The sequence below is a fragment of the Microbacterium sp. genome, from assembly GCF_051860965.1.
Taxonomy (GTDB): Bacteria; Actinomycetota; Actinomycetes; order Actinomycetales; family Microbacteriaceae; genus Microbacterium.
This window is the reverse complement of the sequence record NZ_JBIMKU010000008.1, coordinates 168,642-226,312: the sequence shown is the minus strand read 5'-3', so window position 1 is coordinate 226,312 and position 57,671 is coordinate 168,642. Positions and strand designations below refer to the sequence as shown.

The window sequence follows — 57,671 nt, the reverse complement described above, 5'->3', positions numbered from 1 at the left end:
CGCGTCGATGCCGGGGATGTTCCATACATCTAGCTCGCCATCCTCAAGTCTCTGCCGTGTTGACGCTCCCTGCAGGACGAGCGCGCCCAGGACCGGCGCATCACTCTGATTGACCGTCCACGTGATCCGTGCGGTGTCGCGGCTTGTCACCGTTGGCGGGGTCCGGCCGTCAAGGCGGACGTCTTTGAGTTCAACAGGCACTGCATTCCTTCTTGTTATTGCAGAGAGATGCCGGGAGGAAGCGGGGGGGCTTCCTCCCGGCGGGAGGCGAACTATCCGAGAACGAGTCGACTCCGGTCAAGCCGCCCGATGCGGACTACTGTGCCGCCTGGAGGGCGGCTTCGAATGCTGCGTCCATCTTCTCGGTAGCAGTTTCGGGGGTATCGCCGCCGTTGAAGAGGGACTGAACGGCCTGGTCGATGCTCTGCACGACCTCGGCTCCGGGCCATTCCTGGTCGGGCCATGCTGCCGTCCTTCCTGCAAGCTGGTACTCCGCGATGACCTGCTGGTTGACACCTTCCGGCGTGAACTCATCCGTGGGCAGCGCGGGTGCGCCCTTTGCCGCGTTGGCAAACAGAATCTGAGCCTCAGGGGTCCCGATGAACTCGACGAACTTCATCGCCAGGTCCTTGTTTTTAGCATTGGCGTTGACGCCAAAGCCGTTGGAGTCCGCGACAGCAAGATAGCGGCTGTCGGGGTCCTCGCTAGTCGGGAACGGTGCGATGGTGTACGTGGTGCCTTCGGGGGAAATGTCCTCCAACCCAGTGGTGTCCGAGAACGCGAAGGTTGCCACGGCGTCTCCGCTGGCCACGAGGGCGGCTGCGGCGTTGTAGTCGGTACCGTTCGGGCCTTCCTGGAAGCAGCCGCGTGCGAGCATCTCCTGCTGGATCGTGTAGGCATCCACCCAGCCGGAATCCGAGAAGCTGACACCTCCATCGAGCTGCTGCGCGGTGAACTGGGGGTCAGGCCCGTAGACCAAGGGGGCAACCATCGCGTAGGTGGGGACGACGCCGCCACCCTTCTGGAAGAGCGCGTAGGCGACCTTGCCCGCTTCCTTTGCACTGTCGCAGAGCGCCAGCACTTCAGAGTAGGTCTGCGGGATGGGGCTCCCGAGCCCTTCAAGTGTCTGGTCGTTGTAGACGGGGCCGAGGGCCAGCGCGCCGACCGGGACGGACAAGATGCGGCCGTCTTCGGTTCCGAACAGATTCAGCTGCTGCGGCGTGAGCTCGCTCGTCCACGGCTGCGCGGCGAGGTCGACGAGGGCGTCCGCCGCATCCAGGCTCAACACCCCGGCGACGTTACCCGCGCCGGGGAAGGTGCGCAGCACGTCGGGTGCGGTGTTGGATGCGAGGCGGGTGCGCAGGAACTCCTGGTACGAGTTCCCACCAGATTGCACTTCAATCTTCACACCAGGATTGGCCTCTTCGAACGCATCGATGACGGGCTGGATACGGACGGTGTCGTCAGTACCGAGTGTGATGACCTGATCGCCGCTTGCGGCTGGTTCAGCTGTGTCGGTGGAACACGCTGCCAGCGTGACAGTCATGCCGGCGGCGAGCATCGTGGCCACGACGATGTGCCTCGAGTGGTGCTTCATGAGTTTCCTTTCGGAGGGTGGGTGATTGCGGGTACGGGACTGTGTTCAGCCCTTCACTCCCCCAGCGAATCCTTGGATGATGTGACGCTGCAGGGCGAAGTAGCCGAGCAGGATCGGTACCGAGGAGATCACGAGGGCAGCAAAGACAAGGGGCCAGTCCGCGGAGTATTCGCGAACGAAGCCGTTGATGCGCACCGGAACGGTTTCCTGTCCGCTGCCGCTGAGGAAGAGCAGCGCGATGAAGAAGTTGTTCCAGATGGCGATCAGGTTAAGGATGGCGACCGTGCCCAGGGCGGGTCGCATGAGCGGGATGATGATGGAGAAGAAGGTGCGAAGCGGCCCGGCGCCGTCCAGTGCTGCCGCCTCCTCGAAGTCCCTCGGGGTCTCGCGCAGGAACGTGGTCAGGATGAAGATGGCGAACGGCATGGCCCCGCCCACGTTGATGATGATCACGCCCCAGGGGCTGCCGACCAGACCGAGGTCCCTGATGCTGGCGAAAAGCGGGAGTACGCCCAGCTGGCCGGGAATGACAAGACCCAACATCAGCAGATAGAACGCTCCGCGGGAAAGCCGGCTCGTCAAGCGAGCAAGCGGGAACGCCGCCAACGAGGCGAGCAACAGGATGATCGCTACCGCGACGATGGCGATGAAAGCGCTGTTTCCGAGTGCGGGTCCGAGACGTCCTTCCTCCCACGCTGCGGCGTAGTTGCCGAACGTGTAATTCCCTGCGATCTCGAATGCTCCCGACGGGTTGCCTTTCGCCTTCAGGGAGACGTTGACGAGCGCCATAAGTGGGATGAAGGAAATGACGGCGACGACCCAGAGCAGGATCTCGAGGGCCAGCGTCCGCGAGGTGTACTTGCCGATCATCACTGCACCTGCCGAGACGTGAGACGGTATTGAACCGCTGCGAGGATGGCAACGACGATCGTCATCACCAGTGCGAGTGCCGTCCCGTATGCGTAATCGCCCAATTGAAAACCGATCTTGTATATCGTGGTGGAGATTGTCTCCGTCGCTGTTCCCGGGCCACCGTTGGTCATTGCGATCACCTGGTCGAACTGGCCGAGCCCGCCGATCAGAGTGAGCAGCAAGTTGATGACGATCGCGCCGTTGAGTAGAGGAAAGGTGATGGACGCGAAACGTCGGACAGGGCCGGCACCGTCGATTGCGGCGGCTTCGGTGAGCTCCACAGGGATTGCCTGCAATCCGGCCAAGAAGATCACCATCGAGTAGCCGCTGAACTGCCAGATGATCGCAACACAGATGGAACCCAGCGCGAAGCGGGGATCGCCGAGCCAATCTTGGGTTAGCCCCCCCAGGCCAACGGCACGGAGTGCGGAGTTCAGTCCTCCCTGCGGGGCAAGAATGTAGCTCCAGATGTACCCGCTCACCAGGGGTGTCAAAACGACAGGGGCGAAGAACAAGACCCTCAGCAAGTTTCGCGTTCGCACAGCGGAGTTCAGCGCCAGCGCCAGCGCGAGGCCGATGGCGTTCTGCAGCAGCATCACGACGATTGCGAGTAGAGCGGTGTTGCCGAATGCTCCGATCGCACGAGGGTCTGACAAGAGCCGCTCGAAATTGGCCAGCCCTACCAGCTCGAATGAGGAGCTAATGCCATCCCAGTCGCTGAATGCGACCACAGCGCCCTGGCCGCTGGGAATCAAGGTGACAAACGCGTAAGCAATCAGCGCGGGCAGTGCCATCCACAACGGCGCGGTAACGCCCCGGAATTTTTTGCGTCGTCCCTCACCGGGGCGCCCACGACGAGATGTCCGTCGGGGCGCCGACGCGGCGGCATCGAACCACGCGGTTCGTCGCGTCGCTACATCCGCCATGGACTTCTCCCCTGCTCGACTTTGAACACTAGTACCAATCGATTGGCATAGTATGCTCGTGTCCCACCGCGTGTCAAACAGCACACGCTCTGCCTTCAACGAAGAGAGCCCAGACCCATGACCGATGTCGTCTTCTCCTCCTCCAGCCCGTTTCGTGTCGCGGTGGAGAAGGACCCCGACATCCGCGCGTCACTTGCCCGGTTGCAACGTCCGGACTATTCCACCGAGTCCGCCATCTCTGAGTCGATGGCGAGCGACTGGCCGGGTGATGTTGCCGGCAGGCTGCTTCTGACGTTGAGCCGGATGGCTCGAAGCGGGCTGGTTCCTCATCAGCGCATTCGCGAGTTGTTCGACGCAATGATCGCCGCCACCGCGGGAGTCGGCCACTTCGGCGCCCCAGCCTCAGAAGTGATAGATGAACAGCAGATCGCCTGTCACGGGTGGGTGGTATCGGCCTACCTGCAGTATGGCGCCGTCACCGGAGACCCCCGGGCACTGCCGGCCGCAGGGGCGGTCGTTGACGATCTACTTCTGCCGGGTCTGAGCAAGATCAACGCGTACCCTCGCGAACGTCGGACACTCGATATCGGCGCACCATCGGGCACGGCCACGCAGGAGGTCAACGGGTGGCTACTGTCTACGGACACGTGGTGCGTGCTACTCACTCTGAACGGCGTAGTGCCGCTCTGGGAGGCAACACGTCGCGCGGACCTCGAACAATTGATTCTGGCTCTCGTGTCTCTTGCAGGAGAGATCGACTTCGTTGCAGAGCGCGCTCAGCTTCACGCGACAGTGGCGGCGGCCCGGAACATCGCCCGCTTTGCCGAGCTCAGCGGATCGTCGGAGGCCCGTGACGTCGCACAGAGCATCTACGAGGCATACGTCCACGAGGCGCGCACACTGAACTGGGCCCCGTTCAACTGGTTCGGCCGGCCTGAGACGTGGACCGAGCCCTGCGCCATCGTCGACTCCATCGGACTCGAATTCACGCTTTGGCGGCTCAACGCCGATCCCGTGCATCTCCAGAACCTTCGCCGCATCGAGCTCAATGCCATGGCCTACGCGCAACGAGCAGACGGGAGCTTCGGGTTGGATGCGATCGCGACCGCGGAGCACCCGGAGATCTATTCGATTGCCGACGACGCGTGGTGGTGCTGCACGATGCGCGGTGCGCTTGGTCTAGTGGACCTTCGGGATAGGTCCTTCGAGGTCGCGCCCGATCGGATCCGCGTCCTACTGCCCCGCAGCGGTCGCCTCGAACATCCCAGCCTTCCCGGATGGATTATTGAGTTCACGGCAGAGGACGAACGACTCTCGTGCCGTGTCATCACCGCGCCCTCGGGCGCGGCCCCGATCCTCATTGAACTCCCGCTGACCCAGACCGAGGTGTCCCTGCCGTCTGACGCTGGGGCGAGCGTTACCTTGCGTTTGCCTGTCGAGCACAGCACGCTAGAGGTGGCACCGGGCAAGTTTATGCACTTCCATGCCGACCGGATCATCGACGCCAGTGGTCAACGACTCACCGACGGAGAGCGCTCAATGAACGTCGCTCCGCGCAGGCTTACTTCGACCCTTGAAGAGATCCAAATGACAGAAACCGCCACCTGAGAAGGTCAGGACCAGCAAACGGGGAACCTCACATGACCGATGGCGACGACTCAGAAAACCCGGGAAGTAGGCGCCCCACTCTGAAGGACGTCGCCGCGCGAGCCGGTGTCAGCGAAACGACAGCCTCCCATGTCCTCACTGGCCGACGCTACGTCGCCCAGACGACTCAACAGCGCGTCCGTCAGGTCATGCAGGACCTTCAATACCGACCCAACCAGTTGGCGCGCTCGCTACGCGTGAAGACAACCCAGACCGTCGCCTTCATCGTTCAAGACATCGGAAACGTCAGCGCGACAACCTCGATTCGCGGCGCCTCAACTTATCTGCGCGAACGAGGGTTCACGATCAACATGATCGACTCCCCTGACGAAGGTTTTTCCTCGGCGCTACTTCAAAAGGTGCTCGATCAACTGCCGACGGGTGTCATTTTCTTCGGCCAAGACCCGGAGCCCGCCGCCGCACACCTCCTCGAACAACAAGGCGTGCCCTTTGTCGTGGGAGGACTCGGCGCCGCACACGACGCAGATTGGGACATCGTGTTCACCGATCAACGAAAGATCACTCGTGAACTCACGGCAATCGGACTGTCGCGCGCACCGGGTCGCGTTTGCTTTTTCGGCGGTGACTGGGGAGACGAAGGAGCGAACACCCGACTCCAAGGATTTCTCGACGCCGCCGAATCCGCTCACCGCACCGTCACCGAGAACGACGTCCACCTCGTGCCTTACTCCATTCAGGGAGGGCGAGCCGCCATGGAGATGGAGCTCGACGATCCCCCGGATCTCGTCGTCTGCGGCAGCGACCAAATCGCCATTGGCGCGATCCTCAGGGCACGCGAAGCCGGTATCGCTCTACCAGACGACATGCTGATCTGCGGATTCGACAACAACGACGCGTGCGAGGTCGTCGCCCCCACGCTGACGAGCGTGGAAGTCCACCTCGCCGAGCAGGGGATGCTCTGCGCCGAGATTCTCCTCCGCCGCGTCGACGAGACGCCGTCCGAGCGGACAAAACCCGTCCGCCACGAGGTCCGCCCGACCATCGTCGCGCGCGCTTCTCTGCCTATATAGCGCGCCGGCGATGCGAGGGTGCCCCGAGGAGGCGATGTCATGCAACGAGTGTGTTTTCAGTTGAAGGTCAAGCCCCACCTGGTTTCTTCATACATCAAAGCCCATGCGACAGTGTGGCCCGAAATGCTCCAAGCGATCGTGGACTCAAATCGGCAAAACTACTCACTCTTCTTGAATGAAGACGGCCTACTTGTCGGATACTACGAGACTGAATCGGTTGAAGCCTCGCAAGCGGCGCTCGAGGCAGACCCTCGCACGGCGGCGTGGGAGGCTCGCATGACCGGATACTTCTTGTCACTGAACGGACGTCCCGACCAGAACGCGATCGTTCTCCAACAGGTGTTCAATCTCGAAGAGCAACTGCAAGCGGACGGGTCGTGACACCGGGGGCCCTAGCCCGCGCCGGGCACTGGCACCGCCACGACGGCGATGTTCCCGTTTGGTTGCAATACGACTCTGCGATGGTTCGCATGCTCTGTCGAGTTTGAGTACACCCCACCCGACGTCAGAGCGCAGGGCGATCACCGTCCAGTTGGAATCGGATCCGACTCTTTTGGCGTCGCTCACCGGTGACTCTCAGGGTTCAACCGGACAGATCGCTTGGTCCCGACGGCGTCCTAATTTCGCCGAGCTATCTGATGCCGATGTTGACCTTAAGCGGACCCAGTCAACGCCGTGGTCCAAGCACCGGGATTCACCTGTGGCGGATAGTCAGCCCAACGTCGGCCAGCAGCATCTTTGCCGGTCCCTATCGGCAGAACAAGTTCTGACGTGTGCGGCGCCGCGCCACGCGCCGCGCCACCCCCCGCGTCACAAGCGCACGCCCCGTCTGGCGCGTCCCGCAGACGACTACCCGTGTCGAAATGTCCAGATGGATATCGCGTGGACCTTTCATCCGCGAAAAGGACATTTCAATAGAATCCCTACACCTGTCCGAGACCGCGCCATGCCGCGTGATCATCTGTAGGTGCGGTGGACGTGCCAGTCGCTGTCGGTGCGGAACACGTCGAACACGAACGACTCCTGGTCCGTATTCGTTGCTTGGAACCGCCATCCGTACATCGACCCGTTGTGCTGAGAGAGCGCGGACCAGATCGACTCGCGGAGTCGTGTCGGCGAGTCAGTCACGGTCCAGCGCTGCCCGGCGAAGACCATCCGCGCGGGGATGTCGTCGACCATCCATATCGTGACTTCATGCCCCGTCTCCACCGCGCTCATGATGACAGATCAGAACATAAATACGACTGACGGTACTCTGTTGCTGATCGGCCGGAGGAGGGAGATCCGGGTCTGTGGGGACGAATCGGCGCTACGCGAAGCAGGTGGACCGCCTCATGGACGAGCGCATCCTGCAGCGGGTCGCGGACGAGTATCCCCTCCAATCGTTGACGGAGATGGAAAGACAAGCTGACACCTTGCCCGTTACCCGTGATCCGCAACCCAAGCGGTGTCACGCGTGGGTGAGGTTCGGGCCACATCCGATGCTGGTCGACGCGAAAGTGGCGGTATGGAATGACGTCGCGTGCGGGGTCGTGTTTCACGTCGGTGACAAGGAGTTCCGCTGTTGGGTGTGGGCTAGTGCGGTGAGTCTTGCAGTGGATTGAACGGTGGTCCTAACGCGTGGAAGCGGGGTGAGAGTATGGTGGCTCTCACCCCGCTTCCTGTGTACTCAGTTAGCGAGAGATCCCTGTGGCGGCGTACGAGGCCGGCATGGCTACTGGCCCCGAAGCGGATGTGTCCGCGGCGGGGCCGTTAGCTTTTGGGGAGCGCTCGACAGCGATACCGGCGAACTTGAGCGAGGCGCCGACGTTGTCCGCGACGACGTCGCGGGTCTCACGGGTCTGCCCGGTTTCCTTGTCGGTGTAGGTGCCGAAGCGGAGTTCGCCGGCGACGATCACGCTGTCGCCCTTGCGGAGCGAGTCGGTGATGTGGCGTGCCTGCTGGTTGAAGACGACGACGCGGTGGAACACGGTGCCGGCGTCTTCCCACCGGTTGGTGGTCTCGTTGAGCTTGCGGTCGTTGATGGCGACGGTGAACCGGGCGTACTCGTTGCCTGATTCACCGGTGCCGTGTTCGGGGTCGCCGGTGAGGTTGCCCTCGAGGGTGACGGGGATTCTGGTGGTCATCCTTCTTTCCTTTCCTCGGCCGCACCGGTTGGGGGTGCGGGTTCGGCGTGGGCCTGGGTGGTCCACGCGGTCCATAGGTTCTCGTCGGTCACGTTCGACCAGGTCCGAGGTTTGGTGGTTTGGTGTCGTTCGGAGCATCCGCCGCCGTAGGCGCGGGTGAGTCTGGGCATGGCGATTGCGAGGCGTTCGTGCCAGCCGATGGGCCCGAGCCCTGTGTCGGCGTCGTCGAAGCTGACGACGTGTGCGGTGTAGAGGGCGGTGAGTTCCTCGACGAGCTGCTCGTGCTGCCACCAGCAGTTCGGGACGATGGAGGGTGGAACGTGGTACCGGACGGTGAACCATTCGACCCAGTCCCGTAGGTCCGCCCATACCTGCCCTGCCTCACCGCTGGACAGGTATCGCCAGTTGATGATGTCGGCCGCGATCGGTTCCGAGGACTCATCGCGGTCCACCTGACCGGGAGCCGGCGCCGGTTCAGGTTTGGGGTCTGACGCCGTGACGTCCGCCCATGCGGTGACGGGGTCGACCGGTTCGGGATCGTCGTCCGGGTTCATCGGTTGGTCACCTCCTCAGCGGGTCGGGCGAGCTTGCGTCGGAGGTGCTCGAGCGCGAGGTGGGTGGCGTCTCTGCGGGTGCGGTGGTGGGCGAGGACCTGGTCGCGTTCCAGGAGGCGATGGAGGAGGTCGTGGCAGTACGGGTGGAGGGGGATGAGGTGGTCGTGCGGCTCGTGGGCGACCCAATGCCCGTCGGGGGTGCGGTGGACGCCGGTGTAGTCGGCGTGGTGCAGTTCGAGCATGTCTTTGGCGTCGAGGATGCTGCACGCCTGGCAGCGCAGCGCCTCGCCGGAGCGGACCTGGCGGGTGAACCAGCGGTCGCGTCGGGCGAACCAGGCGGGGGAGCGGAGGTACCCGGTGCGGTAGCCGCGGTCGCGGATCTTGCGACAGTTGCTCATTCGTCTTCCACTCTCTCCGCAGCGACCGCATCTGCGGGATCGTCCGATCCTTTGGGCGTGGGGGACTGGTAGGCGCTGTGGAACACGGATTGCTGCTCGGTTTCGATGAACTTCTTCCCGTGGCGGATGGCTTTGGCGTCCGCGCGTTCGTCCCAACCGGCGAGGTCGAGGAGCACACCGCGTCGATTGCGGTAGGCGAGGAGCCCGAGAGTCTGCGGCATCCGCCGGATCTCGTCGACCGACATCAACGACAGCCGTTCATGATGCTCACTGGTGGAGTGCCCGGCATCGCGGGTGGACCACGACCGCTGCGTGCGGCTCGTGCTCCGGGTACCCAGCAGCGCCTCGATGTCCCGCAGGTGATCGACATGAGACGCACCGCCGAGGAGGACCTTCGCGGTCGCGGCGGCCCAAATGGTGTCGGCCTCGGCGCGCGACCACGCGGTCTCGGCTTGGGAGAGGGCTTGGAGGACGACGAAGGTGCAGATCCCGCGGCCGCCGCCGTCCGCCATGGTGCGCGGGAGGTTGGCCCAGCGGAACATGTTCACGATCTCGTCGAGGATCAGTCCCAGGGGTTTGTGCAACCTCGACCCGGTGGAGGCGAGCGCTTTCGCTCGTGCGACCTCGACGATGTCGTCGAGCACGGCGCCGAGCCATCCGCCCATGGCGGACGCCCCGGATGCGGACCCGATCAAGTAGAGAGTGTTGGCGTCGTCGAGGAACTCGCGGGGATGGAAGACGGCGTCGCCCGGGCGAGGGCTCAGCGTGTCGCGGATCTGGGGGACGGCAAGTGGGGCAACGGCGCCCTGCACACCGAACCAGATCGAGGACGCGAGCTTCTCGTCCCCGGTGATCGTCGACTCCAAGCTGTCTCCCCACCCCGGGGCACCGTCGGAGCGGAGCATCTCGACCGCGGTTCGCGCCAGCGAAGGTGAGGACCCCCATTCGTAAAGGTCACCGACGGCCCGATTGCCGACGGCCGCGGCATGCAGCAGCCGCGCCAGGACGACACCGGATGCTTGCGCCCACTCCTGGTTGGTGTTGGAGGTGCCCAGGGCGGTGCCGGTGATGATGGCGTTACCGCGCTGCATCGCAACCAGAGGGTCCTCGCACCCCACGATCGGGTTGACGCGAAGAGTGTGACGGATGCCGGAGAGACCTTGCGGGTCGAACACGTGGACGGTGCCGCGCTGTTGGCGCATTGCCATCGTCGCGGTGAGGTTGTCGTTCGTGGTCGAGGTGGTGACGAGCGGGCCGGTCCAGTCGAGGATCGCGGAGATCAGTACCCGGTACCCCTTGCCCGATCGGGGTGGGCCTTCGAGCGCGACGGAGTCCTCGATGGACACGTAGACGTCGGATCCACGGGAGCGGCCCACCCTCCAGCCGACGTCGGTTGCGGTCGGGCGCGCAAGGTCAGGGCGGAGCTGCCGGGCGCGGCGGAGGACCGCTCTCGAGGAGAGGTGCTCGCGGATCTCCGCGGAGGTGGCGAACCCGGGTCGGGTGCGGAGGTCGGCAACGAACGACCGGTCCGACTGCCGGTACCGAGAGACCGCCTGCATGATCACGATGACGAGCGCGATGATCAGGAGCAGTGCGATGAGGTCGGCGGTGCGGATCTGCCAGACGGGAAGGTCGCAGCCGGCCGGTGGGGTGTATGCGGCAGGGTCTCCGCTGAGGGCGAGCCAGAGGCCCGAGAACGGGCTCACCGGCTCGGGTCGGGAGCCGCAGAGAAGAGCGGTGATGGCTTCGGCGATGAAGGCGCACGCGAGGCCGAGCACGATCGCTCCAGCGCTCAGTCCGGCGAGGATCTTGCTGAGCGTGCTGTCGTTCATCACCGGGCTCCTGTCAGAGGCCTTCGGCGGCCGCGGCGGTGGCGCGCACCCAGGCGGTGCGGGTGCGGGGGCGGAGGTTGTCGAACATGAGTGCCCCGGATTTGAGTGCAGGGTCGAAGGGGATGACAGTGACGGCGCGAACGTGCGGGGCGAACCCGTCGACGATGCGGTCGAGCTCGCCGCGACGAGTGGGTTCAGACTGGGTGACAATCACAACAGCCTTCTCGGCGAGCGTGTGGGAGTGGGGGTCGCGGGTGCGGAGCGCGTCGAGGAGGAGGGCTGCGGATTCGGCGGATTCGGGGGCGGCGAGGGTGGGGATGACGAGTTGGGTGGTGGAGTCGATCATCCGCAGCCAGCGGTCGGCGGACTCGTCGTTGCCGGAGTCCCACACCACGAGCCGGTAGTAGCGGGCGGCGACCTGCATCAGCAGATCGAACTCCTCCCGACTCAGCCGCTGGTCCGCGGCGAGGAGCTCGGGGTTGGAGCGGAGCACGTCGTACCGGTCGGCGGCCTGGTGATGCACGTACCGGCTGATGTCAGAGACCGCGGCATCGGGGGTGAGGAGGTCGTGGGCGTGGTGGAGCAGATCGCGGATCGTGGTGTCGTAGAGCCCGGTTTGAGTGCGCCAGCCCAGGGTGCCGCGGGTGTCGTTGTTGTCCCACGCCAGCACATTCCCACCCCCAAACCGGGCAAGCACCGCGGCGATCATCGCCGTGGTCATCGTCTTCCCGACCCCGCCCTTGCCGTTCGCGACGCCGATCGTGCGACATCCCGCCCAATGCGTCGACACGGTCGCAACGTCAGGATCGATCTCCGACGCCTTGACGATGCCGAGGGCGGATAGGAACCCGCGCAGACTGCCGGAGCTCGCCGGAGTGGGTGTCAGGAAGGTCGGGCGGGGTGCGGCGACGGGCTCCGCAATCGGCACGTCGGGGTTGTCGTCGGTATCCGGTTGCGGAGCCTCACTCGTCACCTCCTCTCGATCCGCTGCAAGGCCACTCGTCGGGAGAGTGCGGTCGCCCCGTTCGTCCACTCCGGCTTCAGACGCCGTCCCGCGTGCGCGGAGGGCAGCGCGGGTGGACTCGCTGTCAGGGAGCGGCGCGAGGGTGCCGTCGGTGTGGATGAGGAGATGGTGGTCGCCGCGGTCGCCGCTGGTGACGAGTTCGACGGGTTCCCCGGTGCGGCGGGCTTCGTCGGCGGCGCGGCGGACGATGGCGAGGCGGATGTCCTCGGTTCCGGTGACGGTGATGGGTTCGGAGTGTCCGTCGGGGGCGATGTAGGTGGCGGTGGGTCCGGTGACGGTCGCGTAGGCGCGGGTCATGACATCTCCTTCTCAACAGTGGCGAGCCATCCATCGACCGCGGCATCCGTCTCGACCGCGGTTGGGGTGGGTTGGGGCCAGAGGGTTTCGAGGTCGTCCGGCTCCAGCAGGTGCAGGTGGGGGTCGTCGCGGTCGGCGGCGGTGACGGCGTCGTCGGTCTTGAACAGCTCGTACTCCCACGCGGTGGAGGTGGCGAAGCAGTCCACGAGGTAGGAGTACTGGCCGATGTAGGCGAGGAACTCGCCCTTGCGCAGCTGCCGGGCCATCTCGACATGGGGTGCGGGGAGGTTGAGGCGTTCGCGGAGGTGGGTTTGTTCTTGGTGGTTGACGCGGAAGATGAACTTGTTCTCGATGTCCCCGACGATCGAGTAGGCGAGGGCGCGCTCCATGGATTGTTCGTCGCCGACGGCGTCGAGGTCGCCCATCTTGTGCAGGATGACGATGTTGCTGATCCCGTAGTGTCGGGACAGTTTCAGCCACTGCTGGAACATCTGCAGGCTGGTGAGTGACGTCATGTCCCGCCAACCCTCCTCACGCACCACATACCTCGTCCGTTTCGCGGCCCGGTCGCTGATCACCGCCTGAATCCACGCCGTGGAGCACACCTGCGTGAGCTGCGCGGCGAGCTCACCGCGGGCGAACAACTCGCTGGTGTCGGTGACGACGATCGGCGCGTCCTGGTCGAACTCCACGGTGGAGGCGTCCTCGAACAGGCCGGAGAGGTCGCCGTCGACGAATCGGCGCAGCACGAACCGCGGCTGCACCGCACCCTCCGCGACCCGTCGCTCGTGATCTGTCTCGACGGGTGGTCGGCCGAGCTCCTCATACACCTGCCGGAGTGTCGGCTCGTCGTTGGTGGCGGTGATGGCACGGTCGAGGGCGTCGTGGATCGCGGCGTGCTCGACGGCGCTCATCCGTCCACCGAGGGTCATCTCGACGATCGCGATCAGGGTGCCGATGCGCCGCTGTTTCACCATCTGCTCGTGCGCCTCATCCGTAGAGCCCAACCTCCGTGGGCCGCGGTCCAGGGGGTTGAGCCGTGCGCCGGTTCCGCCGCCGAGCCGGATGACGGTTCCGCCGGGGATGGCGTCGGCGACGGCCACCCATTCGCCCTTCGGGTCCGAGGGGACGACGACCTGATGTCCGAACGCGATGGATCGAGTGGTGAGGATTTTGACGACTCCGGACTTCCCGGAGCGGTATGCGCCGAGGGCGAGGATGTTCGTGGAGAACGTTCCCCGGTCACTGGTGTCGACGTACGCCTCCCACGGCGAGAAATGCCACAGCGCGTCCGCGTTCAGGTCGACGCCAATGATGGGGCCGCGGTGCCCGAGCCCGGCGTCGGCGACGAACGGGTAGATGCCGGCGAGGTGCTGCGATGTCGCCTGGTGGGGTGGCAGCACCGGCTTCGCGAGGTTCCAATAGCCACCCTCGACAAGTCCCGGGCCGAACGGCCCGGGAACGGCCGGTTCAGGGAGGCTGCGCTCGCGCCGAGAAGATCGAGCCGGCTGTTCGGCCCGGGCGAGGGAGGCGAGCTGGCGGCGCTGGTCGCGGCGTTCCCGGCGGGTGGAGTCGCCGGGGGTGAAGGTGACGGTGCGGCGGGCCATCACTTCATCCCCAACCCGACCGGCAGCGCATTCACCATCAACGCCTCCGCCTGCTGGCAATAGAGGATCTGCGCCTCCATCCCCGCACGAGACAGGGCGTTCCGCATCCCGGCGATGGCCTGGTCGAGTTGCTCCTCGTCGGGGGCGGTGATGGTGAGATAGGCGCCATAGCGGAATTCGCCGTGCCCGGCGACGATCTCCTGCTCCTGCTTTTCCAACGCATCCCAGTCCGCGGCATCCGCTGCGGACCCGTCCGCGCCTCGCTTCGCGCGGAGCTTCTCGTTGCCCCGCCACACCTTCTTCTCGTCCCGGATACGTTTGAGGGCTTTGGAGACGGGAACGGGAGTGAGGACGAGGGAAAGGATGTGGGTGACGGCCTCACCGGTGTGGGGGTGGCGGGCGAACACGATCGGGGACACGAACCCGACCGGCGCATCCGACCGCGGCCACTCATGAATCCACATCGTCGTATGCACACCACTGTCGGTGATGACGATGCCGTTGCGGCCCTTAGGTTCCTCGAGGAACATCGGGCCGATCGCGATCGGATCCACCCCACCCTGCACGTCATCCCGGTTCTGCACCGTCGACGCGAACGCCGGATCCACCGCCACCCGCCCCAACGCCGCCACATCCCGCGGGGTGAGCCAGCGGCGGACACGGACCTTCGCCGCCTGGAGTGCGTCGGCGAGGTTGCCAGCCTCGATGTAGGCGAGGGAAGTGATGGCGGCTTTGCCTCCGCCGAGGGACTTGAGTTGCGCGCCGAGGGTGACGAGGTCGAGGGTGAAGGTGAGGTAGTTGCGGTGCGATACCGCGAACCGCTCCGACCCATCCATCACCGACTGGTAGTTCGCCGCTAGCGGCGATCGTGGATCCAGGTCCCGACGCCTTTGCACGGTCTCGTAGTGGTCCCGGGCGGCGCGGATCGTGGTCGGGATGGTTCGCTCCTGCAGCGTGACCCGCTTCACGCCGGGTCGTTGGGTGAAGGAGGCGAGGACGTTCGCCCACTGCTGCGCCAGGTCGTACCGTTCCGGGGTGTCGTGCATCAGGAACCCCTGCACCTCGAGCTCCGCGGTGACGGAAACGGTGCGGTCGTGAGGGTTGTAGACGCACACCATCCCCTCCACCTCCCACAACTGCAGCGACGCCCGCGTCCCCGGAAGGTTCAACGTTCCGGCAAGCCGCACCTTCTCCGGCCGGAACGCCTGCGTCGTCGCACCCATCGCATGCCGCACCTGCTTCATCACCCACAGCCCCGCCATCCGCGGCGTCGAGATCCCGTGGATGCTGGTGAGCGCGGTCACCCCGAGGGCGAGATAGAACGGGGCGGCGTAGAGGAGACCGGCGGGGCCGAACCGGTTTACGCCGATCAGGAGGACGAGGGCGGCGGCGGCGACGAAACCGAGCTGCCAGCCATCCATCCCCATCACCACGCCCTGCCGGGACCTACGCGGCAACCGCACCGGACGCGACACATCATTCGACACCGTCATGAGCCACTCCTCCCCGTCGCGCTACCCGCCGCCGGGGCGACAGACGCCGTCGACGATGGCGCGGGCGTCGAAGCCGCACTGCTGGGCGCGGAGCTCGCCGCGCTCGACCCGCTAGAACCAGATCGCGCCGGACTGCTCGCGCCAGACGGCTTCGACGCCGACGGTCCGCGCGAGGCGAGGCCGCCGCCTGGGCCGCTCGAACCACGGCCCGCGATCATCCCGGCCGGCGACGCACCCATCCGGGAAGGGATACGCACCGCGGTCCGTGCAGCGTTCGATCCCATCCGACCGGCGTGAGACGCCGCGCCGGATCCGACACCGTCGGCGGCGACCGCACCCACGAACGAGAACAGCCCGAAGACCGCGAAGGGCGCGAACGCCACCAGAACGAGGCCGATGAGAAGTGGCCAGGACTGTGGATCCCAGATCGTCTTCACCGACGAGAGCCCGTTGATGATCAGCGTCACGAACCCGATCGTGAGCGGACCAGTGAGCAGGAGCACGGCGACGGCGGAGACGTAGCGGACCACCCATTGCGGGCCGATGCCACGGACGGGGAAGATCATCCACGCGATCGGCCCAACCGTGATGAGGGCGGCGAGGACGATGTTGCGGAACGTGAACACCAGCATCAGCAGCAGCATCCCGATCATCAACAGCCCATGGATCACGAACGCGAAGAAGTAGTTCGCCTGACCACCCGCCCACATCACCCCCTGTAACGTCGCGAACAGCGACAGTGCCCCGTCGCGGTTGAGGATGTACCAGGTCATGTCATCGATCGCGTTCAACAGATGACCCGTCAACCACAATGTCAACGGCACCGCCACCACCGCGATAAACGACCGTACAAGAGCGCCGACGAGCTCGTCGCGGTCACCGGATACGACGGCAGCGGTGACCGCCCAGATCATCGCGCCGAGCAGGATCATCAGCACCGCCCACTGCCAGAACGACCACTCATCCACGGCCGCCGTCCACAGCAACGAGGACGTGTCAAAGCGCATGTTCTCCGCAACCGTGAACATCATCGCCGTCGCCGATAACGCCATCCCCCGGCCGGCGTTCTCGAACGTCACGCACACGACATCCCCGACGCTGCAGCCGTAAGCGACAAGAAGCGGCTTGCCCCCTGCAGCCTGGAGGGCTTGAGTGTGGCCGCCGAATGTAGTGCAGACGGTTGTCCTGCTCCCGGCGAGGACGACGTTCTGGAAGCACTGCTGAGCGACGACGGAACTGGGGTCGGTCGGAGTGCACGACACCTGACCGCCACCGATCCGACAGTCGACGGGGTAGGAAGGCGCCGACCATGTCTGCCCCTCGACCGGAGCCGCGGTGGCCACGCGCTCGACGGGTTCTTGAGCCTGCGCGGGTGCGAAAGTGCCGCTAGCGAGGAGGAGGCCGAGGACTGCTCCAGCGGTGGCGGCGCGGAGGGTGCGCATTAGAAGCCGAAGTCGAAGTTGACGAACCATTGGAAGAGTCCGGATGCGGCGCCGAGGACGGCGGCGGCGATGAAGATCCAGAGGATGTTTTCGCCTGCCCAGGTGCGGACTCGGTCGGAGGCGAGGCCGCGGAAGGCGAGGGCGGCGCCGGCGAGGATGAGCATGATCAGAACGACCAGGAGTGCGGCGGCGAGGATGTAGGAGGCGATGAGTTGGAAGCCTTGGAAGAAGGGGGCGCTGAAGTCGGGGTTGATGTCGGGCACGTCGACGTCGGCGGGGAGTATGCGAGTGTTCATGGTTGCTCCTTGCTGTGGGTCCTAGGTGAGGGGGAGTCCGCGTGCGGCCATGAACGGTTGCGGGTCGATCGTCCGTGACTGATAGGTGACTTCGAAGTGCAGGTGGCAGCCGAACGACCGGCCCGTGTTGCCTTCCGCACCGATCGGCGTACCCGCCGTGACCTGGTCCCCTTCGTGGACGAGGAGGGAGCCGGTGATCATGTGCCCGTAGAGGGTGATGAGGGAGTCGCCGTGGTCGATGCGGACGCTGACGCCGTATCCGGAGTAGGTGCCGGCGGTGATGACTGTTCCGGGTCCGGCGGCGTAGATGGTGGATCCGCAGCCTTGGGCCATGTCGTAGCCCTGATGGTTGACGGAGCAGTAGCTGCAGCCGATGACAGGGTTGCGCCCGAACCCGCGCCCTTTTGTGTACCGGCCGGCGAGGGGATACCCCCAGTCACCCACGACCACTGGCCCGGCACCCGCCGTCACGGCGGTCGTGACGGACTGACCAGCGACCGCGAACGGGATCGCAATCAGCGGGGTCAGCAGGATCGCGTTGACGAGCAGGACGAACAGGAGGATGCCGAGGGCGATCCGCTGTCCAGTCCTCGTCTTGGCGAGGGCTGCAATCGCGGCGACCGGGGCGCCCATGTCAGGGCTCCAACGGCTCCGTGAAGTACCGAACCACCTTGCAGTCCCCCGCCGCCTGCGCACTATCCGGCGTCGGCACAGACCCCGCACCGCACAACACCTGCACACTCACCCGCACCACATCGTCGAACGACGTCTCACCCCCCAACCCATCGGACTGCGTGAACGTCAACGTGACGTCCGCCGTCCCGATCGACATGTCACCCGACGCATCGTCCGGAACATCGACATAAGCCACGTCGCTGGTGACTTCCGCCACCACGCGACCATCACTATTAGCCAGCGAGTCCCACTCCTGCTGCGGCAGTACGACGCCCTGGCGCAACTCGAGCCGGGCTGCGGCAAGGTCGGCCTCGCGGTCCGCGTCGGACGTGAAGCGCGTGTCCGGGGTGAGCCACGTGTCGAGGTAGGCGAGCCACTCGTCACGCGTCACTTTGGTCGTATCAAAGGTAGATGCCGCAGCCAGAGCGGCTCGAATGTACCGCTCCGCCTCAGGTGTGATGGGCTCGGCGATCCAACCCCGATCGCCGACACTCGCATCGACGACCTCGTCGCCTTCGCTCACGCTCGTTGTCGGCGAGGGGACCGCGGTGGAGGTCGAGCTGGTCGGATCAGGGGCTGGGGAGCGCGTGATCGACAGGACGATCATCGTGGCAATACCTATGAGCAACACTGCTCCGCCGACGATCGCCCAGATCAAACCGCGCCGACCAGAGGCTCCTGACGCCATCATGCGATGCCCTCCTGAACGATCAGGACGGCGTTCCGCGAAGCTCGATCCTCATTGATCTTCGGCCGCCGTGTGGGCATCTTATGCTCAAAGAACGCGATTCTAAAAGGGCATAAACTTGCATTGCGGGTGGAGCGCACAGCAATACGGCGAAGGTGCCGGGGGGCCATCTCGCCAAGGTTGATGGGAACGCTACGCCTATCATTACGGCTTGTCTGTAGGTCTTTCGGGGGACAGTAGGAGCGGCGCGCGCAGGAGGTCGACCTGCCATTCTCCTGCCATTCCGATTGCATGAGTGAAACATACACTGTTACAGTCAAAATGTGAATCAATAAGTGTCACGGTCGTGTGGACGTCGTTGACTCGGTGCGAGACAATGTGGTGTGCCGAAACTCGTCCGCCCCGCCAACAGTGAGCTCGCGGAGGATCCGATCAAAGCGTTCGGCAGCCTGACCAAGGCCGGCATCATCGGCTACCTCCGCGCCCACCCCGCCAGCACGCGCGCGGAGACCGCTCGCGCGCTGCAAGTGCAGCCCATCACCGTGAGTCGCGCTTTGACTGAACTGCTCGAGGTCGGACTCGTCTCCGCAGATCCGCCCCGCATGGAGGCGGAGAGGGGCGAATGGGTCCGGTACACGGTGAACGCATCCGAGGTGACCGAGCTGTACCTTCGGCTCGGCCTCGCGCTCGGCGAGATCTGATCCAGCCGAACCTGGCACTGTGCTGCGGGTCTACGAGTTTTGGATCTCCGACTTTGCCGACGAGGCGACGCGAGAGCAGCTAAACGTTGCTCTGCAGCCCGACAGGTTCTGGTTATGAGGTGACCTTCGCAGCGTCCCCGCAATTCCATCTGCAGTGCTGTCGGGGTCTGGTCGATGCGGAGCGGGGATGGGAGCTAGAAGCGTTCAACCGCATCGAGTTACTAATCGACGGGATGCTGCGGGCGTCGTGGCTGGATTGAGGGGACTGATCGAGGCGATTACTAAGACCGTGCTGCAGGAGCTCACGATCGACTACATCGATCGCGAAGACTGAGAAATCGGGGTCCGCTCGCATTCGCCGACGAGTTGCCTTGAGCGGCGACTCGCTCGATGGATCGTAGTCAGAGAAGTTCAATCGAGTATTGCTCGATCGACTCCCCCCACATCTCTGCGCCGGACCCCGGTCGAGACGGGACCCGGTAGCGGCCACTCTCGATGACTACGGGGTCGCGAAAATGCTCGTGGAGATGATCGACGTACTCGATCATCCGCCCCTCCTGCGAACCGCTCACAGCAACGTAATCGAAAAACGACAAGTGTTGCACGAGCTCGCACAGGCCGACGCCGCCGGCATGGGGGCAGACTCGCACACCGAACTTCGCGGCGAGCAAGAGGATGGCGATGTTCTCGTTAATGCCGGCGACGCGGGTGGCGTCGATCTGCAGCACCCCGAGCGCCTCGGCCTGGAGGAACTGCTTGAACATGACCCGATTCGCGCCGTGCTCGCCGGTAGCCACCGGGATGGGCGCGATCGCGCGTGCGATCGCCGCGTGACTCAAGACGTCATCCGGATTCGTCGGTTCCTCGACCCACGCGAGGTCAAAGGGCGCAAGCGCCGTGATCCATTCGATCGCCTCGCGTCGCTCCCATCGCTGATTCGCGTCGATTGCAATACCGATGGAGGGTCCAAGCGTCTCGCGGGCCAACCGCATCCGACGCACGTCGTCCTGGAGGTCGGCGCCTACCTTGATCTTGATCTGATTGAAGCCGTTCTCCACGGCTTCTCGACTCAGTCGTACGAGCTTCTCGTCGGAGTAGCCTAGCCATCCGGGCGTCGTTGTATAGGCGGGATAGCCGTCGCTCAGCAGGTGGTCCACCCTCGCCGCGCGCGTCGATTGCCGAGCCGCGAGGATGTCGAGCGCCTCAGCACGTGTCAGCGCGTCTGACAGATACCGGAAGTCGACCAGCCCAACGAGCTCCTCCGGATCGAGTTTGCTTAGGAGCAACCACACGGGAAGCCCTTCGCGCTTGGCGCGGAGATCCCACATTGCGTTAACGGCAGCGCCGATGGCCATGTGCATGACACCCTTCTCAGGCCCAAGCCAACGCAACTGGGAGTCGTACACGAGACTCTTCCAGAGTCCTCCGAGGTCGGCGAGCATCGGCTCGACTTCATGACCGAGGAACCACGGCGCGAGTGCCCGGATGGCGCTTCGCTGCACGTCATTGCCGCGACCAATCGTAAACACGAAACTATGCCCCTCAAGCCCGTCCGAAGCGTCCGTGCGTATGCGCAAGTAGGCCGCCGAATAGTCGGGGTCCGGGTTCATCGCATCCGAGCCATCCAATGTTTGAGAGGTCGGAAATCGCACATCGTATGTTTCGAACACGGTGATCTTGCTCAATTGTTCCCCCACAGGTATCGTGCTGCGAGCATAGACATCGGATGTTTCGCGTGTCAATCTGCCATCAGGCAAGAAGGAGTCGATGATGAGACTGGCGAGACTTGGCGATCCAGGCAAAGAGATCCCCGTAGTGCTGGACGCCGGCAGGTTCCTTGATCTCCGTCCTGTCGTCGCCGACATCGACCATGTCGCGCTCTCGACGGAGGGGCTTCGCCGCATTCGGCTTAGCCTCGACTCCCTATCGGAGCTTCCCGGGGCGGTCAACCTTCGAGTCGGCCCTCCGCTCGCGCGGCCTGGCGCGATCATTTGCATCGGGATGAACTACGCAGCGCATGCCGCCGAGTCAGGCGCCCCGGCGCCCGAATGGCCGATCGTCTTCCTCAAGACGCCGAACACGGTCGGCGGTCCGAACGACAGCGTGACGATCCCGCGGGGCAGTTCGAAGACCGATTGGGAGGTCGAGCTCGGGGTGGTGATAGGCGAACGGGCACACTATCTCGACTCGCCCGAGGATGCTCTGCGGCACATCGCCGGATACGTCGCCGTGGATGATGTCTCCGAGAGGAGTTTTCAACTCGAGGTGTCGGGCGGGCAGTGGAGCAAGGGGAAGTGCGCGCCGGGCTTCAGCCCGCTCGGGCCGTGGTTGGCGACTGTCGATGAACTTGACCCCGGCGGTCTGCAACTGCGCAGTTGGGTTAATGGCGAACCGCGGCAGGATTCGTCTACGTCGGACATGCTCTTCAGCGTCGACGAAATCATTCACCACCTCAGCCAGTACCTAGCGCTTGAGGTCGGAGATGTCGTCTTGACCGGCACCCCCGAGGGCGTCGCTCTTTCGGGTCGCTTCCCATATCTCGGCGATGGCGATGTGGTCGAGATCGAGATCGAAGGGCTCGGTCGTCAGCGTCACGAGTTTGTCGCCTACGGGAGGGCCTGAGATGGAGTCAAGCAGCGTAGAGCCGACGAACCTGGAGTTCACCGACCGAGTCGCGCTGGTCACCGGGGGAGCATCGGGCATCGGTGCCGCAGTCGTCGAACGCCTGCTTCGAGGCGGTGCGTCGGTTGCGGTGTTCGATCTGGCGCCCGGCGGCGCGAACCCCGCCGCGTTCGCGATTGAAGCGGATGTATCGAACTCGGCCTCGGTGCGCGCCGCGATGGCGGCAACGGTCGTCCGATTCGGCCGCGTCGATATTGTCGTGAATAGCGCCGGGATCGGCGCGACTGGCTCCGTCGCCGAGGTCAACGACGAGGAGTGGGCACGTGTGTTCAGCATCAACGTCACTGGGATTGCGCGAGTGAGTAGCGTCGCCCTACCGTATTTGCGAGAGTCCGACGCAGCCGCCATCGTCAACCTTTGCTCAATCGCCGCGACGGCGGGACTTCCCGAGCGTGCGCTCTACAGCGCGTCGAAGGGTGCGGTTCTCGCGCTCACCCGTGCGATGGCCGCCGACCATCTGCGCGAGGGCATCCGCGTGAACTGTGTCAATCCGGGCACTGTAGACACCCCATGGGTCGATCGCTTGCTTCAGAGTGCGCTCGACCCCGCCGCGGAACGATCCGCGCTCTCCGCGCGCCAACCGCATGGACGGTTGGTGGCCCCCGCGGAGATCGCGGAAGCGGTCGCCTACCTTGCCAATCCAGTCAACTCATCTACCACCGGGACGAGTATCGCCGTCGACGGGGGCATGCACGCCCTCCGCCTGCGACCGGTGGCGCGGTGAGTTGGGAGCTCTAACGTGATCATCGATTCGCACGCCCACCTCTGGCGGCGCGCCCGACATCCCCAGCCCTGGATAGACCCGGAGTCGATGTCGGCGATCGATCGTGACTTCTGGGCCGGCGACCTCACTGTCGAACTTGATGCCTCCGGGATCACAGCCGCAGTCGTCGTTCAGACCTCGAACTCTCTTGCGGAGACCGCCGACCTCTTGGCAGCGTCAATGAGCGAGCGGATTCTGGGAGTGGTGGGCTGGGTCGACTTGTCAGGCGATGTCCCCGAGCAGCTCGAGGCGCTCTCCCGATTGCCTGGCGGAGAGAATCTCGTCGGCATCCGCCACCTGGCCCATCAGGACCCCGACCCGGCGTGGCTAGCGCGCCCAGAAATCGGCGCTGGGTTCGAGGATCTCGGCGCGGCGGGTCTTCCGTTTGACCTCGTGATTTCCTCGTCGCAGCTAAAGTACGCCGACGAGGCCGTACGCGCGCATCCAGGGGTGCGATTTATCCTCGACCATCTCGCCAAGCCCGCCATCCGCGCGGGCGAACTCGCGACGTGGCGCACCGATCTCGCGACTCTGGCCAGGCATTCGAACGTCTGCGCGAAGTTGTCGGGCTTGACGATCGAAGCCGGCTGGTCAACCTGGACGCTGGATAGCCTGCGGCCTGTTATTGAGCACGCCCTCACGACCTTCGGAGCCTCGAGGCTGATGTTCGGCTCTGATTGGCCCCTCGTAAACGTCGCCGGCGGACTCCCGCGGTGGATCGAGGCGGTCCGCTCGCTCATTCCCGAGGCTCACGCGAGCGGGATCCTCGCGATGAACGCGCTCTCGGCCTATGGAAGGACTCCGCAATGATGCGAACCCGCGAGATTGCCGACACGGGCGTCATGCTTACCGAACTCGGCTTTGGCGCCGCGAGCATTGGCAATCTCTACCGGGAAACGACCGAGGAGGAGGCGGCGGGAGCCGTCGCGGCGGCGTGGCAGAGCGGCATCCGGTACTTCGACACGGCGCCGCACTATGGGCTCGGTCTGTCGGAGCGTCGCCTCGGTCAGGCACTCAAGGAGCTGCCGCGCGAGAGCCTCGTTGTCTCGACGAAGGTCGGCCGGTTGCTCGAGCCCCATCATGCTCCGACCGAGTCGGACGGGATGTTCAAGGTTCGAGGCGACCTAAAGCGCGTTTGGGACTTCTCCCGCGACGGCATTCTGCGATCGCTCGAGGCCAGCCTTCTGCGCCTCGGGCTCGACTATGTCGACGTTTTGCTGCTGCACGACCCTGATCAGAGCGGCATCGCCGGCGCCGCCGAGACCGGTGCCGAGACACTCCTCGAGCTCCGTGACGAAGGCGTCGTGCGCGCGGTGGGCATCGGCTCGAACAGCGCCGACGCGGTGGCGGACGCCTTCCGGCGCACTGACATCGACGTAGCCATGCTTGCCGGTCGTTACACGTTGCTCGAGCAGCAAGGGGCGGACGCGGTCTTCGAGGCCGCCGCGCGGCGGAGCATCATCTCGGTGGGGGTGTTCAACTCGGGACTCCTCTCCAAGCCCCGACCTGAACTCGGCGCGATGTACAACTACGAGCCCGCGGGTGCCGAGCAACTGGATGCCGCGATCAGGCTGGCCACGATTGCCGAGGTACACGGTGCGACGCTCCCGCAGGCCGCCGTGGCTTTTCCTCTGCTTCGGCCCGAGGTTGCCGGTATAGCGATCGGGATGCGCACGGCAGAGCAGGTACGAGCCAACGTCGAACTGTACGAGAACGGCCCGCATCCGTCGTTCTGGGAGGAGGTGCTCGTGTGAGCGCTATCGGAGGCTTCTGGTTAGGGAGGGGTCGACTCGCATGGCAGTGACGGACGATGCCATCACTCGCATCAAGGCGATGATTTTGGCCGGCGATCTCGCACCCGGCGACCGCTTGCCGCCCGAGAAGGAACTCGGAGAACGGCTGGGGCTTTCGCGCAGTTCCATGCGGGAGGCAGTCAAGGCACTCGAAGTGATCCGCGTGCTCGACGTGAGGCAAGGTGACGGCACCTACGTCTCGAGTCTTGAGCCGGCACTTCTCGTGGAGGCGATCTCGTTCGTCGTCGATTTACACGTCGATCGCTCGGTCATCCAGCTATTCGAGGTGCGCCGGATTCTTGAGGGCGCGGCCGCTCGGCTCGCGGCCAGCCATATCACACCGGACCAGTTGGCGGCGCTTCATGAACATCTAACGTCGGCTCCCGTGACCGACGATGTGGAGCAACTAGTGCAGCACGATCTGATGTTCCACTCCCAGCTCGTCGCCGCGTCGGGCAACTCGTATCTCGCGGCGCTCATCGACTCGCTCTCGACCAGCACGGTCCGCGCACGCATGTGGCGAGGAGTCACCCAGAAGGGCGCCGTGGCACGCACGCTCGAGGAGCATCGCTCGATCTTGGCGGCTGTGGAAGCGGCCGATACCCAGTTGGCAGAGGCCTTGGCGGTCGCCCACATCTCGGGTGTGGAAGGTTGGTTGAAGGGGCAGGTCGCGTGACCGAGCGATTGAGCCGGGTTAGGTGAATGCAGGCCATAGCTGGGGTGTCTCGACTATTGGTCGCCGCGTGGCTGCCGAAGCAGCGATGCGATCTCGGCCTGATACCCGATGAGCGTGCGCTCTATGTGATAGCGGGCAGCGACCTCAGCACCCTCGGCGTCACCGTTCATGACCGCCGTCACGATCTGCTCGTGGTCGGCCGCCGCCGACGCGAGACTTCCACCGGTGCCGCCGTGCAGAGCCATTACGACGATCTGGGACTGCAACCGTCGCGCCGTGCCGCCCGCCGATTCGAGGAACCGGTTGGCGGACGCCTCGAGTAGACGAGCATGGAACTGCGAATCAGCGAGGTCGAAGGCGATGCGATCGTCGGCACGGGCCGCCGACTCCGAGGCGGAAGCGGCCTCGCGAAGCATGCGGAGCTGCGGCGGGGTTGCGCTGGTGGCTGCTCGGCGCGCCGCACCCCCCTCGAGCACCTGACGAAAGCGCATAAGCTCCTCCACGTGCCCAGGGTCCGCGGGCAGGAAGGTTTCGAACTCGTCCTCCGCACCCAAACGCAGGTGCGGATCGTCCGCCACGAAGATCCCCTTGCCCTTGTGCGCATGCACGCGACCGAGAGCGGTGAGGATCTTGATGGCCTCTCGGATCACCCCGCGCCCGTACTGGAGCTCATCTGCGAGGGCCTGCTCCGTGGGGAGCCGGTCGCCGGGCCGCAGGCCGCGTCGGGCAATGTAGTCGATGACTTTCTCCGCGGCGACAACGTAGTTCGGGCGATACACGCCGGCGTCGTCGTCAGTCGCCGCGGCCGGGGTGGCGGTGGTCATCGAAATCGCCCCTCTTCTTCTGACCCTCGAAGGTGATCGGCGTTCATCGCCGGGTATCGGCACGAGTTTAGCCGACGCCGGATCGGGTCCTGTAATTAATCCTATTCATAGTCTCACTAGACGGGTTCTGTCTCGATTTTTCCGGGGTATCTGTCAAATGAATACGATTCTTGCCACATAGTAGAGTCGGTGCTACGGTACAAGACAGCCTCCCGTAGCGAGCGCTCGCCCATTGCACCTTTTGGCGCCACTATTTCAATGACGAAAGATGGAGATCTGCGCATGACAAACAAATCCAGCAAACGAGCCCGCGCGGCTCATCGCGGCATCGCGGCTGCCGCCGCGCTCTCCGCCCTCCTTGTCCTCTCGGCCTGCCAAGGAGCCGCGCCCGCGGCCACAGTCGATCGCGTCGACCCTTCGGGTCCCCCTCCGGCCGCGGATCTCACGGTCTGGACCGATGCGGTACGCCAGTCCGGCTTCGAGGCCTATCAGGAGCTCTATGGCGAGGATGGGACAGACCTCTCAATCGAGACGCTCCCCGACCAGTTCCCACAGAAGATCCTGCTGGCCACCAAGGCCGACAAGGGCTGGCCCGATGTCGTCTTCGACGGCGGCACGAACAACGTCAACTTGTTCAGTTCGGAGCTCTATGACTTCGCTGCGGATCTGACTCCTCTGCTGCCTGAGGGCACTGCCGACGAGTTCTACGAGGGTGCGATCAGCCCCTGCGTCGTCGACGGCAAGCTGTATTGCCTCCGCAACGACTACGCGCCGAACCTGCTCTGGTACAACACCGAGCTCTTCGACGAGTTCGGCTACACCGTGCCATCGACCTTCGAGGAGTACCTTGAGCTCGGTTTGACGTTGGCTGAAGAGCACCCAGGGTACTCAGTTGGTGCCATCGGCGGCGACCAAGGCAACTTCTTCCTCGGGTCGTCGCAATGCAACTATGGCCAGGTGGTCGACGAGGAGTTCTCGATCGACCTGACGAGTCCCGAGTGCACGCGCGCGATCGACTTCCTCGATCAGCTCCTGGCTGTCGGCGCGGTGTCTCCGGAGGGTGAGTTTGCTCCCGGCTACACGGCCGATGTGGGCACCGCGGGCAAGGTTCTCATGATGGTGGGACCGACCTGGTACGGCGAGTACCTCTTCAAGGGCACCTACCAGGTCGCCGATGGCGTGATGGGGGTTGCCGATCCGCTGATCTGGGAAGGTGACGACCGCGCCTACAACCAGACATACGGCGGAGGGGTGTACTACGTCTCGAAGCACGCAGAAAACCCGACCGCCGCTGCGGCGCTCGCGCTGTGGATGGCGACGAGCGAGGACTTCCAGGTCGCCGGGCCCACGTTCCCGGCCTACCAGCCGGCCGCAACCGCGTGGCTCGCTCGGATCAAGTCGACCGGCGCGATCGCGACGGAGGACATTGAGGCTGTCATCGACGCGGCGGGTAAGGCCGTGGACGGTGACCAGCAGGCGGCCCTCAACATCCCGTCGACAATCGATCGGGGGTGGTCATCGCAGGTGGTCCCGGTCATCACGGCTGGTGATCCTATCTCGTCAGTGGTCGACAGTTGGCAGCAGTTCATCGAGAACTCCGCTCAGGCTGCTGGCTTCTAAACCAGGCCGAAACCACCAGCGCCGGCCGGACCGGGAAGCTCCCGTCCGGCCGGCGCTGTACTGCGATAAGAATGGAGAGGCTACGGTGGCCGCATCACTCACCCAGATGGAAAATCGGTCGGCAACGAGGTCGACCGGCGCATCGGTAGCCGCCGCGCGCCGTCGGGCGAACAGAGTGGGGTACATCTTCATCACGCCCTACTTGGTTCTCCTCGCGGCATTCGGACTGATTCCGATCGCGTACAGCCTGTATCTGGCTTTCACGGATGGCGACACCGGCGGGTTCGTCGGGCTCGACAACATCAACGCGGTCCACGACGATTTCCGTTACATCCCGGCCGTTCAGAACGTCCTCTTCTTTCTCGTGGTCTGGCTGGTCCCGTCCACCGTGATTTTGGTCTCGCTAGCGCTTCTGCTGCACAACCGGGCCGGGAGGTCCGCGTCGTTCCTCCGCGCGGCCTATTACATTCCCGGCGCGCTCGCGGGGACGGCCAGTGTAGTCCTCTGGTTGTTCATGTTGAGCCCCTCCGTGAGTCCCTTCGGCTTCCTGTTCGAGGCATCCAATCTCACCCAGATTTTTGAAGTCGTGAGTCCGTCCCGGCTGCCGTTCATCATCGCGCTCATCAGTTTCTGGACCGGCGCCGGTGGCTGGATCCTCGTCCTCTACGGTGCCCTCACCTCGATCGATCCCGCTCTTCTTGAGGCGGCAAAGCTCGACGGCGCCAACGAATGGCAGACGATTCGGTACGTCAAGTTGCCGCTGTTGCGTAAGTGGATCGGGTATCTCGTGATTCTCAACCTGGCGGCGGGATCTCAGGTCTTCGTCGAACCCCAGCTCATCTCATCGGCGACGAAAGACGGCGTGGCGACCGACTGGTCGCTCAACCAACTGAGCTACACAATGGCATTCTCTTACGGGCGCTTCAACGAGGCGGCAGCCCTCTCCCTGGAACTCCTGCTCGTCGGACTTATCGGATCGATTGTCATCGTGCGCGTCACGGGACTCTTCAAGGCGGATGTCTGATGCGCAAGCTGCATACCCTGGGTCGCGGTGTCGGCTGGGTGGTCCTCGCCGGCTTCTTCATGTTCTTCGTGACGCCGATCCTCTGGCTCGCTCTCGCGGCGACCAAGACCCAGACGCAGATCGTCACGGAGCCTCCGTTCAGCTTCGGCTCCCTGGCGAACGTGGGGGCAGCCTGGACGAATGTGCTCGCCTTTAATCAGGGTGCAATCGTTGCGTGGTTCGGCAACTCGGTGCTCTACTCGCTGGGCAGCGTAATTCTCGCCATCCTTGTCTCGATCCCGGCGGGCTATGCACTTGCGGTCGGTGCATTCGCGGGTCGCCGTCTGATCCTCGGCCTGACGCTGGTGTCCATGGTCATGCCGAGCGCAGCCCTGGTGCTTCCGATCTTCCTCGAGCTCAGCGCAATCGGTTTGGTAGGCACGATCTGGTCGGTCATCGTGCCTCTCGCGTTCTTCCCGTTCGGCGTGTATCTGACGTTCATCTACTTCAGTACGGCGGTTCCGCGCGACCTCTACGAGGCGTCGCGGCTCGACGGCTGTTCGGAGTTCGGTGTGTTCACGCGCATCGCTCTACCGCTCTCAAAACCCATGGTCGCTCTGGTCGCATTCTTCAGTTTCGTGGCGTGCTGGAACAACTTCTTCCTCCCCTTCGTGATGCTCTCCGACAGCTCGATGCTGCCGTTGCCCGTCGGGCTTGCGCTGCTCGCGGCGTCATCGCCCGACTTCAACCCGACGGGTCTGGTGAGCGGAGCCCCGATCTACCGCCCCGAGATCGCGGTGGCGACGCTCGTCACCACGCTTCCCGTGCTCGTCGGACTACTCCTCGCTCAGCGATCGGTTCTGCGGAGCTCGGCCCTCCTGTCGGGGAGTGTGAGGTGACCGCGACACTCAGAGTCGGCGATTGCGAGGTGATAGCCGAGGTTTCAGGCGGCGGTTTCGCGTCGGCTCGCGCGACGGAGAACGGCGTCCGTTCCACGATTGAAATCACGGCGACGGGCCTCTCCACCGACTCGATACTTCTTCTGACCTGGTCCGTTCCCAACCGGGACGGGGTAGCCGCCTGGACGGCGCGTACGGAGGCGGAGCGCTGGCTTCCTGTCTCGTTCTCCGCCCCTTGGTCGGTCAGTGCCCTCACGTCGTCGCCGATCGGCGCCCTCTACGCGGCCGACGACCATAATCGACTGACCTTCGCGCTCTCCGAAACGCTGTCGGCTTTCGACCTCAGGACCGGTGTCTCGGGCGCGAGCGCGCGGTTCTTTGGCACCGCGACGTTCGGCGCCAGTGCCTGGCAAGATCGTGCCGACTACGTCGTTTCTCTGAGTCTCGATGTCGCGGATGCTCCGATCGCGCAAACGCTCGACGCTGCCTTGCGCTGGTGGGCGCTGTCGCTTCCCGCCCAGCTCGAGGCACCCGAGGTCGCGCGGATAGCGATGTACTCGACGTGGTACAGCCTGGGCCAGACTTTCGACAGCGGCACGATCGAGCGTCAAGCCGAGCTCGCATCCGCGGCGGGGTGCGGTTCCATCATCGTCGATGATGGGTGGCAGACTGCCGATCGGGTCGGAGGCTACGCGTCCTGCGGAGATTGGGACCCCGACCCTGACGCGTTCCCCGCGATGGCCTCCCACGTCGCGCGAGTGCGCGCGCTGGGGGTGAGCTACCTGCTGTGGTTCGCGCTGCCGTTCGTCGGCTCGCGCAGCGAGGCATTCACGCGATTCGAACCGATGATGCTCGGCTACCGCGCCGACCTCGACACGTGGGTCCTCGATCCACGCTTCCCCGAAGTCCGGGCGCACCTCATCGATAGAATCGTCCGCTCGGTGCGGGAGTGGGGTATCGACGGAGTAAAGATCGACTTCATCGACGCTTTCGCGATGCCTGCCCCCGCTCCGGCGGCCGCGACCGACATCGGTTCGGTGCAGGACGCTGTCGTGCGGTTGCTCGACGACCTCACGAGTGAGCTCACCGCGATCCGGCCCGACGTCATGATCGAGTTCCGTCAGACGTACGTCGGTCCGCGATTGCGCTCATTCGCAAACATGCTACGGGTGACCGATTGCGCGATGGACTCGACCGAGAACCGCGTGCATTCACTCGACCTGCGACTCATCGCCGGCGCGACCGTAGTGCACTCCGACATGGTCATGTGGCATCCCGAGGCGAGTCCAGAAGTCGCCGCGCGACAACTCCTCGACGTGTTGTTCTGCGTGCCCCAGATCTCGATGCGCCTCGATGAGCTCAGCGCGAGTCATCGGGAGATGCTGCGCTTCTGGCTCTCGGTCTTCGCGCGTTACCGTACCGTGCTGCTGGGCGGTCGGCTGTCTCCCTCGCGCGCCGACCTCTCCTATCCTCGAGTTCGCGCCGACGACGACTGGACCACCTTTCTCGCGCTCTATGACGCGCCGCTAGCGCAACTCGACGAACCACCCGCCCAGACGATTGTGCTCGTTAACGCGACGGTGAGCGATCGCGTGGTGTTGTGTGCGTCAAGCTACGCCGGTGAGCACGATCTGCTCGTGCGGGACTGTCTCGGCCACGAACACAATCGCGGTTCAGTCACGGTATCGGAGCAGCCCGTGATCCTCGCCATCCCCCCGTCCGGGCTCGCTGTCCTGACCCGCCGACCCGTTCACTGACAACCGAAAGAGTCTTAAGTGCGTATCACTCATGTCGAGAGTGTCCCCGTCAACATCCCTCCCGCAGAGCCGCCCTTTGTGTGGCGCTCTGGTCTTCTGGGCAGCCCTCGGGGGGGCATGGGGTCGGTGCTACGCATCGTCACCGACGAGGGCATCGAGGGCCACGCCATCTCAGTGCGGCCCGGCACCGACGCGGCGTTGAAGCACCTCGTTGACACCGTGCTGCGCGACGAGCTCGTCGGTGGAGACCCACTCGCCCGCGAGTTCTGGTGGCACCGACTGTGGGAGATCGACCGCACCGAGGAGCTGCCGAGTTACCTGCGCAGCCTGACAGACGTCGCCTTGTGGGATCTCGCGGGCAAACACGCAGGTCTTCCGGCGTGGCAGCTGATGGGTGGGTTCCGCACCGAGCTTCCCGCGTACGCCTCGACGTCGACCTTCAGCTCCATCGAGGAGTACCTCGACGTCGCCGACCAGTGCCTCGAACTCGGATACTCGGCGATCAAGTTGCACGCGTGGGGCGACGCGCGCCGCGACGCCGAGCTCTCTCGACGGCTCCGCGAGCACGTCGGGCCTGATGTGCCGCTCATGTATGACGGTTCGGCCGCCTTCGACCTGCCCGACGCCGTGTACCTTGGGCGGGCGCTCGCAGAGGTCGACTACCTCTGGTACGAAGAGCCGATGCTCGAGTTCAGCGTGACAGCCTACAAGTGGCTTGCCGAGAAGGTCGACGTGCCGCTGCTCGTCGCTGAGACGTCGGATGGCGCCAACATGAACACGGCGGACTTCGTCGCGAGCGGGTCAGCCTCCATGGTGCGCATCGGCACGGAGCTCCGGGGTGGTTTCACTGGGGCGCTGCGAATCGCCCACCTCGCGGACTCCTTCCGGCTGCGGGCAGAAGTCCACGGTCCCACACTCACAAGCCGCCACCTCTGCATGGCGGTCTCCAACACGAGCTACTACGAATCGCTCGTCACCTCCAACCCGGTCCGACGTGAGGTGGGCGTTGACGCGAACGGGATGATTCAGGCACCGACGGGCGCGGGGGTCGGACTCCCCGCCGGAATCGACTACCCCACGGAGGTTTCGGTCTGATGGCACGCGCGGAGTGGTTCGATGAGGCCCGGTTCGGCATGTTCCTGCACTGGGGCCTCTACTCCATCCCCGCTCGCCACGAGTGGGTGAAGCAGCGCGAGGAGCTCGACGACGACCACTATGACCGGTACTTCCGGCACTTCAACCCTGACCTGTACGACCCCGCTGATTGGGCTGCTCAGGCTAAAGCCGCGGGCATGAAATACGTCGTGTTGACGAGCAAGCACCATGACGGCTTCTGCCTATGGCCATCGGCCCTCACCGACTACTCGGTCGAGAACACGCCCTACGGGCGTGACCTCATCGGGCCCTACGTCGACGCGCTTCGGGCGGAGGGGCTCAAGGTCGGGCTCTACTACTCCTTGATCGACTGGCACCACCCGGGCTTCACAATCGACGGAATCCATCCGCAATCCAACGATGAGGAAGCCAAGCGAGAGCCGCGGGACTGGCAATCGTACGTCGACTACCTGCACGGCCAGGTTCGGGAGTTGCTCACGACCTACGGCCAGATCGACTACCTGTTCTTCGACTTCTCGTACAACATCTTCCGAGTCTGGAATGGCAAAGGCCCCGACGACTGGCAGTCCGAGCGTCTGCTCGCGATGGTGCGTGAACTCCAGCCGAACATCCTCGTCAACGAGCGACTGGGGATCCCGGGTGACTTCATCACCCCCGAGCAGTTCGCGCCGTCTAACGGGTTGCAATCGGGAGGTGAACCCGTGCGCTGGCAGGGCTGCCACACCTTCAGTGGGAGTTGGGGGTACGACCGCGACAACTTCGACTGGAAGTCGTCACACTTGCTCACGACCCTGCTCATCGACACGGTCTCGAAGGGCGGCAACCTGCTGCTCAACGTCGGCCCGAACGCCCGCGGCGAGTTCGAGCCGCGCGCAGTCGACCGCCTCGCGGCGATGGGAAAGTGGATGAGGTTGCACTCACGTGCCATCTACGGCGCCGGAGCGAGCGAGCTGACCCCTCCGCCGGACAGCCGCTACACCCAGCGCGGCGATCGCCTCTACCTGCACATCTTCGAGTGGCCTCTCGGCAGAATCCACCTGCCCGATCTGGCCGGCAAGGTAGAGCACGCGCAGTTCCTGCATGACGGGTCGGAAGTGGTCATCGACCTTGTCAAAACCACGTCGCTCGCCCACATGGATGACGCCTCCCGCGATCCGGGAGTGTTGACGTTGCTGCTTCCCATTCATCGTCCCGACGTCGAGGTGCCCGTGGTCGAGATCTTCCTACGCTCATGACAGTGCGGCTGGCGATCCCAGACATTACGATCTCCGGCGACGCGGACGGATTCCGCTCGAGCTGGACGCGCCGCGAGGTCGGTGACGGCGTCGCCGAGTTCGACGTCACGATCGAGGCGGATGCCGTCGGCACCCCGCCGGTATTCACGATCGAGTGGCGCGTGCCCATGGTGGGCATTCATGCGCGATGGCATCCCGGAACGTACCTCGACAAGGGACTGCTGCCCGACTACGCGACCGGTTTCGTCGCTAACGCTACCGCGCTCGCTCCCGTCGCCTCGCTCTACAGCCTAGACAACACGAACCGCCTGACGTTCGCTCTGTCGGACGCGCTTTCGACAAGCGTCGTGAGAACCGGCGTGAACGAGAACACGGCCACGATGGTGTGCGGCATCGACCTGTTCACCGAGCCGCGTGACCCGTTCGATCGCTACACCGCGACGCTGCGCGTCGACGCGAGGCCTCACACCTACGATCAGGCGCTCGCAGACGTCGCCCGCTGGTGGTCGGAATTGCCCGGGATGACACCGAGCGACGTCCCCGAGCGTGCCCGCGAGCCGCTCTACTCCACCTGGTACTCGTATCACCAAGACCTCACCGCGGACGACATCGAACGCGAGTGCCGCGCTGCGCTCGAACTCGGGTTCCGCGGGGTCATCGTCGACGACGGCTGGCAGACGGATGGCGTCGGCACGGGGTACCTGTCATGCGGCGACTGGGAACCCGCCGCGTCGAAGTTTCCAGACATGCGGGCCCATGTCGAGCGAGTGCAAGCTCTGGGGATGAGCTACCTGCTCTGGTTCGATGTGCCGCACGTCGGCGAAAACACGAGAGCGTTCGAGCGGTTTAAGGATCAGATGCTCGGATACTGGCGAGCCGGGAACGCGTGGGTGCTCGATCCGCGTTTCCCCGAGGTGCGGGAGCACCTCGTCGCGTTGTACGAGCGTTGCCTCCGGGAGTGGGGTCTCGACGGATTCAAGGTCGACTTCGTCGACAGCTTCCGTACTCTCGGGCTCGAGAACGCGATGGTCGACCGCTCCGACGGCGGCCGCGATCTGGCTTCCGTCGCGGTCGCGGTCGACACGCTCCTCTCCGACACCATCGCGCGGCTTCGGGCGATCGATCCCGACGTCATGATCGAGTTCCGCCAGTCGTACATCGGTCCGTACATGCGAAAGTACGGCAACATGTTCCGCGCAGCCGACTGCCCGAACGATCCGCTGCGCAACCGAGTGAGCATCCTGGATCTGCGCGCCCTCGCCGGGACTTCGTCGGTGCACGCCGACATGCTCATGTGGCACGAGGCGGAGACCGCCGAGAATGTCGCGCTGCAGTTCGTGAACACGCTGTTCGGTGTGCCTCAGGTCTCCGTTCGGCTCGACGACCTGTCCGACGATCACGTGCGTGTGGTGCGTCATTGGCTCGCGTTCGGTGTTCGCTACCGGGACGTGCTTTTGCGCGGCGAGCTGCGCGCCTCCAACCCACAGGCGCATTACCCACGCGTGTCGGCGCGCACCGACGACGCGGTCGTGAGGGTCGCCTACGACGTCCCGACGTTCGAACTCACCAACGACGACCCCCCGACTGCTGCGCTCGTCAACGGCTCGACGAACGGCCGGGCGATGCTCACACTGGGTTCGAGCTGGGCAGGAGCGACCGTCCAGATCTGGGACGCCCGTGGGGAGCTCGTGGGGCGGATCATCGGTGTGGCCGGTTTGTCGAGTCTCGATATTCCCGTCGCCGGCTACGCCGAACTGACGCGGGGTGCGTAACTGTGCAGCGGCATCTCTTCCTCATCGGCGTGCGTCCGGAGGCGCGTGACCGCTACCTCGAGCTGCATGCAGCTGTCTGGCCGGATGTCGAGGAACGACTTCGGCAATCGCATATTGACAACTACTCGATCTTCATCCACGAAGACCTCCTGATCGGCTACTTCGAGTACCTCGGCGAGGACCTCGCGGCCGACATGGCGCGCGTCGCCGCCGACCCCGTCACCCAGAAGTGGTGGGAACTCACCGAGCCATGTCAGGTGCCGCTCCCGCGGGTGGCGCGCGGCTGGGTGGAGGCGGCCGAGGTGTGGCACCTCGGCCCATCGACGTCTCACCCGCGCGGCGTCGAACGCGATTAGTACTACTCACGGGGTCAAGCGGAGCCACAGGGGCCCCACAAATGTTGATGCCTCTCGATTAAGCAGGACTTGCTCAGACGGAATCAGTACGATACATTCGCTCGAAGTATCGCGCTGGCCCTGCCCGCGCGGAAGCAGTCGCAGGTCTCCCGCGATTCGCGACCGACATCACAAGGGAGTGAAGTGTCTACTACGTCGTATCTTTCTGTTCGCAGGCCGACCGTGGTCTTGGCCGCAACGGTCGCCCTCATCGCGATGATCTTCTCTGTCGTCGTGGGGACCCCGCTAAGCGCTCGCGCCGACGACCCCAACGTCGCCGTCGGCAAGATCGCCTCGGCCGACTCCGGATCGGGCACCGCCGAGTACGGCATCGACGACAGCATCTATACCGCGTGGCGGGCGGATGACGGGTCTCCCGGTCACTATTTCCAAGTAGACCTCGGCACCGCGCATACACTCAGCGGCTCTGCGGTCGTGTGGGAGGCCCCGTACCTCATCAAGTACAAGATCGAGGTCTCGACCAACGGCACCACGTGGACGACCGCGGTCGACAAGACCAACAACTCCTCAAGCGACCAAGTACAGACCGACACCTTCAGCCAGTCAGGTAAGCGCTACGTGCGCATCACCATCACCGACCTTCCCGCCGGCACGCACGCGAGCATCAACGAGTTCCGCATCTTCGGGGTCACGGGCGGGGGCGGCCCGTCCGCACCCAGCTCCTTCACGCAGTCGTCTCCGGCATCCTCGGCGACCGGGGTCTCCACGACGCCCGCGCTGTCGTGGACCGCAGCTGCAGGCGCGACGAGCTACGCCGTCGTGGTCTCCACCAACAGCTCCTACTCGAGCCCTGTCGTGAACGCCACCGGGCTCACCGGGACCTCGTACACGGTGCCGTCGGCTCTCGCGAACAGCACGACCTACTACTGGAAGGTCACGGCGAGCAACAGCGGCGGAAGCACGGTCGCCTCCAACGCCGGCATCACCTTCACGACCACGGGCGCCGCCACGACGATTCCGGGCACGTTCACCCAGACGGCCCCTGCGGCGTCGGCGACGGGGATCTCCACAAACCCGACGCTCACCTGGGGCGCGGCCTCGGGCGCCAGCACCTACGCCGTCGTCGTCTCGACCAACTCGTCGTTCTCGAACCCGGTGGTAAACGTCACCGGGCTCACCGGCACGTCGTACGCGGTACCGAGCGGTCTCGCGAACAACACCCAGTACTACTGGCGGGTGACGGCGACGAACGCCGCGGGCAACCGCATTGCCGGAAACTCCGGCATCTCGTTCACGACCGGCGCCGCCGCGCCGGGCGGCTTCACGCAGTCGTCGCCGGCGTCGGGCGCGTCCAACGTCTCCACCACGCCGACCCTCTCGTGGACCGCCTCGCCGGGGGCTACCAGCTACACGGTCGTCGTGTCGACGAGCAGTTCCTTCGCGAGCCCGGTCGTCAACTCGTCGGGCATCACCGGAACATCCCTCGCCGTCACCCCGCCCCTCGCCGCTGGCACCCAGTACTACTGGCGGGTCACCGCGGTGAACGGGGTGGGCTCGACTCAAGCCGGCAACGCCGGGGCGAGCTTCACCACGAGCGCCGGATGCGTCGGCACGTGCACGGGTCTCACCTCGGGCGCCTACGTGGTCAACAATGCGAATAGCACCATCAGCAAGGTCGAGCAGGGCACGACGGTGGCGCAGTTCCTGGCCAACGTGAACGCGCCCTCGAACTCGACCGTGCAGGTCTTCAAGGACAACGGCTTCACCCCGCGCTCCGGTTCGGATCTCATCGAGACGAGCAACCTCGCGGTGGTCTCCGGTGCGGTGAGCAAGACGTACACGATCTCGGTCATCAAGACGACGCTCATCGGGACGATCGCCGACACGTTCGACAACGCCGCCGGTAACGACACCCTGGGCGGGTGGGGCCTGCCGTACGGAGGTTCCGTCGTCACGGTGAGCGGCTCCAACAAGGCGCTCAAGATCGTCAACTCGGGTGAGAACGCTTTCGACCAGAGCCGAAACTTCGCGCCGGTCTCGGGCACCGTCCGGGTGACCGAGCGGATGCTCTTCACCAACCTGTCGTCGCTCAAGTCTGCTCCGCGCATCTTCGGCAACGCCGACCTCATCGGTGAGCTCCGGCTGCAGAACGGCCAGCTGCTCATCAGCAACGGCGGGAGCTGGGCCGTCGTGGCCGGCGGCGGGGCGATCGCGCCCAACGTCTGGTACGACATCACCGTCGAGGTCGACACCGACACCGACACCTACAAGGCGTGGGTCGGAACGGCGGCGCCGAGCGGCTCGCACCCGCTCCTGACACCGGCGTCGTCGGTGTCGGGCATCGCCTATGTGCTCCCGCAGAGCGACACCGGCGGCATCCAGATCGACTCGCTCCGCGTCGACAAGGTCGACCAGGCGAACATCGCCGCTCCGCTCAGCAGCATCGCACGCGCGTCGATCGCTAACGACTACTTCGTGGTGACCGACTCCGGCAACTCGGGTGGTGCGATCACTGTCTACACGAACACCTCCGTGAACGACCTGCTGTCGCGCGTGTCCGGGGTCAATGGGGGAGCGATCGCCGTACCGGGCAAGACGGGTGCGAGCATCCTCACCGGCAGCGACACGGTCGTCGTCACCTCGGCCGACGGGAGCACGACTCGCACGTACTCCGTCTCGGTGGCCGTCAACACGAACGCGAAGGTCTACTCGCTTTATGCACCGGTCGTCGTCGACAACTCGGCCGGCACGGTCTCGGGAATCGAGCAGGACACGTCGGTGGACACCCTCCGCGGTCTTCTCGAGCCCGCGAAGAACGGGTCCTTCGTCATCAAGTCGCAGAGTGGAGCGACCAAGACGACGGGGATCATCCTCGCGACGGACACCCTATTGGTGACGGCGGAGTCGTCCTCGGTCAGCCCGCGGACGTTCACCCTGTCGCTGCTTCCGGACACGATCGTCGCGCGGTACTACGTCGATCCGGTGGCGGGCAACGACGCCAACTCCGGCACCATCGGTAGCCCGTTCCGGACTCTCGCGCAGGCGAAGTCGACCGTCAACTTGGTGAAGAACGGCATCAACGGGGACATCGGGATCTACCTCCGAGGAGGCACGTACCAGCTTTCGGCTCCCTTCGTGCTCAACGGGTTGGACTCCGGCGTCAACGGACACAAGATCGTCTACAAGGCGTACCCCGGCGAGACCCCGAGCCTCTCCGGTGGTGAGGTCATCACCGGGTGGACCGTCGACAAGACCGTCGGGGGAAACACCGTCTACAAGGCGAACGCGCACTCGCTCACGTTCGGTCAGCTCTACGTGAACGACCGACCCGCCACACTGGCTCGGTTTCCCAACGCGGGAACCGAGAACTCCGTGACGGGCTGGGACCTCAGCACAGGTTCGCCGAAGGTAGCGACCTCCGAGGTGCCGTCCTTCTCGAACCCGTCGAACAACCCGGCACGGATTCGTGTCCAGGCCCGGTGGATCGACATCGCTCTCCCGATCCAGTCCCTTACGTCGGCCGGCGGCGTGACCACGGTCACTCCGACGAGCCCAGCGAGTCAGCCGGCGGCGAACATGGCGCCCGGCACGCAGGGACCGGGTAACCCGTACCACTTCGACAACGCCTACGCGTTCTTGGATGTGCCGGGTGAGTGGTACCTCGACAAGTCGACGAACACGGTCTACTACGTCGCGGCTCCGGGCCAGTCGATGAGTTCGCTCAAGGTCGTGGCGCCCAAGCTGGAGGAGATCGTCAAGTTCCAGGGCACGCTCAACAACCCGGTGCGCAACATCGAGTTCAACGGCGTGACGCTCGAGCACACCACGTGGTTGGCACCGCTGACCGATGGCTACATGTGGGGTTCGTGGTCGTCGTTCCCGTCGTACACCGACACCACGGGCAACAAGCAGCCCGGGTGGACGACGGCGGTGGCTCACCGTCCGCTGTCGGCAGTTCTCATCGAGAAGGCTCAGAACATCTCGATCGTGAAGAGCACCGTGCGGAACACGGGAGGCGTCGGCATCTTCCTCCGCGAGTCGCAGAACAACTCGATCATCGGTAACGCGATCTACGACGTGGGCTACCACGGGATCCAGGCCGGCATGTTCCAGAACTTCGACTCCGACGTCTACCCGGGCGTCGACTACGAGAAGGGCACGCCGACCGATACGCGGTACATCCAGAAGGACGACGTGATCGCGAACAACTACATCTCGCGGGTCGGGTCGAACTTCCTCGGCGGCATCGGGATCAAGTTGGGCTGGATCAGCAACACCGTGATCGAGCACAACGACATCTACAACGTGCCGTACTCGGGAATGATGCTCGGAAACGGCAAGCCCACGTTGGTCTCGCCGCTCGGCAACCTGCAGGTGCGCTTCAACAACGTGTCTCGGGCCAACACGCTCCTCTCCGATGGAGCAGCCATCTACGCCTACGCGAAGCACTCGCCTAGGACCGTCATCGAGGGCAACTTCCTCCACGACGGGTTCTACTCGCAGTACGAGGACAGCTCGAACGTGCTCGGCCTGTACTTCGACGACGGTGCCAACGGATTCACGGTGAAGAACAACCTGGTCACCAACATGGTGAGCGGCTTCATCAACGGCGGCGTGGGCGAGCACATCGATCGCGGAGGGATCTTCACGGGCAACCAGCCGACGAATCCGGCCGAGATCGCGAGCATCATCGCCAACGCCGGTCAGGAGGTGCCGTACCGGTTCCAGCGTCTCGCGCCGACCGCGACGCACTTCCCCGGCACGGTGCGGCTCACGAGCGGTGACACGGGCGGCCTGAGGGTGCGGTTCGAGTTCGCGCCCGGATGGACGGTCTACTACACGACGAACGGTTCCACGCCCACGACGAGCAGTTCCGTCGCGAGTGGGTACGTGACCATTCCGACCGGCGCCACGACCCAGCTCCGGGTCGTCGCGATCAACAACTCCACGGGCGCGAGGTCCGAGGAGTTGGCCGGAACGTATGTGATCGAAACCGTGCTGTACCAGTACTCGCTCGACGGCAACACCGCGACGGCACCCATGATCGAAGGCCACACCCGGTCGACGTTCGTGCAGCAGTCGAGCGGATGGCGCTGGAGCGGCTTCACCCCGAAACCGGCGAACCCGGATGCCACCCCGCCGGCCGCCGGCGAGGAGTGGAAGGACGTCGACACGACGATGTACCTCGACCCGGGTGTGGGAGCGCACATCCAGTTCACCGGGCGCCCCACGGGCAGCGGAAGCACCTCGGGTGCCTACGCGTACTCGATCGTGTCGTCCACCGGATCGTCGACGACGGCGAACGGGTCGCTCAACGGGCTGCAGGCCGCGCGCGTCGAGGTCGGTTCGGACGGAGGGGCCTGGCCCTACCTTCCGGCCACGGCCAACATCGCCGGTCCGCCCTACCCGGCGGTGACGCGTCTGCTCATGCGTGACGGCAACGGAACCTGGTTCCTGTCGACGGCATCCACGGCACCGACGATCAACAAGGCGGGCAACTTCACCTTCGCTCCGTTGAACACCCTGGGCTGGCAGCAGTTGAACACCGCCAGCCAGGCGATCCTCAACAGCGCGCCTAACCCCGATGCGCGGGTCGGAGCGATCTCGGTGAACTCCGCGCTCGTCACCCCCGATCTCTCGCAGATCACGGGAACCGGTCTCTACATCGATTCGGTGGCAAACGAAACCTCCTACCTGAGGTTCCGCGGCATGACGTTCCTCGGCTGATCTGGACGCGATACCGCTCCCGAGCGACTGGTCGGGGACGACTCGTTCAATCGAGTCGTCCCTGACCACGTCCGTCACCGGTGCTGACAGAGGCGGAGATCCTGCTGGGCGAGATATGGATGACGATCGACGTGCCGACGTGCGGGAGATCGCGCGGCGTGACCACGCGGTCGTCGCGTGTTGCGGGACGATCGCAATCCCATCCGGGGAATGCTGGGAGGTTCCCGTCGGCGGCGCCGGGCTCGGCACCTCGGGCAGCGGCGATGTGCGAGCCGGAGTCATCGCCGGACTCGCGGCCCGCGGCATCCCTGGGGAGCGCGCCGCTGTCTGGGGTTCTTGGGTGCACGGCGAGGCCGGTGACAGACTCACCGAGCGCGTCGGCATCGGATTCCTGGCACGCGACATCGCGCGAGAACTGACCGCCGCGCTGACATCAGTTGAGCGCCCGTCGGTGCGCTGTCGACGGCTGGGGCGCGGCGCCGGACGTTGATTGGGTCCGCGCCGAGTCGGCTCACCGTGGGCGCTCCGGCGTGGACCCGCCCGCCAGGACAGTCGCGATCCAGATGGGCGAAAGACTGCAGCGCGCCCCGTCAGTCTCCAACCTCCCGTCAGGGTGGGGAAGAATTCGGGAAAGAATCGGCCCGAGATCTCCGTCATTGGGCACAGCCACGAAAGGTATCAAACGCGTCAACCACAGGGGAATGGCGGCCCGCACACTCGTGAAATGCGATTCGTCGGAGTTCAAATCCCTGCGTCTTCTGGAGGTAGCCTGCATTTCCGTCCGCGCTGGATGCGCGACGGTCCTGCTGAGCGCGAAAGCGACGCGGTCGGTGGTGCGTCAGCTGAGCCGCTCGAACACCATCGTTGCCTGAATCCTGTCGCCCCCGCCGAATCCGCCGCTTCCCGATGACGCCGTGCTGATGGTGTGAAGTCGATAGCCGAGCGCCGCCTGCTTGTTAATCACCTTCTCCAGCTCAGTGAGGTTTCCTGATCCCGTCCCGAAGAACTTCTCTTTGAGCACGACCTGTAGGACGACGTAGCTCATCCCGACGGGCGCAGGGCGCGGTTGCGCGCCGGCAACCGCGTCAGCCTGCGCGCGGCTGATCATGCCTTGCAGGCCCGGCTCCTTCGGTCCGGCTTCTTGGAAGGAGTCGGTCCACTGCTGACCGTCCCACCACCTCTGTCTGCCGGAGCCGTCGTCGTACCACCCCGCCTGTGTGTCAGCCACGAGATCCTCGATTCGTCTTGTGTTGCTCGCTAGCGCAACCGTAGTGGGAAGGCGGTGTCAGCCGATCAATAGGTGCGGTGACGGTCATCGGTGTAGCGGCCGACATACACCGAGCCATCCGAAGCCTCCTGCCTTAGACGATCAGCAGACGGTGTTGGCCGCCCCGGCTGCCGGTTCCTCGGCAATGATCAGTGACAATGCGATCTGACGACGCATCCGGTCCGTCGGAATCGACTCAAGGTTTCGCGTCGACCACGAGTTGCGCGCACACAAACGGAACCCCGGCGTATGTGTGCACTAATGTGGGAACCGAGCGTCGATAACCGCGGAAATACAAGATGTTTCGCCCTCCATCCTTCGGTCTACGGATTAGAAGGACGCGGGAAGAATTCGGGAAGAATCGTGCCGAGTTCGTCCCCCTGAGCCACAGCCGCGAAACGTCGAAATCCGTGTGAGCACAGGCGGTGGCGTCACATACACCTACGAAATGTCAGTCCGTCGGAGTTCAAATCCCTCCGTCTCCGCCACGAATGTGTGAACTCGGACCTGAGTCTCCCGGCCTAGCAGGGGACACAGCTCGGAAGTAACCGACTACGGATTAGAAGGACGCGGGAAGAATTCGGGAAGAATCGTGCCGAGTTCGTCCCCCTGAGCCACAGCCGCGAAACGTCGAAATCCGTGTGAGCACAGGCGGTGGCGTCACATACACCTACGAAATGTCAGTCCGTCGGAGTTCAAATCCCTCCGTCTCCGCGAGAAAAACCCAGGTCGGCGTGAATAAAATCCGACATGCGGGAAGAAGTCGGGAAGATGTCCCGCGGAATCGAGTCGCCTAGCCTCACCCCGCATCTGCTCTTCGCCCAGAATGCAGGACTGAGTTGACCTCTTTCGCGGCGTACGGGTGTCGCCACACGAGCCGGTATAGATCGATATCAGCGTCGATCGGACGGCCATCCGGCGGTGTTCCTGGCCGTCGCCTCCGCCCCGATCGCGCTCGATCAACTGAGAGCACGTGCGTCGCCTTGCACTCGAGTCTTCTTTGCTTGCCCCGATCGGCGGCATCTCGTCGATCGAGGTTACGCGCCGTCGCGCAGCAGAATCACCCGTGTCGCTCCAGGGTGAACCGGCAGTCCCGCGCCCTCAGGCCGCGAACCGGAGGTGCCCTCGGTCATAGCGCTCCAGCCGGGTGGCAACGCGAGAGTGCCGGTCACTCCGGTCGGCAGTACGACCTCGATCTCGATGCGGGAGCCGACGCGTGCCCACGCGCAAGTCACCTGTCCGTACGGGGTCTCGATGCGCGCTTCGACGTGGCTCACCGGTCCCTCTATATCGGGAGCGATGCGGACGGTGCGGAAAGCAGGCGAGGTCATGGTGATGCCGCCCACGTGCCGCATCATCCAGTCAGCCACGCACCCATACGCGTAGTGGTTGAGCGATGCGTGCTCCACAGTGCCATCGGGACGTATCGCCCCCCACGTCTCCCAGATGGTGGTCGCACCGCGATCGATTTCGTAGAGCCACGAAGGGAATGAGTCCTGGTGCAGGACGTCGCGAGCGACGTCGAGGTGGCCGTTCTCGCTGAGGGCGTCAAGGTAGACCGGGATGGAGACGAAGCCCGCATCCAGACGGTTCCCTCCGGTTCGAACAGCGTTCGCCAAACGTTCCGCGACCGTCCGACGATGGCGTTCCGGTATGAAGCCCAGTTGGAGAGCCAGAGCGGCCACGCCCTGCAGCTCGGTGGGCAGGCGGCCATCGGCGGTGAGGTACTCGGCAGCGAACGCTTCCCGTATCTCCGCGACGCGCGCCCGATAGATCCAGGCCGTCTCCGCGTCACCCAGGATCTCTGCGATGGCGCCCAGGAGCTCGGTGACGTGGCCGTGATACATGGCGCCGACGAGTTCGCCCGTCTGCCGGGGGGCCTCCATCATCTGTCTCGGGTCATCGCTGGAGAGCGTGCTCGGCACGAGCCAGTCGCCGAAGTTCGGCGTGCCGTTCCACAACAGTCGTTGTCGATCGCGTTGCGCGTCCGACAGGGTTACGCCACGCAGCCGGGGAGGAAGGATGTCGGCCGCCTGGCGGGACTGGAACTCGTGCCAGCGGCGCATCGCGTGGTAGTTGTCGCCGAGCACGCGGAGATCGCCGTAGTGCCGGTACATCGCCCAGGGGACGGTCACGATGGCGTCGCCCCAAGCGGCTGACGTCGAGAGCACCATGATGTCGTCGTCATAGCTCGGCGGCGGCTCTTCGAAGAAGTAGTCGAAGACTGGCGGCCAGGGGATGATGTTCGGGACCGCTCCGTCGGTGCGCTGGTCGGCACGAACATTCGTCAGCCATCGGTCGAAGAAGTTGCCGACCATCATGAGCGTCGCCGCCGTCGGCGCGAACAATTGCGCGTCGCCGGTCCATCCGAGCCGCTCGCGCTGAGGGCAGTCGGTCGGGATGGATAGGAAGTTGCCGCGCTGGCTCCATTGAACGTTCTCGAACAACCGGTTGAGTCGCGCGTCGGAAGTCGACAGTGAGGCGGTTTCGGGGAGGGCGGAGCCGATGACCACGGCGGTGAAGTCCGCTGCGCGGACGGTTCTGACCCCGTGCACACGCGCGTAGCGGAAGCCGTGGAACGTGTATTGCGGCTCCCATTCCTCGACCTCCTCCGAGCCGACGATGTATACGTCCCGTTGGTCCTTGTTCGGGCCGTGGATGTTGTCGAAGAACTCTCCGGCTTCGTCGAGGACTTCGGTGTGCTCGAGGGTGATGACGTCACCGGGGGTTCCGCGAACCCGCATCCGGACCCGGCCGGCGATCACCTGACCGAAGTCGATCACGGTGTCTCCGCTCGGGGTGGTCAGCACCTCGCGGGCGGCCAGCTCCCGGAGCCGTCGCACCGGTTCGCCGACGAAGGGGACGAGGGCGGCGTCGACGTCGACTGTTCTGACGTTGTCCCAGTGGGAGTCGTCGAAACCCACTCGGTTCCAGTCGGGCTGCTTCATGCGGGCGTCGTACTTCTCACCGATGGCGAGGTCGGAGTAGCGGATCGGTCCGTCGCTCGTCACCGCGTCTGCGCTCGAACCGTATCGTCGACGGTCGCCGAGGGCGTCCTCGACGCTGAGCTGCCAGCGAAGTCGGAGTCGATGACCGAACTCGGCACTCGCCCCGAGCATGCCCACGCGACCGGCGAACCACCCGTCCGCGACCTCGAAGGCGACGATGTTGTCCCCCGGCGTGAGTAGTTCGGTGACGTCGTAGCCCTGAAACGAGATGTGCGAGCGGTAGCTGTCGTTGCCAGGGGCCAGCTCTTCCTCGCCGACGCGACGACCGTTGATCCATGCCGTGTAGACACCCTGAGCTGTCGCATAGAGGCGGGCTCGGGTCACGGCAGAGGGCACCGTGATGCGCTGACGAATGCGACGTGGGGGATGCAAGCGCGCATCGGGGGGTGTGTCTGAGACGTACGTGAACATCTCGTGAAAGCGATGAGCTCCATCCTCGGTGACATCCGGCTGCGTCGGCTCGATCCACGGGTGGACCCACTCCCCGGCATCCAGCAGCGAAGTGCCGAATGCGCACTCCGCCCAGTCCGACGAGGCATCCGGATACCACGCCCGAACACGAGCACGGTAGTCGGAGTCCGACCGCAACGGCTTCCCGTCGTACTCCACCAGCGAGCTTTCCTGTGATGCCACCAACCCGGTGCTCCACAGCACCTTTCCCGCAGCGTCCCGCACCTCGATCTCGTAGCCGTCCTGACGCTCGTGCGCGGTGTCAGGGATCCACGTGAAGCGTGGCCGGGTGGTGTGCAGAGCCGTCGGCTGCGGCATCCGCTCGACCGTCAGCACAAGGCGGGTCATTGTTCGTCCCCCGGGATCAGTCGAAGCGAATGTGCGGCGCAGGGCGCTGGGTTTGCGATCGGGTGGCGAGTGTCGCTGAGGAGTATCGAGAGCATCTTCATCCTGTGTTCGGTGTGCCGGTTCAGACAGCGATGTGCAGCAGTTGTCGCGCCGAAGCCTGTTGGATGGCGATCAGCTGGTCCTCCCAGTCGTCCGGCGGGACGTCCTCGATGAGTCCCTTGCTGCTGAGGTAGTCGTACGCGTCGGCCAGGCCGTCGCGCAGCGAGATTCTGGGACTGAATTCCGGGACGTCGCGCTGCAGCTTCGCGCAGGAGAAGAGGAGGTTGCGGGAGAAATTGCCGGGCACGAGCATGAACTTCTGCGGGTCCAATGTGAAGAGTGTGCCGGCGTCGATCGGAACTTGCTCGACGTGCTTTCCGATGACGTCCATTGCGGTGGTGTGTACGTCGGACCATGTCGTGTGTGTGGGGTTGACCAGGATGTAGGTCTGCCCGATGCATCGTGCCCGCTCGACTGCTCCGACGAACGCTGGGGCTGCGTCGTCTACGTGGAGGAGGTGGTGAATGGCGTTGCCTTCGCCGACCTTGAGGATGGGCCGCCCGTTTCGGATGCGGTCGAGCCACCGCGTGTCGATGCCGAGCTGACGCACGACCCGGTTGCGGCCGTATGTTGTGAAGGGCTTGATGATGGTGACAGGGAAACCTTCGGTGAGGTTCGCCGCCTCGTACAGCCGGTCTAGGGCGGCCTTTTGCACGCCGTACGGATGCGTGCTCGCCGTCGGGTGGTCCTCGGTGACAGGCAACCATTCGGGATTCTCACCGAAGGTCGACACTGTGGATGTGTGGACGAAGTGACCGACGTCGCGGAATGCCTGCAGGCTCGCCCGTCCCTGCTCAGGCGTGAAGGCGATGAAGTCGATCGCGGCGTCGAACCCCTCGGCCTGCATGGCTGGAATGAACCAGTCCAGATCCGCGCGATCGCCGACGAGAGCTCGAGCACCATCAGGAATCGCGGCTTTGCCGCGGGTCACACAGGTGACCTCATGCCCACGCTTCAGCAGCGACTTCACGACGGCGGTCGAGATGTTGCCGCTGCCGCCCACGATTCCTACTCGCATCTTGTCTCGGTCCCTTGCGGTTGTGATCAGATCCGCGCTCCTGCTTCGCACGGATGGATTCGTTGGCTACGAGGGAATCGACTGTCAGTCCGGGCGAGCCGTCACCTCGACGAGCGTCGCTGACTGTGCGGTGATGTCCAGTTCGATCGTCAAGGTGCCGGCGTCGGAAACGCGGGCTTCGCGGAGTTCGCTCGCCTCACCGGTGAGGGTGGTCTCTGCGATCGTCACGGTTCGGCCGGCCCAGGGAAGGTTGGCGATCGTGACGTGCGCCGATGTCACGCCGGCCGAGGCCAGCGCGGCGCGCTGTGGGGGCATCGCCAGGCTGAGCTCGATGCGTTGGTCGCCGATGGGGATACGGAAGGAGAACGTGTCGCCTTCTCTCTCTTCGAGGGCGGATTCGGGCGCGACGAAGTTCGCCACAAGAACCCGTACCCTGTTTCCCTCGCGACTGGCCGCGCAGGCGAATCCCGACTCATCGCTGCCCGTGACCGCGAGTCGGTCGCCGGTCATCGTCTTCCCCGCGAAGATGAGTGCTTCAGCCCGTTCGTCGGGTCCGGCAGTGCTGTAGATGCCGGCGGGATCGGTCATGCCGTAGTGGGGATCCAGCCCGCTGTCAGCTCGAAAAAAGAGGGCTCGGTCGATGACGGTGTCCTGAAGGTAGATCGACGCTGCCGCCTGGAAGGCCCCCTTCTCGTCGGAGGGGGCGGAGCTCGTGGGGATGGAGAGGTAGTTCCAGTAGCACAGCATCAGCTCTGTCTTCGTGAATCCGTATTCGTCGAGCAGGCGTCGCAGATGCTCGCCGACGTAGCCGAAGTTCAGAGGATCGCGACTGGAGTCGACGAACCACAGGAAAGAGAAGAAGTCCAGCGGGAGGTGGCGCTCGCGAACGAACGAGAGAAAGCCCTCCCGGTAGGCGGCATCTGCATTCAAAGGGAAGGCGAGCGCGGGGCCCCCGACGGTGAGCGATTCGTCGACGCGCCGCACCGCCGCGCAGAAGGCCGCGTACATCTCGTAGAACTCTTCCGGACGTCCGGCGAAGTGCAAGGGGCCCAGATCGGGTTGGTCGCCGAACTCGAACATCCGGATTGGGGTGGCGGGGCCGCTTGCCCACCCCTGCGCGTAGTGACGGACGATGTGTTCGACGACCCGCCCGTACACATCGATGTCGTGCGCGGGCAACTTGTTCGATGGGATCGAGCTCGCGACGGTGAAGAGCACTTCAGCGCCGATGGCGTGCACGGCGGCGACCCACTCGTCGGTCGCCGCGAAGTTGTAGCTCGCGGCGTCATCCGGGTCGGCATTCCAATCGGGGAACAGGCTGCTCGGGTTGTTGCGGGTGTCGAGACGCGACACCCAGTCGAAGGAGCGAACCAGTGTCACGCCCGCTTTTTTCCAGATCGGCGTGACGTCAGGGAACTGCGGGAACCCGATGGCCGGGCCGGGAACGCCACCGACACCATTCAAGGGCTTGAAGGCGCGCACATCGCTCGCGTCGACATGCACCGCGCGGACGGAAGGGGCAACCGTGTCGACTGTCGTCGGTGAGCTTTCAGGGGGCAGGGACATCAATGTCTCCTCTACGGCCGATCAGATGGGCATTCTCAGGAGCCGGTTCGCGTACTCGTTCGCGATCGGCTCATCGTGGGCAAGGAACTCGATGCGGCGCTGGAACGTCTCGGGAGTCACCGAATCGAACTCTTCGTTCATCGACTCGATGGATCGATCGTGAACTGCGCGCACGCGGGGAAGCCGTCGCCTCATGACGGCGAGCTGCGCGTCGAGCAGTGACTGGTCCTTGGCGAGCTCCTGAGCGAGCACGATGCCGTCTTCTATGCTCATCGCGGCGCCTGAGCCGAGGTAGGGGGTCATCGCGTGCGCAGCGTCGCCCAAGATCATGACACGACCGCGGAACCAGGGGTAAGGAACCCACACGGTCGAGTAGGGCGTGTACGCGACGCTGTCGGAGTGGAGCACGTCCCCGAGCGCGTCGTCCAAGAAGTCCGCGCCTCGCATGAGCTCAGACGCGCGGTCGTGCATGATCGTCGGCATCTCGGCCGGTTCGTATCGCGGACGACCCGTCTCCGCCACCGTGAGAACCATGTACATGGTTTCAGCGGATAGCGGGGTCAGCATGATCTTGCCGCCGTACCCCTGGCAGATGATGGGCTGGGTCAGCCCCCGCCGATTCGGTAGGGCCGAGCGCCAGGCGACGCCGCCGACCGGCTGCGGGTCGTATTGCGCGCCGAAGTAGTCGTGACGGATTTGGGAGTTGATGCCGTCGTAGCCGATGACCAGGTCGTAATCCGCGCCGTCTCCAGTGCTGAAGACCACGCTGACGCCGTCATCGCGCTGGTGTAGCTCGGCAACGCCCGTGGCCAACCGAATACTGCAACCGACTTCGAGTGCGCGCTCCGTCGCAATCTCGAGGAAGCCGATCCTCGACATGGTGATGCAGCTGGGGACGTCTGCATCGGGCGGCCCGTAGCTCATGTTGCTCAAGAAGCGTCCATCGGGGCTGTAGCAATCGATCCCCGGGGCCTGCTGACCGACCTCGATGCATCGCTCCAGCAGACCGATCTCGCGGATCGCGCGCAGGCCGTTGATACGTAGCCCGAACCCCACTCCGCCAACGCTGCTGTCGGGCTTGATGTCGATGACGTCGACCTGCGCGCCGATCTGAGCCAAAGCCGTCGCGGCACACAAGCCGCCCAGACCGGCTCCCACGATGAGGATCCTCCTTGCGTCTGACATGCCCTGCTCCTCTCTGAGTGGGTACCTGACCGAGCTACGATAAACTGAAGACGAATTCGTATTCGTATCGACCCACGCTATCTTTGGAGCAGCGAAAGGGCAAGGTGCTATGAAGTCCCGAGGGGCGGAGAAGTCGACAGAGGCGTCGCTGCCTCCGGCGACACAGGAGCGCAGCCGCGCGTCGCTTGAACGAGTGCTGGACGCCGCGGTCGCGCTCCTCGTGCAGCGCGGAGCGATGGGTTTCACCATCGCCGAGGTCAGCGCCCTCGCGGGTGTTGCAGTCGGCACGATCTACGGCCGCGTCGGCAGCAAAGAATCCTTGCTGCTAGCCGTCTCGTCGCGAGAGCTCGATCGCATCGATGCCGAGACGACGACGTCGTTGCAGAAGATTGCCCAAAAGGGCGCCACGATAACCGACGCCGTCGCTCTTCTGGTCGATGCGCGACTGGCGATTCTCACTCGCGAGGCGACGTTGCTGCGCGCTATCATCCGCGCGGCCGACGAGTACCCGGCTACTGCAGGACGCGGCAACGCCTCAGGTTTCCTCGCACAGCGCACGTTCACTGAAGCGCTCGGCGTTGTGTGTCGCCGCTTCGATGTCGCGGTTACAACTGACGACCTTGAGTGGGCGGGGGATGTGGTCGAGGCCGTAGCAACACGCCACCTGAGCATCGGGCTCCCCGATCACGCAGCTCCTGCTCGCCGCGTCGATTCCCGCGCGTTCGCTGAGCGGCTCACCTTGACCGTCACGCCCTTCCTGCTCGCCAGAGCCACGCCGGCTTTCTAGTCGCCGGAGATACCACTGGCGTTGACGAGGCATACCGGGCGACCCGGAAAGGCTCCGCGTCCGCGCCGGTGGGAACACAGCTGCGAACAATCCCGCGAGATTGGATGCAGCGGGATGATCAGTTCGAGACGCGAGATCCGCAAGACGTCGCGGATCTGTGACTCGATGAGAGCGCTGTGATGCCGTCGCTCGAGGGCGCCTGCACCGCCAATGGTTAACCGCTTGACCATGACTCGCCCGTTCTGCTACGTTCATGAATAACCGGTTAACCATCCGGTGGGAACAGTCAACGACGAGGTGTTCATGGATCAGCGAGGCTTCTATCGCCCAGAGGGCGCGTGGGTGGGAGATGTCATCCCGTGGCAGGAGGACGGGGTCTTCCACCTCTTCTACCTGTACGAGTCCCGTCGCACCCCGAAGGAGGGGATGCCGTGGCACAGGCTCGTGAGCGATGACCTTGTCCACTTCACAGGCACCGGCTCCGCGATCGCGTCCGGAGGCTCGGATGCTGCGGATTTCAACATCTACACGGGGAGCATCGTCCTGGACTCCGATGGGGTCCACCACGCCTTCTACACGGGTCAGAATCCCGATCGCCGTGGCGTTGACGGACGAGCGCTTCAGCTGGTCATGCATGCCACCAGCGACGATGGCATGCGTTCGTGGGAGCGTCATCCGGACGACACGTTCGGCGCGACGGCCGGCTACGAGACGGCCGACTGGCGTGATCCCTTCGTCTTCTGGGATGCCGAAGGCGGGGTTTGGCGGATGCTGATCACCGCCCGCCACGCGAAGGGGCCCGACCGGCGTCGCGGCGTGATCGCGCAGTGCACATCCGCCGATCTGCGTTCCTGGACGCCCGCGGCGCCGTTCTGGGACCCGCGCCGGTACATCGCACACGAGTGCCCCGAGGTGTTCGAGTGGAACGGGTGGTGGTACCTCGTCTACTCGGAGTTCAGCGAGTCCTTCACGACCCGCTACCGCATGGCGCGCAGCCTTCACGGCCCGTGGCTCGTGCCACCGCACGACTCGCTCGACGGCCGCGCGTACTACGCCGCGAAGTCCGCCGCACGCGACGGACGTCGCTTCTTCTTCGGGTGGATCGCGTCGCGCGACGGGGCCATCGACGACGGTGCCTGGCAGTGGGCGGGCACGCTTTCGGTGCTGGAGGCGGAACAGCGTGCGGATGGCACGCTGCGGTTCCACCCGCCGCGGGAGTTCGCCGGCACCTTCGACCTGCCCGAGCCCGGACTCGCGGGCGGCACGGTCCTGTCCGCGCCTGACGGATACGCGGATGCGGTGGTCCCCGTCGTCGCGCCGCCCTCGTTCCTCCTCCGAGCTCGACTCGATATCTCGGTCGGGACGACGGAGTGCGGCGTCCTCCTCCGTGCGAGCGACGATGGCGACGAAGGGTACGTCCTGCGTCTCGAGCCAGGCCGCGGGCGCCTGGTGTTCGACCGCTGGCCGCGCCGCGGCACCGGCTCGGAGCAGTGGCAGATCTCGGGAGACGTGCCGCACTTCGTCGAACTAGAGCGCCCCGCCCGCATCGAGCCCGGCGTGCACACTCTCGAAGTCATCGTCGACGGCGACCTCTGCGTGGCGACCCTCGATGACTCCGTCGTGCTGAGCACGCGACTGTACGACCGCCCGAGCGGTCGGGTCGGCGCATTCGTCGGCGAAGGGTCAGTCGTCGTCTCCGAGTTCACCGTCCGATCGCCGCGACTCGATTCCCCGTCGGTGGAGCGTTCCGCGAACGAGTTCGCCACCACCGACGCCTGAAGACACCGATGCAGATGACCCGCACACCCGACACCCGGATTCCCGTTCCTCACCCGCCCGCGACACAATCAATGGAGATCACGCAATGAACATCCCACAGCGCACCGCGACCCTCGCCGCCCTCGCTCTGGCCGCATCCCTCGTCATGACGGGATGCGCCGGGTCGTCGGGCGGTGCCGACCCGACCGACGTCAATCCCGACGGCGAGATCACCCCACGCGAGATCTCATGGCTGCTCTCCCGGCCCGCGGACGGCGGCGTCATCACCGCGATGCAGCAGATCGCCGACGAGTACGCCACCGATCACCCCGGCTTCGCACTCAATCTGATCACCACGCCGGACCGCCCCTCGTACATCCAGAAGTACGAGACGCTGGCGGCGGCGAACAAGCTGCCTGAGCTGTTCGACACCGATGCGACCCCGTTCGCGCAGAAGCTCGCCGGCCAGGGGAAGATGGTCGACGTGGACCTGCTGCTGGAAGACCTCGGGCTGGCAGACGAGTACCGTGAGGCGGCGCTGAACTATCAGCGCTTCGACGACGGATCGCTCTACATGGTGCCGTTCGAGTTCCAGCTCGAATTCTTCTGGTATAACACGGCGCTGTTCGAGCAGGCCGGGGTTCCGATCCCCGCGACGCTCGACGACTTCGCTGCGACGTGCGAGGCGCTGCGCGCCAAGGGTGTCACCCCGATCGCGCTGGATGGTCAGGACCAGTGGCCGCTGGAGCGATACATGGCGTACTACCCGTTCCGGCTCGCCGGCCCCGAGTACGTCCAGAAGCTCAAGGCGGGCGACGCATCCTTCGGCGATGAGGCCGGTCGCGCCGCTGCCGAGTGGCTGTACGGCCTCGGCCAGGCGGGCTGCTTCCAGGAGGGCTTCTCGTCGACCGGATACGCCGACGCGCAGGCTCTGTTCACGTCCGGCAAGGCCGCTATCTACAACATCGGCACGTGGGAGCTCGGCAACCTCGCCACCGACGCGCTCGACGCCGGTGTCAGGGACGACGTCGACTACTTCACTCTGCCCACCATCGAGGGTGCCGTCACGGACGACAACGAGTACGTCACTCCGTCCGGTATCGGCATGGCCGTGAATGCCCAGACCTACGACCCGCTCGTGCGCGACTTCCTCGCGTTCGCTCTGGAGCGCTACCCCGAGGTGTACACCGCCTCCGGTGCGCTGTCGCCCACGAGCGGCGTCGACCCGGTGATCCCCGACAATGCCACACCGCTGTACGGTCGCGCCGTCGAACAGTCCGCGGAGGTGGGGCCCGCGATCGCGATGCCGTGGGACACGCAGCTGGACCCTGCGACCAACACGCGACTGCAGCAGGAGCTCACGCTGCTGGTGCAGGGCGACATCACGCCGGACGAATTCATCGAGACGATGGATGCCGCTCTCGCGGAGAACGTCGGTGACTGACACCGCCGAAGCCGGGGTGCGCGCGGTCCGTCCGCGCGCGCCTCGGCGCCGCCCCTCGATGAGGTCGTCGATGCTGCCGCGTCGGTCCGCGCTGTCAGTGGTCGTCTTCCTCGTCCCGCCGCTCGTGCTCTACGGGGTCGCGGTCCTCCTGCCGATCCTGCAGTCGCTCGTCCTCAGCGTCTTCCGGTGGGACGGCATCACCGACATGGTCTTCGTCGGGTTCGACAACTACGTCAAGATGTTCACCCGCGACGACGTGTTCTGGACGGCCTTCGGCAACGCGCTCGGCTACCTCGCGATCTGCCTCGTCCTCCAGTTGGGCGGCGCGCTCGCCGTCGCGGGGCTGCTCACGGCACTGCCGCGGGCGCGTGAGCTCGTCAAGACCCTCTATCTGCTGCCCGCGGTCATCTCGACTGTCGCGATCGCCTTCCTCTTCGTGCGGATCTACTCGCTCGAGCCGGTCGGACTGCTCAACCAGTTGCTCGCCTGGGTCGGTCTGGAAGGCCTCCAGACCGCATGGCTCTCGAACGTGCAGACGGTTCTGGCTGCCGTCTCGATCCCCGAAGGCTGGCGATTCACCGGCCTCTACATGCTCATCATCTACGCCGCGTTGATCGCGGTGCCGAAGGAACTGGAAGAGGCGGCGCGACTGGACGGTGCGTCGTGGTGGCAGACCTTCTGGCGGATCCGGTTCCCCTATATCCGCCCTGTGTGGATCACTACGACGATCATGGCGACGACTTTCGCCTTGCGCGGCTTCGACATCCCCTACCTGCTCACCAACGGCGGCCCCGGTCAGTCCTCCGAGCTGCTCACCACCTACATGTACAAGACGGCCTTCGTCCACACAGATTACGGCTACGCCAGCGCCATCTCGGTCTTCATCGTGGTCGAGTGCCTCGTCGCTGTCGGCCTGATCATCGCGCTGCTTCGCCGGAGGAACGAATCATGACCGCTCCCGTCCTGGACCGCCCGATCGCGACCGGCAGCGCCCGAACCCCCGAGGCTCCACCGCGCGGAGCGGGGACGCATCGCCTTCGCGTGCAGCGCACGCTGCTGACGGTCACCGTCGTCCTGATCGTCATCGTGCAGGTGTACCCGCTGCTGTGGCTGTTCCTCACGAGCTTCCGCACGGCATCCGATTTCGCCGGAGGGAACCCCTTCGCCTTCCCGTCGGAGTTCACGCTCGACAACTACGCGCGGGCGTTCTCCACGGGCAACCTCTGGCTGAACATCGTCAACAGTCTGATCGTCACCCTCGGCGCGAGCGCGCTCATCGTGATCGCCGGGATGATGGCGGCATACGCACTGCAGGTGCTCGGATTCCGCTTCAGCAACCTCGTGCGGGCGCTCTTCCTGCTCGGGATCATCGTGCCCGTGCAGATCGCACTCGTGCCGTTGTTCATCGACTATGCGCAGGTCGGCCTTCTCGACACCCACCTGTCGATGATCGTGCCTCTCGCCGCATTCTCACTGCCGATGGCGATCTACCTGTTCTCATCCTTCTACGAGTACATTCCTCGAGAGATGTACGAGGCTGCATCGCTGGACGGCGCAGGTCCGTACCGGATCTTCGCGCAGATCACCTTCCCACTCTCCGCCAACACGATCATCACGGTCGTGCTGGTGAACAGCATCTTCATCTGGAACGATTTCATCTTCGCGAACACGTTCGTTCTCTCCGATGGATTGAAGACGATCCCGCTCGGCCTGCAAAACTACATCGGAGCGATGGGCAACACCGACTGGACAGCGACGTTCGCCGCCGTGTGTGTGACGGTGACACCCCTGCTGCTGGTCTTCCTCGTGCTCAACAAGGCCATGATCAACGGACTGGAAAGCGGAGCCACCAAGGGATGAGCTCGACTGGGCGCGGCACGAATGGACCTGCCGTCACGATGCGCGATGTCGCCAAGGCGGCCGGGGTCTCAGTGGCGACTGTCTCTCACGTCGTGAACGACAAGGCTGGAGCACGCATCGGCGAGGACGCTCGGCGGCGCGTGCAGGACGCAGTAGCCGAGCTCGGCTACCGCCCGAACGCGCTCGCCAAGACGCTGTCCCAGGGCGGGTCGCGCTTCATCGGACTTGTGGCCGACGCGATCGCGACGACTCCGTTCGCCGGGCAGATCATCCACGGTGCGCAGGACGAGGCGTGGAAGCACGGCTATGTGCTGCTGGTGGCCAACACCGAGGGCGATCCGGCGGTGGAGGATGACGTCATCTCGATGATGCTCGAACACCAGGTGCACGGCATCCTCTACTCCACGTGGTATCACCGAGAGATCGTCGTTCCGGCGATGCTTCAGCAGACCGATACCGTGTTGGTGGATTGCTTCGCTGCGGATGCGGCCCTGCCGGCGGTCGTGCCCGACGAGCGGCAGGGAGGACGGACGGCGACCGAACTCCTGCTTGACGCAGGGCACCGCCGCGTCGCGTTCATCAACACCACGAGCCCGTCCCCGGCGAGGACCGACCGACTGGCCGGATATCGGGACGCCCTCGCGTCCGCCGGGATAGATTTCGACGAGGCTCTCGTGGTCGAGGCCGAGCCTCAGCAGGAGGGGGGCTACAGCGCCGCGGCAGAGATCGTGCGCACCAGAGCCACCGCGGTGTTCTGTCACAACGATCGGGTCGCGATGGGTCTGTACGACGGGCTGCGCGAGCGCGGACTGCGCATCCCGGAGGATATCGCGGTCGTCGGGTTCGACAACCAGGATGTGATCGCGGCCCACCTGAGGCCTCCGCTGACCACGGTCGCCCTGCCGCACTACGAACTCGGCGCGGCGGGCGTACGCATCCTGCTCGGCATCGATGCCCCCGCTGGGGGGTCGACGCTGGTCACCTGCCCGCCGGTCCTTCGCGCGTCCATCGCCTGATCTGCGGCCGGGTATGCGCTCGGAACATCGTCCTCACTAGGACAATCCACCCCCATCGAGAAGGAATCGACGATGCGCCCGCAGTTCCATTTCACCGCTCAGTCGGGCTGGATCAACGATCCCCACGGCATCACCTTCCGCGACGGCGGCTACGACTCCTTCTTCCAGTACGTGCCGGGGCGCACGACGTGGGCGCCCGACTGTCACTGGGGTCACGCCCGTGGCACCGATCTGTTCTCGCTCGAGGAACTGCCCGTGGCGATCGCACCAGGAGAGGGCGACGGTGGGATCTGGACCGGCTCGTTGGTCACCGGAGTCGACGGCGGCACCCGCATCTTCTACACCTCGACCTCGCAGCCGAACATCGGGATCGGCCGGGTCCGCGTAGCGACACCC

Annotated in this window: 50 protein-coding genes (2 of these 50 cut by a window edge); 27 read left to right on the top strand and 23 right to left on the bottom strand. The window is 64.9% G+C overall.

Translation table 11 applies throughout. The annotated features are described in order from the left end of the window. The 4 genes from ACTIFV_RS16140 to ACTIFV_RS16125 all read right to left on the bottom strand — a co-directional run. Positions 1-201, bottom strand: partial view of a family 78 glycoside hydrolase catalytic domain gene (locus ACTIFV_RS16140; RefSeq protein WP_439593818.1) — the 5' portion only. Its footprint begins 2,271 nt before the window's first position; the window shows 201 of its 2,472 coding nt (coding positions 1-201); it begins with the start codon at positions 199-201; its stop codon lies beyond the left edge, outside the window. Positions 202-316: 115 nt separating this feature from the next. Further along, positions 317-1,561: an ABC transporter substrate-binding protein gene (locus tag ACTIFV_RS16135; protein ID WP_439593830.1), complete on the bottom strand. Its 1,245-nt coding sequence runs from the start codon at positions 1,559-1,561 to the stop codon at positions 317-319. A gap of 81 nt (positions 1,562-1,642) precedes the next feature. After that, positions 1,643-2,467, bottom strand: coding sequence for a carbohydrate ABC transporter permease (locus tag ACTIFV_RS16130; protein WP_439593817.1), 825 nt, complete (start codon positions 2,465-2,467; stop codon positions 1,643-1,645). Continuing rightward, positions 2,467-3,303, bottom strand: a complete 837-nt coding sequence (locus tag ACTIFV_RS16125; RefSeq protein ID WP_439593816.1) for a carbohydrate ABC transporter permease — start codon at positions 3,301-3,303, stop codon at positions 2,467-2,469. Before ACTIFV_RS16125 ends, ACTIFV_RS16130 begins: the two co-directional genes overlap by 1 nt. A 249-nt stretch (positions 3,304-3,552) precedes the next feature. Here ACTIFV_RS16125 and ACTIFV_RS16120 point away from each other — a divergent pair, with 249 nt between their 5' ends. From ACTIFV_RS16120 to ACTIFV_RS16110, 3 genes are read left to right on the top strand one after another with little or no spacing between them, the layout of a single operon-like run. Further along, positions 3,553-5,043, top strand: coding sequence for a hypothetical protein (locus tag ACTIFV_RS16120; protein ID WP_439593815.1), 1,491 nt, complete (start codon positions 3,553-3,555; stop codon positions 5,041-5,043). A gap of 32 nt (positions 5,044-5,075) precedes the next feature. Continuing rightward, the gene (locus ACTIFV_RS16115; protein WP_439593814.1) at positions 5,076-6,113 is read left to right on the top strand and encodes a LacI family DNA-binding transcriptional regulator; all 1,038 of its coding nucleotides are present in this window, start codon (positions 5,076-5,078) and stop codon (positions 6,111-6,113) included. 39 nt (positions 6,114-6,152) lie between these two features. Next, positions 6,153-6,494, top strand: a complete 342-nt coding sequence (locus ACTIFV_RS16110; RefSeq protein WP_439593813.1) for an L-rhamnose mutarotase — start codon at positions 6,153-6,155, stop codon at positions 6,492-6,494. A 576-nt stretch (positions 6,495-7,070) separates the two neighbouring features. On the opposite strand, the gene ACTIFV_RS16105 is transcribed toward ACTIFV_RS16110, so the two are convergent. After that, a complete protein-coding gene (locus ACTIFV_RS16105; protein ID WP_439593812.1) occupies positions 7,071-7,292 on the bottom strand; it encodes a hypothetical protein in 222 nt (73 codons plus the stop codon). Between the two features lie 155 nt (positions 7,293-7,447). On the opposite strand from ACTIFV_RS16105, the gene ACTIFV_RS16100 reads away from it, so the two are divergent. Further along, positions 7,448-7,717 (top strand): hypothetical protein, encoded by a 270-nt coding sequence (locus ACTIFV_RS16100; protein ID WP_439593811.1) that lies wholly within the window; start codon positions 7,448-7,450, stop codon positions 7,715-7,717. A 69-nt stretch (positions 7,718-7,786) separates the two neighbouring features. On the opposite strand, the gene ACTIFV_RS16095 is transcribed toward ACTIFV_RS16100, so the two are convergent. The 11 genes from ACTIFV_RS16095 to ACTIFV_RS16045 form a co-directional block, all read right to left on the bottom strand. Further along, positions 7,787-8,239, bottom strand: a complete 453-nt coding sequence (locus ACTIFV_RS16095; protein WP_439593810.1) for a single-stranded DNA-binding protein — start codon at positions 8,237-8,239, stop codon at positions 7,787-7,789. Further along, entirely contained in the window at positions 8,236-8,793 is a 558-nt protein-coding gene (locus ACTIFV_RS16090; protein WP_439593809.1) for a hypothetical protein, read from the bottom strand. Before ACTIFV_RS16090 ends, ACTIFV_RS16095 begins: the two co-directional genes overlap by 4 nt. After that, positions 8,790-9,191, bottom strand: a complete 402-nt coding sequence (locus tag ACTIFV_RS16085) for a hypothetical protein (protein ID WP_439593808.1) — start codon at positions 9,189-9,191, stop codon at positions 8,790-8,792. Before ACTIFV_RS16085 ends, ACTIFV_RS16090 begins: the two co-directional genes overlap by 4 nt. Beyond that, the gene (locus ACTIFV_RS16080; RefSeq protein WP_439593807.1) at positions 9,188-11,023 is read right to left on the bottom strand and encodes a type IV secretory system conjugative DNA transfer family protein; all 1,836 of its coding nucleotides are present in this window, start codon (positions 11,021-11,023) and stop codon (positions 9,188-9,190) included. The genes ACTIFV_RS16085 and ACTIFV_RS16080 overlap by 4 nt, the downstream gene beginning before the upstream one ends. Before the next feature lie 13 nt (positions 11,024-11,036). Beyond that, entirely contained in the window at positions 11,037-12,344 is a 1,308-nt protein-coding gene (locus ACTIFV_RS16075; RefSeq protein ID WP_439593806.1) for a ParA family protein, read from the bottom strand. After that, positions 12,341-13,951, bottom strand: a complete 1,611-nt coding sequence (locus ACTIFV_RS16070) for a hypothetical protein (RefSeq protein WP_439593805.1) — start codon at positions 13,949-13,951, stop codon at positions 12,341-12,343. Before ACTIFV_RS16070 ends, ACTIFV_RS16075 begins: the two co-directional genes overlap by 4 nt. Continuing rightward, positions 13,951-15,444: an SCO6880 family protein gene (locus ACTIFV_RS16065; protein WP_439593804.1), complete on the bottom strand. Its 1,494-nt coding sequence runs from the start codon at positions 15,442-15,444 to the stop codon at positions 13,951-13,953. Before ACTIFV_RS16065 ends, ACTIFV_RS16070 begins: the two co-directional genes overlap by 1 nt. After that, the gene (locus ACTIFV_RS16060) at positions 15,441-16,787 is read right to left on the bottom strand and encodes a hypothetical protein (RefSeq protein ID WP_439593803.1); all 1,347 of its coding nucleotides are present in this window, start codon (positions 16,785-16,787) and stop codon (positions 15,441-15,443) included. Before ACTIFV_RS16060 ends, ACTIFV_RS16065 begins: the two co-directional genes overlap by 4 nt. A gap of 98 nt (positions 16,788-16,885) precedes the next feature. Beyond that, positions 16,886-17,182, bottom strand: a complete 297-nt coding sequence (locus ACTIFV_RS16055) for a hypothetical protein (RefSeq protein WP_439593802.1) — start codon at positions 17,180-17,182, stop codon at positions 16,886-16,888. 21 nt (positions 17,183-17,203) lie between these two features. Continuing rightward, positions 17,204-17,815: a M23 family metallopeptidase gene (locus ACTIFV_RS16050; protein WP_439593801.1), complete on the bottom strand. Its 612-nt coding sequence runs from the start codon at positions 17,813-17,815 to the stop codon at positions 17,204-17,206. 1 nt (position 17,816) lies between these two features. After that, on the bottom strand, positions 17,817-18,548 hold the full coding sequence (locus ACTIFV_RS16045) for a hypothetical protein (RefSeq protein WP_439593800.1): 732 nt from the start codon (positions 18,546-18,548) through the stop codon (positions 17,817-17,819). Between the two features lie 380 nt (positions 18,549-18,928). On the opposite strand from ACTIFV_RS16045, the gene ACTIFV_RS16040 reads away from it, so the two are divergent. Beyond that, positions 18,929-19,246, top strand: coding sequence for a hypothetical protein (locus ACTIFV_RS16040; protein WP_439593799.1), 318 nt, complete (start codon positions 18,929-18,931; stop codon positions 19,244-19,246). A gap of 401 nt (positions 19,247-19,647) precedes the next feature. Here the strand turns inward: ACTIFV_RS16040 and ACTIFV_RS16035 are convergent, their stop codons facing one another. Next, positions 19,648-20,931: an enolase C-terminal domain-like protein gene (locus tag ACTIFV_RS16035; protein ID WP_439593798.1), complete on the bottom strand. Its 1,284-nt coding sequence runs from the start codon at positions 20,929-20,931 to the stop codon at positions 19,648-19,650. Positions 20,932-21,016: 85 nt separating this feature from the next. Here ACTIFV_RS16035 and ACTIFV_RS16030 point away from each other — a divergent pair, with 85 nt between their 5' ends. The 5 genes from ACTIFV_RS16030 to ACTIFV_RS16010 are packed head-to-tail and all read left to right on the top strand — an operon-like array spanning position 21,017 to position 25,160. After that, entirely contained in the window at positions 21,017-21,868 is an 852-nt protein-coding gene (locus ACTIFV_RS16030) for a fumarylacetoacetate hydrolase family protein (RefSeq protein ID WP_439593829.1), read from the top strand. A 1-nt stretch (position 21,869) separates the two neighbouring features. After that, a complete protein-coding gene (locus tag ACTIFV_RS16025) occupies positions 21,870-22,652 on the top strand; it encodes an SDR family NAD(P)-dependent oxidoreductase (RefSeq protein WP_439593797.1) in 783 nt (260 codons plus the stop codon). A 15-nt stretch (positions 22,653-22,667) separates the two neighbouring features. Next, on the top strand, positions 22,668-23,501 hold the full coding sequence (locus tag ACTIFV_RS16020; RefSeq protein ID WP_439593796.1) for an amidohydrolase family protein: 834 nt from the start codon (positions 22,668-22,670) through the stop codon (positions 23,499-23,501). Beyond that, a complete protein-coding gene (locus ACTIFV_RS16015; protein WP_439593795.1) occupies positions 23,498-24,445 on the top strand; it encodes an aldo/keto reductase in 948 nt (315 codons plus the stop codon). Before ACTIFV_RS16020 ends, ACTIFV_RS16015 begins: the two co-directional genes overlap by 4 nt. 40 nt (positions 24,446-24,485) lie before the next feature. Continuing rightward, positions 24,486-25,160 carry a FadR/GntR family transcriptional regulator gene (locus ACTIFV_RS16010; protein ID WP_439593794.1) on the top strand — a complete coding sequence of 225 codons (675 nt, stop codon included), beginning with the start codon at positions 24,486-24,488 and terminating at the stop codon, positions 25,158-25,160. 53 nt (positions 25,161-25,213) lie between these two features. Here ACTIFV_RS16010 and ACTIFV_RS16005 read toward each other — a convergent pair whose 3' ends face one another. Then, positions 25,214-25,984: a FadR/GntR family transcriptional regulator gene (locus ACTIFV_RS16005; RefSeq protein WP_439593793.1), complete on the bottom strand. Its 771-nt coding sequence runs from the start codon at positions 25,982-25,984 to the stop codon at positions 25,214-25,216. A gap of 282 nt (positions 25,985-26,266) precedes the next feature. Between ACTIFV_RS16005 and ACTIFV_RS16000 the strand changes: the two genes are divergently transcribed. The 10 genes from ACTIFV_RS16000 (at position 26,267) to ACTIFV_RS15955 (ending at position 41,959) form a co-directional block, all read left to right on the top strand. Beyond that, a complete protein-coding gene (locus tag ACTIFV_RS16000; RefSeq protein WP_439593792.1) occupies positions 26,267-27,604 on the top strand; it encodes an ABC transporter substrate-binding protein in 1,338 nt (445 codons plus the stop codon). Between the two features lie 85 nt (positions 27,605-27,689). Further along, on the top strand, positions 27,690-28,628 hold the full coding sequence (locus tag ACTIFV_RS15995; protein WP_439593791.1) for a carbohydrate ABC transporter permease: 939 nt from the start codon (positions 27,690-27,692) through the stop codon (positions 28,626-28,628). Beyond that, the gene (locus ACTIFV_RS15990) at positions 28,628-29,506 is read left to right on the top strand and encodes a carbohydrate ABC transporter permease (RefSeq protein WP_439593790.1); all 879 of its coding nucleotides are present in this window, start codon (positions 28,628-28,630) and stop codon (positions 29,504-29,506) included. The genes ACTIFV_RS15995 and ACTIFV_RS15990 overlap by 1 nt, the downstream gene beginning before the upstream one ends. Continuing rightward, positions 29,503-31,263, top strand: a complete 1,761-nt coding sequence (locus ACTIFV_RS15985) for a glycoside hydrolase family 36 protein (RefSeq protein WP_439593789.1) — start codon at positions 29,503-29,505, stop codon at positions 31,261-31,263. Before ACTIFV_RS15990 ends, ACTIFV_RS15985 begins: the two co-directional genes overlap by 4 nt. Positions 31,264-31,389: 126 nt before the next feature. Continuing rightward, on the top strand, positions 31,390-32,358 hold the full coding sequence (locus tag ACTIFV_RS15980; RefSeq protein ID WP_439593788.1) for an enolase C-terminal domain-like protein: 969 nt from the start codon (positions 31,390-31,392) through the stop codon (positions 32,356-32,358). Next, entirely contained in the window at positions 32,358-33,614 is a 1,257-nt protein-coding gene (locus tag ACTIFV_RS15975; RefSeq protein WP_439593787.1) for an alpha-L-fucosidase, read from the top strand. Before ACTIFV_RS15980 ends, ACTIFV_RS15975 begins: the two co-directional genes overlap by 1 nt. Continuing rightward, complete coding sequence (locus ACTIFV_RS15970) at positions 33,611-35,386, top strand: glycoside hydrolase family 36 protein (protein WP_439593786.1); 1,776 nt, start codon at positions 33,611-33,613, stop codon at positions 35,384-35,386. The genes ACTIFV_RS15975 and ACTIFV_RS15970 overlap by 4 nt, the downstream gene beginning before the upstream one ends. Positions 35,387-35,388: 2 nt before the next feature. Continuing rightward, positions 35,389-35,742 carry an L-rhamnose mutarotase gene (locus tag ACTIFV_RS15965; protein WP_439593785.1) on the top strand — a complete coding sequence of 118 codons (354 nt, stop codon included), beginning with the start codon at positions 35,389-35,391 and terminating at the stop codon, positions 35,740-35,742. Between the two features lie 222 nt (positions 35,743-35,964). Then, positions 35,965-41,469: a discoidin domain-containing protein gene (locus ACTIFV_RS15960; protein ID WP_439593784.1), complete on the top strand. Its 5,505-nt coding sequence runs from the start codon at positions 35,965-35,967 to the stop codon at positions 41,467-41,469. Positions 41,470-41,584: 115 nt separating this feature from the next. Then, positions 41,585-41,959: an ADP-dependent NAD(P)H-hydrate dehydratase gene (locus ACTIFV_RS15955; RefSeq protein ID WP_439593783.1), complete on the top strand. Its 375-nt coding sequence runs from the start codon at positions 41,585-41,587 to the stop codon at positions 41,957-41,959. A 348-nt stretch (positions 41,960-42,307) separates the two neighbouring features. Here ACTIFV_RS15955 and ACTIFV_RS15950 read toward each other — a convergent pair whose 3' ends face one another. The 5 genes from ACTIFV_RS15950 to ACTIFV_RS15930 form a co-directional block, all read right to left on the bottom strand. Next, positions 42,308-42,697 (bottom strand): DUF2510 domain-containing protein, encoded by a 390-nt coding sequence (locus ACTIFV_RS15950; RefSeq protein WP_439593782.1) that lies wholly within the window; start codon positions 42,695-42,697, stop codon positions 42,308-42,310. A gap of 1,076 nt (positions 42,698-43,773) precedes the next feature. After that, a complete protein-coding gene (locus ACTIFV_RS15945; protein WP_439593781.1) occupies positions 43,774-46,542 on the bottom strand; it encodes a family 78 glycoside hydrolase catalytic domain in 2,769 nt (922 codons plus the stop codon). Positions 46,543-46,663: 121 nt separating this feature from the next. After that, on the bottom strand, positions 46,664-47,644 hold the full coding sequence (locus tag ACTIFV_RS15940) for an NAD-dependent epimerase/dehydratase family protein (RefSeq protein WP_439593780.1): 981 nt from the start codon (positions 47,642-47,644) through the stop codon (positions 46,664-46,666). A 99-nt stretch (positions 47,645-47,743) separates the two neighbouring features. Then, a complete protein-coding gene (locus ACTIFV_RS15935; RefSeq protein WP_439593779.1) occupies positions 47,744-49,225 on the bottom strand; it encodes a GH39 family glycosyl hydrolase in 1,482 nt (493 codons plus the stop codon). A gap of 21 nt (positions 49,226-49,246) precedes the next feature. After that, positions 49,247-50,410 carry an FAD-dependent monooxygenase gene (locus ACTIFV_RS15930; protein ID WP_439593778.1) on the bottom strand — a complete coding sequence of 388 codons (1,164 nt, stop codon included), beginning with the start codon at positions 50,408-50,410 and terminating at the stop codon, positions 49,247-49,249. Positions 50,411-50,519: 109 nt separating this feature from the next. Between ACTIFV_RS15930 and ACTIFV_RS15925 the strand changes: the two genes are divergently transcribed. From ACTIFV_RS15925 to ACTIFV_RS15895, 7 genes are all read left to right on the top strand, one after another. Then, a complete protein-coding gene (locus ACTIFV_RS15925) occupies positions 50,520-51,197 on the top strand; it encodes a TetR/AcrR family transcriptional regulator (RefSeq protein WP_439593777.1) in 678 nt (225 codons plus the stop codon). A 303-nt stretch (positions 51,198-51,500) separates the two neighbouring features. Then, a complete protein-coding gene (locus ACTIFV_RS15920; protein ID WP_439593776.1) occupies positions 51,501-52,976 on the top strand; it encodes a family 43 glycosylhydrolase in 1,476 nt (491 codons plus the stop codon). A gap of 85 nt (positions 52,977-53,061) precedes the next feature. Beyond that, a complete protein-coding gene (locus ACTIFV_RS15915) occupies positions 53,062-54,399 on the top strand; it encodes an ABC transporter substrate-binding protein (protein WP_439593775.1) in 1,338 nt (445 codons plus the stop codon). A 70-nt stretch (positions 54,400-54,469) separates the two neighbouring features. After that, positions 54,470-55,351, top strand: a complete 882-nt coding sequence (locus ACTIFV_RS15910; protein ID WP_439593828.1) for a carbohydrate ABC transporter permease — start codon at positions 54,470-54,472, stop codon at positions 55,349-55,351. After that, positions 55,348-56,259: a carbohydrate ABC transporter permease gene (locus tag ACTIFV_RS15905; RefSeq protein ID WP_439593774.1), complete on the top strand. Its 912-nt coding sequence runs from the start codon at positions 55,348-55,350 to the stop codon at positions 56,257-56,259. The genes ACTIFV_RS15910 and ACTIFV_RS15905 overlap by 4 nt, the downstream gene beginning before the upstream one ends. Beyond that, positions 56,256-57,275 (top strand): LacI family DNA-binding transcriptional regulator, encoded by a 1,020-nt coding sequence (locus tag ACTIFV_RS15900; RefSeq protein ID WP_439593773.1) that lies wholly within the window; start codon positions 56,256-56,258, stop codon positions 57,273-57,275. The genes ACTIFV_RS15905 and ACTIFV_RS15900 overlap by 4 nt, the downstream gene beginning before the upstream one ends. 72 nt (positions 57,276-57,347) lie before the next feature. Next, a protein-coding gene (locus tag ACTIFV_RS15895) for a glycoside hydrolase family 32 protein (protein WP_439593772.1) crosses the window boundary here: on the top strand, positions 57,348-57,671 show its 5' end (the start). Its footprint extends 918 nt past the window's final position; 324 of the gene's 1,242 nt are visible here — the first part of the coding sequence; it begins with the start codon at positions 57,348-57,350; its stop codon lies beyond the right edge, outside the window.

Coding starts and splice junctions, on each gene's coding strand:
- ACTIFV_RS15930 (WP_439593778.1), bottom strand. CDS start 50,410: ATGTCAGACGCAAGGAGGATCCTCATCGTGGGAGCCGGTCTGGGCGGC.
- ACTIFV_RS16085 (WP_439593808.1), bottom strand. CDS start 9,191: ATGAGCAACTGTCGCAAGATCCGCGACCGCGGCTACCGCACCGGGTAC.
- ACTIFV_RS15975 (WP_439593787.1), top strand. CDS start 32,358: ATGGCACGCGCGGAGTGGTTCGATGAGGCCCGGTTCGGCATGTTCCTG.
- ACTIFV_RS16000 (WP_439593792.1), top strand. CDS start 26,267: ATGACAAACAAATCCAGCAAACGAGCCCGCGCGGCTCATCGCGGCATC.
- ACTIFV_RS16050 (WP_439593801.1), bottom strand. CDS start 17,815: ATGGGCGCCCCGGTCGCCGCGATTGCAGCCCTCGCCAAGACGAGGACT.
- ACTIFV_RS15955 (WP_439593783.1), top strand. CDS start 41,585: ATGGATGACGATCGACGTGCCGACGTGCGGGAGATCGCGCGGCGTGAC.
- ACTIFV_RS16070 (WP_439593805.1), bottom strand. CDS start 13,951: ATGGCCCGCCGCACCGTCACCTTCACCCCCGGCGACTCCACCCGCCGG.
- ACTIFV_RS15920 (WP_439593776.1), top strand. CDS start 51,501: ATGGATCAGCGAGGCTTCTATCGCCCAGAGGGCGCGTGGGTGGGAGAT.
- ACTIFV_RS15900 (WP_439593773.1), top strand. CDS start 56,256: ATGAGCTCGACTGGGCGCGGCACGAATGGACCTGCCGTCACGATGCGC.
- ACTIFV_RS16115 (WP_439593814.1), top strand. CDS start 5,076: ATGACCGATGGCGACGACTCAGAAAACCCGGGAAGTAGGCGCCCCACT.
- ACTIFV_RS16025 (WP_439593797.1), top strand. CDS start 21,870: ATGGAGTCAAGCAGCGTAGAGCCGACGAACCTGGAGTTCACCGACCGA.
- ACTIFV_RS15905 (WP_439593774.1), top strand. CDS start 55,348: ATGACCGCTCCCGTCCTGGACCGCCCGATCGCGACCGGCAGCGCCCGA.
- ACTIFV_RS16065 (WP_439593804.1), bottom strand. CDS start 15,444: ATGACGGTGTCGAATGATGTGTCGCGTCCGGTGCGGTTGCCGCGTAGG.
- ACTIFV_RS16130 (WP_439593817.1), bottom strand. CDS start 2,467: ATGATCGGCAAGTACACCTCGCGGACGCTGGCCCTCGAGATCCTGCTC.
- ACTIFV_RS15945 (WP_439593781.1), bottom strand. CDS start 46,542: ATGACCCGCCTTGTGCTGACGGTCGAGCGGATGCCGCAGCCGACGGCT.
- ACTIFV_RS15915 (WP_439593775.1), top strand. CDS start 53,062: ATGAACATCCCACAGCGCACCGCGACCCTCGCCGCCCTCGCTCTGGCC.
- ACTIFV_RS15925 (WP_439593777.1), top strand. CDS start 50,520: ATGAAGTCCCGAGGGGCGGAGAAGTCGACAGAGGCGTCGCTGCCTCCG.
- ACTIFV_RS16090 (WP_439593809.1), bottom strand. CDS start 8,793: ATGAACCCGGACGACGATCCCGAACCGGTCGACCCCGTCACCGCATGG.
- ACTIFV_RS16080 (WP_439593807.1), bottom strand. CDS start 11,023: ATGAACGACAGCACGCTCAGCAAGATCCTCGCCGGACTGAGCGCTGGA.
- ACTIFV_RS16045 (WP_439593800.1), bottom strand. CDS start 18,548: ATGATGGCGTCAGGAGCCTCTGGTCGGCGCGGTTTGATCTGGGCGATC.
- ACTIFV_RS16010 (WP_439593794.1), top strand. CDS start 24,486: ATGGCAGTGACGGACGATGCCATCACTCGCATCAAGGCGATGATTTTG.
- ACTIFV_RS16030 (WP_439593829.1), top strand. CDS start 21,017: ATGAGACTGGCGAGACTTGGCGATCCAGGCAAAGAGATCCCCGTAGTG.
- ACTIFV_RS16135 (WP_439593830.1), bottom strand. CDS start 1,561: ATGCTCGCCGCCGGCATGACTGTCACGCTGGCAGCGTGTTCCACCGAC.
- ACTIFV_RS16005 (WP_439593793.1), bottom strand. CDS start 25,984: ATGACCACCGCCACCCCGGCCGCGGCGACTGACGACGACGCCGGCGTG.
- ACTIFV_RS16095 (WP_439593810.1), bottom strand. CDS start 8,239: ATGACCACCAGAATCCCCGTCACCCTCGAGGGCAACCTCACCGGCGAC.
- ACTIFV_RS16055 (WP_439593802.1), bottom strand. CDS start 17,182: ATGAACACTCGCATACTCCCCGCCGACGTCGACGTGCCCGACATCAAC.
- ACTIFV_RS15970 (WP_439593786.1), top strand. CDS start 33,611: ATGACAGTGCGGCTGGCGATCCCAGACATTACGATCTCCGGCGACGCG.
- ACTIFV_RS15990 (WP_439593790.1), top strand. CDS start 28,628: ATGCGCAAGCTGCATACCCTGGGTCGCGGTGTCGGCTGGGTGGTCCTC.
- ACTIFV_RS16105 (WP_439593812.1), bottom strand. CDS start 7,292: ATGGTCGACGACATCCCCGCGCGGATGGTCTTCGCCGGGCAGCGCTGG.
- ACTIFV_RS15935 (WP_439593779.1), bottom strand. CDS start 49,225: ATGTCCCTGCCCCCTGAAAGCTCACCGACGACAGTCGACACGGTTGCC.
- ACTIFV_RS16125 (WP_439593816.1), bottom strand. CDS start 3,303: ATGGCACTGCCCGCGCTGATTGCTTACGCGTTTGTCACCTTGATTCCC.
- ACTIFV_RS16075 (WP_439593806.1), bottom strand. CDS start 12,344: ATGACCCGCGCCTACGCGACCGTCACCGGACCCACCGCCACCTACATC.
- ACTIFV_RS16100 (WP_439593811.1), top strand. CDS start 7,448: ATGGACGAGCGCATCCTGCAGCGGGTCGCGGACGAGTATCCCCTCCAA.
- ACTIFV_RS16015 (WP_439593795.1), top strand. CDS start 23,498: ATGATGCGAACCCGCGAGATTGCCGACACGGGCGTCATGCTTACCGAA.
- ACTIFV_RS16110 (WP_439593813.1), top strand. CDS start 6,153: ATGCAACGAGTGTGTTTTCAGTTGAAGGTCAAGCCCCACCTGGTTTCT.
- ACTIFV_RS15910 (WP_439593828.1), top strand. CDS start 54,470: ATGCTGCCGCGTCGGTCCGCGCTGTCAGTGGTCGTCTTCCTCGTCCCG.
- ACTIFV_RS16120 (WP_439593815.1), top strand. CDS start 3,553: ATGACCGATGTCGTCTTCTCCTCCTCCAGCCCGTTTCGTGTCGCGGTG.